The organism is Nocardia sp. NPDC059240, from assembly GCF_042753865.1.
Taxonomy (GTDB): Bacteria; Actinomycetota; Actinomycetes; order Mycobacteriales; family Mycobacteriaceae; genus Nocardia.
Map to the genome: position 1 here is coordinate 166,118 of NZ_JBHZAC010000014.1, position 57,499 is coordinate 223,616.

Annotated in this window: 53 protein-coding genes (1 of these 53 only partly in view); 26 read left to right on the top strand and 27 right to left on the bottom strand. The window is 68.4% G+C overall.

What is annotated here, in order from left to right:
- Together ACFXHA_RS38470 and ACFXHA_RS38475 are read right to left on the bottom strand one after the other, a co-directional pair.
- On the bottom strand, positions 1–221 hold the 5' end (the start) of the coding sequence (locus ACFXHA_RS38470; RefSeq protein ID WP_379365143.1) for an acyl-CoA dehydrogenase family protein. Its footprint begins 913 nt before the window's first position; only the first 221 of its 1,134 coding nucleotides appear in the window; the start codon lies at positions 219–221; its stop codon lies off the left edge, out of view.
- A gap of 16 nt (positions 222–237) precedes the next feature.
- Positions 238–1,422 carry an acyl-CoA dehydrogenase family protein gene (locus ACFXHA_RS38475; protein WP_379365145.1) on the bottom strand — a complete coding sequence of 395 codons (1,185 nt, stop codon included), beginning with the start codon at positions 1,420–1,422 and terminating at the stop codon, positions 238–240.
- A gap of 99 nt (positions 1,423–1,521) precedes the next feature.
- On the opposite strand from ACFXHA_RS38475, the gene ACFXHA_RS38480 reads away from it, so the two are divergent.
- Together ACFXHA_RS38480 and ACFXHA_RS38485 are read left to right on the top strand one after the other, a co-directional pair.
- On the top strand, positions 1,522–2,205 hold the full coding sequence (locus ACFXHA_RS38480) for a hypothetical protein (protein WP_379365147.1): 684 nt from the start codon (positions 1,522–1,524) through the stop codon (positions 2,203–2,205).
- 9 nt (positions 2,206–2,214) lie between these two features.
- Positions 2,215–2,640, top strand: coding sequence for an SRPBCC family protein (locus tag ACFXHA_RS38485; protein ID WP_379365149.1), 426 nt, complete (start codon positions 2,215–2,217; stop codon positions 2,638–2,640).
- Positions 2,641–2,645: 5 nt separating this feature from the next.
- Here the strand turns inward: ACFXHA_RS38485 and ACFXHA_RS38490 are convergent, their stop codons facing one another.
- The 3 genes from ACFXHA_RS38490 to ACFXHA_RS38500 all read right to left on the bottom strand — a co-directional run bounded on the left by ACFXHA_RS38490 (position 2,646) and on the right by ACFXHA_RS38500 (position 6,007).
- Positions 2,646–4,541 carry a PQQ-binding-like beta-propeller repeat protein gene (locus ACFXHA_RS38490; RefSeq protein WP_379365151.1) on the bottom strand — a complete coding sequence of 632 codons (1,896 nt, stop codon included), beginning with the start codon at positions 4,539–4,541 and terminating at the stop codon, positions 2,646–2,648.
- A 394-nt stretch (positions 4,542–4,935) separates the two neighbouring features.
- Positions 4,936–5,550 (bottom strand): NAD(P)-dependent oxidoreductase, encoded by a 615-nt coding sequence (locus ACFXHA_RS38495; RefSeq protein WP_379365153.1) that lies wholly within the window; start codon positions 5,548–5,550, stop codon positions 4,936–4,938.
- Positions 5,551–5,596: 46 nt separating this feature from the next.
- Complete coding sequence (locus ACFXHA_RS38500; protein WP_379365155.1) at positions 5,597–6,007, bottom strand: nuclear transport factor 2 family protein; 411 nt, start codon at positions 6,005–6,007, stop codon at positions 5,597–5,599.
- A gap of 122 nt (positions 6,008–6,129) precedes the next feature.
- Between ACFXHA_RS38500 and ACFXHA_RS38505 the strand changes: the two genes are divergently transcribed.
- Positions 6,130–6,945 carry a helix-turn-helix domain-containing protein gene (locus ACFXHA_RS38505; protein WP_379365156.1) on the top strand — a complete coding sequence of 272 codons (816 nt, stop codon included), beginning with the start codon at positions 6,130–6,132 and terminating at the stop codon, positions 6,943–6,945.
- 122 nt (positions 6,946–7,067) lie between these two features.
- Here the strand turns inward: ACFXHA_RS38505 and ACFXHA_RS38510 are convergent, their stop codons facing one another.
- Positions 7,068–7,571, bottom strand: a complete 504-nt coding sequence (locus tag ACFXHA_RS38510; protein WP_379365158.1) for a hypothetical protein — start codon at positions 7,569–7,571, stop codon at positions 7,068–7,070.
- Between the two features lie 1,016 nt (positions 7,572–8,587).
- Here ACFXHA_RS38510 and ACFXHA_RS38515 point away from each other — a divergent pair.
- Positions 8,588–8,788, top strand: a complete 201-nt coding sequence (locus tag ACFXHA_RS38515; RefSeq protein WP_379365160.1) for a hypothetical protein — start codon at positions 8,588–8,590, stop codon at positions 8,786–8,788.
- Here ACFXHA_RS38515 and ACFXHA_RS38520 read toward each other — a convergent pair whose 3' ends face one another.
- Positions 8,789–8,965 (bottom strand): hypothetical protein, encoded by a 177-nt coding sequence (locus ACFXHA_RS38520; protein WP_379365162.1) that lies wholly within the window; start codon positions 8,963–8,965, stop codon positions 8,789–8,791.
- Positions 8,966–9,258: 293 nt separating this feature from the next.
- Here ACFXHA_RS38520 and ACFXHA_RS38525 point away from each other — a divergent pair, with 293 nt between their 5' ends.
- From ACFXHA_RS38525 to ACFXHA_RS38535, 3 genes are read left to right on the top strand one after another with little or no spacing between them, the layout of a single operon-like run.
- Complete coding sequence (locus tag ACFXHA_RS38525; protein ID WP_379365164.1) at positions 9,259–10,281, top strand: LLM class flavin-dependent oxidoreductase; 1,023 nt, start codon at positions 9,259–9,261, stop codon at positions 10,279–10,281.
- Between the two features lie 35 nt (positions 10,282–10,316).
- Positions 10,317–11,588 (top strand): condensation domain-containing protein, encoded by a 1,272-nt coding sequence (locus tag ACFXHA_RS38530; protein ID WP_379365166.1) that lies wholly within the window; start codon positions 10,317–10,319, stop codon positions 11,586–11,588.
- Positions 11,585–12,832: a glycosyltransferase gene (locus ACFXHA_RS38535; protein WP_379365168.1), complete on the top strand. Its 1,248-nt coding sequence runs from the start codon at positions 11,585–11,587 to the stop codon at positions 12,830–12,832. Before ACFXHA_RS38530 ends, ACFXHA_RS38535 begins: the two co-directional genes overlap by 4 nt.
- 14 nt (positions 12,833–12,846) lie before the next feature.
- Here the strand turns inward: ACFXHA_RS38535 and ACFXHA_RS38540 are convergent, their stop codons facing one another.
- Positions 12,847–13,446, bottom strand: a complete 600-nt coding sequence (locus tag ACFXHA_RS38540) for a TetR/AcrR family transcriptional regulator (RefSeq protein ID WP_379365170.1) — start codon at positions 13,444–13,446, stop codon at positions 12,847–12,849.
- A complete protein-coding gene (locus ACFXHA_RS38545) occupies positions 13,443–15,086 on the bottom strand; it encodes an FAD-binding oxidoreductase (RefSeq protein WP_379365172.1) in 1,644 nt (547 codons plus the stop codon). Before ACFXHA_RS38545 ends, ACFXHA_RS38540 begins: the two co-directional genes overlap by 4 nt.
- Before the next feature lie 198 nt (positions 15,087–15,284).
- Between ACFXHA_RS38545 and ACFXHA_RS38550 the strand changes: the two genes are divergently transcribed.
- Positions 15,285–16,448, top strand: coding sequence for an MlaD family protein (locus tag ACFXHA_RS38550; RefSeq protein ID WP_379365319.1), 1,164 nt, complete (start codon positions 15,285–15,287; stop codon positions 16,446–16,448).
- A 242-nt stretch (positions 16,449–16,690) separates the two neighbouring features.
- Complete coding sequence (locus ACFXHA_RS38555; RefSeq protein ID WP_379365174.1) at positions 16,691–17,206, top strand: L,D-transpeptidase; 516 nt, start codon at positions 16,691–16,693, stop codon at positions 17,204–17,206.
- Positions 17,207–17,330: 124 nt separating this feature from the next.
- Here the strand turns inward: ACFXHA_RS38555 and ACFXHA_RS38560 are convergent, their stop codons facing one another.
- Positions 17,331–17,729, bottom strand: a complete 399-nt coding sequence (locus ACFXHA_RS38560) for an SgcJ/EcaC family oxidoreductase (RefSeq protein ID WP_379365176.1) — start codon at positions 17,727–17,729, stop codon at positions 17,331–17,333.
- 120 nt (positions 17,730–17,849) lie between these two features.
- On the opposite strand from ACFXHA_RS38560, the gene ACFXHA_RS38565 reads away from it, so the two are divergent.
- Complete coding sequence (locus tag ACFXHA_RS38565; RefSeq protein WP_379365178.1) at positions 17,850–18,812, top strand: sigma-70 family RNA polymerase sigma factor; 963 nt, start codon at positions 17,850–17,852, stop codon at positions 18,810–18,812.
- Between the two features lie 139 nt (positions 18,813–18,951).
- On the opposite strand, the gene ACFXHA_RS38570 is transcribed toward ACFXHA_RS38565, so the two are convergent.
- A complete protein-coding gene (locus ACFXHA_RS38570; protein WP_379365180.1) occupies positions 18,952–21,984 on the bottom strand; it encodes a helix-turn-helix transcriptional regulator in 3,033 nt (1,010 codons plus the stop codon).
- Between the two features lie 104 nt (positions 21,985–22,088).
- On the opposite strand from ACFXHA_RS38570, the gene ACFXHA_RS38575 reads away from it, so the two are divergent.
- Positions 22,089–23,270, top strand: coding sequence for an epoxide hydrolase family protein (locus tag ACFXHA_RS38575; RefSeq protein WP_379365182.1), 1,182 nt, complete (start codon positions 22,089–22,091; stop codon positions 23,268–23,270).
- 158 nt (positions 23,271–23,428) lie between these two features.
- A complete protein-coding gene (locus ACFXHA_RS38580) occupies positions 23,429–24,724 on the top strand; it encodes a PucR family transcriptional regulator (protein ID WP_379365184.1) in 1,296 nt (431 codons plus the stop codon).
- Here ACFXHA_RS38580 and ACFXHA_RS38585 read toward each other — a convergent pair.
- The 7 genes from ACFXHA_RS38585 to ACFXHA_RS38615 form a co-directional block, all read right to left on the bottom strand.
- Positions 24,655–25,980, bottom strand: coding sequence for a lipase family protein (locus tag ACFXHA_RS38585; RefSeq protein WP_379365186.1), 1,326 nt, complete (start codon positions 25,978–25,980; stop codon positions 24,655–24,657). The two genes, ACFXHA_RS38580 and ACFXHA_RS38585, sit on opposite strands and share 70 nt — an antisense overlap.
- A gap of 38 nt (positions 25,981–26,018) precedes the next feature.
- The gene (locus ACFXHA_RS38590; protein WP_379365188.1) at positions 26,019–27,071 is read right to left on the bottom strand and encodes an esterase/lipase family protein; all 1,053 of its coding nucleotides are present in this window, start codon (positions 27,069–27,071) and stop codon (positions 26,019–26,021) included.
- A gap of 148 nt (positions 27,072–27,219) precedes the next feature.
- Positions 27,220–27,873 carry a TetR/AcrR family transcriptional regulator gene (locus tag ACFXHA_RS38595; protein WP_379365190.1) on the bottom strand — a complete coding sequence of 218 codons (654 nt, stop codon included), beginning with the start codon at positions 27,871–27,873 and terminating at the stop codon, positions 27,220–27,222.
- Between the two features lie 32 nt (positions 27,874–27,905).
- Positions 27,906–29,027, bottom strand: a complete 1,122-nt coding sequence (locus tag ACFXHA_RS38600; RefSeq protein ID WP_379365192.1) for an AAA family ATPase — start codon at positions 29,025–29,027, stop codon at positions 27,906–27,908.
- Positions 29,028–29,072: 45 nt separating this feature from the next.
- Positions 29,073–29,333, bottom strand: coding sequence for an Ada metal-binding domain-containing protein (locus ACFXHA_RS38605; RefSeq protein WP_379365321.1), 261 nt, complete (start codon positions 29,331–29,333; stop codon positions 29,073–29,075).
- Entirely contained in the window at positions 29,330–30,055 is a 726-nt protein-coding gene (locus tag ACFXHA_RS38610) for a 2OG-Fe(II) oxygenase (RefSeq protein ID WP_379365194.1), read from the bottom strand. Before ACFXHA_RS38610 ends, ACFXHA_RS38605 begins: the two co-directional genes overlap by 4 nt.
- Positions 30,052–30,537 (bottom strand): methylated-DNA--[protein]-cysteine S-methyltransferase, encoded by a 486-nt coding sequence (locus ACFXHA_RS38615; RefSeq protein WP_379365196.1) that lies wholly within the window; start codon positions 30,535–30,537, stop codon positions 30,052–30,054. The genes ACFXHA_RS38610 and ACFXHA_RS38615 overlap by 4 nt, the downstream gene beginning before the upstream one ends.
- A gap of 162 nt (positions 30,538–30,699) precedes the next feature.
- Here ACFXHA_RS38615 and ACFXHA_RS38620 point away from each other — a divergent pair, with 162 nt between their 5' ends.
- The 4 genes from ACFXHA_RS38620 (at position 30,700) to ACFXHA_RS38635 (ending at position 33,778) form a co-directional block, all read left to right on the top strand.
- Positions 30,700–31,647, top strand: a complete 948-nt coding sequence (locus tag ACFXHA_RS38620) for a hypothetical protein (protein WP_379365198.1) — start codon at positions 30,700–30,702, stop codon at positions 31,645–31,647.
- Between the two features lie 65 nt (positions 31,648–31,712).
- Positions 31,713–32,624, top strand: coding sequence for a phytanoyl-CoA dioxygenase family protein (locus tag ACFXHA_RS38625; protein WP_379365200.1), 912 nt, complete (start codon positions 31,713–31,715; stop codon positions 32,622–32,624).
- A gap of 50 nt (positions 32,625–32,674) precedes the next feature.
- Positions 32,675–33,127, top strand: a complete 453-nt coding sequence (locus tag ACFXHA_RS38630) for a MarR family winged helix-turn-helix transcriptional regulator (RefSeq protein ID WP_379365202.1) — start codon at positions 32,675–32,677, stop codon at positions 33,125–33,127.
- A 57-nt stretch (positions 33,128–33,184) separates the two neighbouring features.
- On the top strand, positions 33,185–33,778 hold the full coding sequence (locus ACFXHA_RS38635; RefSeq protein WP_379365204.1) for a hydrolase: 594 nt from the start codon (positions 33,185–33,187) through the stop codon (positions 33,776–33,778).
- A 60-nt stretch (positions 33,779–33,838) separates the two neighbouring features.
- Here ACFXHA_RS38635 and ACFXHA_RS38640 read toward each other — a convergent pair whose 3' ends face one another.
- The 3 genes from ACFXHA_RS38640 to ACFXHA_RS38650 form a co-directional block, all read right to left on the bottom strand.
- Positions 33,839–36,712: a hypothetical protein gene (locus ACFXHA_RS38640; RefSeq protein WP_379365205.1), complete on the bottom strand. Its 2,874-nt coding sequence runs from the start codon at positions 36,710–36,712 to the stop codon at positions 33,839–33,841.
- A gap of 109 nt (positions 36,713–36,821) precedes the next feature.
- Positions 36,822–37,190 (bottom strand): hypothetical protein, encoded by a 369-nt coding sequence (locus ACFXHA_RS38645; RefSeq protein WP_379365207.1) that lies wholly within the window; start codon positions 37,188–37,190, stop codon positions 36,822–36,824.
- Positions 37,190–38,611 (bottom strand): ammonium transporter, encoded by a 1,422-nt coding sequence (locus ACFXHA_RS38650; protein WP_379365209.1) that lies wholly within the window; start codon positions 38,609–38,611, stop codon positions 37,190–37,192. Before ACFXHA_RS38650 ends, ACFXHA_RS38645 begins: the two co-directional genes overlap by 1 nt.
- A gap of 300 nt (positions 38,612–38,911) precedes the next feature.
- Here ACFXHA_RS38650 and ACFXHA_RS38655 point away from each other — a divergent pair, with 300 nt between their 5' ends.
- The 3 genes from ACFXHA_RS38655 to ACFXHA_RS38665 are packed head-to-tail and all read left to right on the top strand — an operon-like array spanning position 38,912 to position 42,320.
- On the top strand, positions 38,912–40,174 hold the full coding sequence (locus ACFXHA_RS38655) for a hypothetical protein (RefSeq protein ID WP_379365211.1): 1,263 nt from the start codon (positions 38,912–38,914) through the stop codon (positions 40,172–40,174).
- Positions 40,171–41,130, top strand: coding sequence for a glutamate ABC transporter substrate-binding protein (locus ACFXHA_RS38660; RefSeq protein ID WP_379365213.1), 960 nt, complete (start codon positions 40,171–40,173; stop codon positions 41,128–41,130). Before ACFXHA_RS38655 ends, ACFXHA_RS38660 begins: the two co-directional genes overlap by 4 nt.
- Before the next feature lie 8 nt (positions 41,131–41,138).
- On the top strand, positions 41,139–42,320 hold the full coding sequence (locus tag ACFXHA_RS38665; RefSeq protein WP_379365215.1) for a hypothetical protein: 1,182 nt from the start codon (positions 41,139–41,141) through the stop codon (positions 42,318–42,320).
- On the opposite strand, the gene ACFXHA_RS38670 is transcribed toward ACFXHA_RS38665, so the two are convergent.
- A complete protein-coding gene (locus tag ACFXHA_RS38670) occupies positions 42,292–42,729 on the bottom strand; it encodes a hypothetical protein (RefSeq protein ID WP_379365324.1) in 438 nt (145 codons plus the stop codon). The genes ACFXHA_RS38665 and ACFXHA_RS38670 overlap by 29 nt on opposite strands.
- Here ACFXHA_RS38670 and ACFXHA_RS38675 point away from each other — a divergent pair.
- The 5 genes from ACFXHA_RS38675 (at position 42,611) to ACFXHA_RS38695 (ending at position 49,026) form a co-directional block, all read left to right on the top strand.
- Positions 42,611–44,881 (top strand): tetratricopeptide repeat protein, encoded by a 2,271-nt coding sequence (locus ACFXHA_RS38675; protein WP_379365322.1) that lies wholly within the window; start codon positions 42,611–42,613, stop codon positions 44,879–44,881. The genes ACFXHA_RS38670 and ACFXHA_RS38675 overlap by 119 nt on opposite strands.
- Positions 44,878–45,999, top strand: a complete 1,122-nt coding sequence (locus tag ACFXHA_RS38680) for a zinc ribbon domain-containing protein (protein ID WP_379365217.1) — start codon at positions 44,878–44,880, stop codon at positions 45,997–45,999. Before ACFXHA_RS38675 ends, ACFXHA_RS38680 begins: the two co-directional genes overlap by 4 nt.
- Positions 45,996–47,285 (top strand): VWA domain-containing protein, encoded by a 1,290-nt coding sequence (locus ACFXHA_RS38685; protein ID WP_379365218.1) that lies wholly within the window; start codon positions 45,996–45,998, stop codon positions 47,283–47,285. The genes ACFXHA_RS38680 and ACFXHA_RS38685 overlap by 4 nt, the downstream gene beginning before the upstream one ends.
- Positions 47,285–47,965, top strand: a complete 681-nt coding sequence (locus tag ACFXHA_RS38690) for an FHA domain-containing protein (RefSeq protein WP_379365220.1) — start codon at positions 47,285–47,287, stop codon at positions 47,963–47,965. Before ACFXHA_RS38685 ends, ACFXHA_RS38690 begins: the two co-directional genes overlap by 1 nt.
- A gap of 65 nt (positions 47,966–48,030) precedes the next feature.
- A complete protein-coding gene (locus ACFXHA_RS38695; RefSeq protein ID WP_379365222.1) occupies positions 48,031–49,026 on the top strand; it encodes a phosphatidylinositol-specific phospholipase C in 996 nt (331 codons plus the stop codon).
- A 100-nt stretch (positions 49,027–49,126) separates the two neighbouring features.
- Here ACFXHA_RS38695 and ACFXHA_RS38700 read toward each other — a convergent pair whose 3' ends face one another.
- Positions 49,127–50,020, bottom strand: a complete 894-nt coding sequence (locus ACFXHA_RS38700; protein WP_379365224.1) for an NAD(P)H-binding protein — start codon at positions 50,018–50,020, stop codon at positions 49,127–49,129.
- A 67-nt stretch (positions 50,021–50,087) separates the two neighbouring features.
- On the opposite strand from ACFXHA_RS38700, the gene ACFXHA_RS38705 reads away from it, so the two are divergent.
- Together ACFXHA_RS38705 and ACFXHA_RS38710 are read left to right on the top strand one after the other, a co-directional pair.
- Positions 50,088–50,891, top strand: coding sequence for a LysR family transcriptional regulator (locus ACFXHA_RS38705; RefSeq protein WP_379365225.1), 804 nt, complete (start codon positions 50,088–50,090; stop codon positions 50,889–50,891).
- Between the two features lie 121 nt (positions 50,892–51,012).
- Positions 51,013–51,729, top strand: coding sequence for a hypothetical protein (locus tag ACFXHA_RS38710; RefSeq protein ID WP_379365227.1), 717 nt, complete (start codon positions 51,013–51,015; stop codon positions 51,727–51,729).
- Between the two features lie 29 nt (positions 51,730–51,758).
- Here ACFXHA_RS38710 and ACFXHA_RS38715 read toward each other — a convergent pair whose 3' ends face one another.
- The 4 genes from ACFXHA_RS38715 to ACFXHA_RS38730 all read right to left on the bottom strand — a co-directional run bounded on the left by ACFXHA_RS38715 (position 51,759) and on the right by ACFXHA_RS38730 (position 57,425).
- The gene (locus ACFXHA_RS38715) at positions 51,759–52,625 is read right to left on the bottom strand and encodes a MinD/ParA family protein (RefSeq protein WP_379365229.1); all 867 of its coding nucleotides are present in this window, start codon (positions 52,623–52,625) and stop codon (positions 51,759–51,761) included.
- A 265-nt stretch (positions 52,626–52,890) separates the two neighbouring features.
- On the bottom strand, positions 52,891–54,117 hold the full coding sequence (locus ACFXHA_RS38720; protein ID WP_379365231.1) for an MFS transporter: 1,227 nt from the start codon (positions 54,115–54,117) through the stop codon (positions 52,891–52,893).
- 72 nt (positions 54,118–54,189) lie between these two features.
- A complete protein-coding gene (locus ACFXHA_RS38725) occupies positions 54,190–56,586 on the bottom strand; it encodes a beta-glucosidase (protein ID WP_379365233.1) in 2,397 nt (798 codons plus the stop codon).
- Positions 56,583–57,425: an alpha/beta fold hydrolase gene (locus ACFXHA_RS38730; RefSeq protein WP_379365235.1), complete on the bottom strand. Its 843-nt coding sequence runs from the start codon at positions 57,423–57,425 to the stop codon at positions 56,583–56,585. Before ACFXHA_RS38730 ends, ACFXHA_RS38725 begins: the two co-directional genes overlap by 4 nt.
- Between the last annotated feature and the right edge of the window lie 74 nt (positions 57,426–57,499).

The following is a 57,499-nucleotide window of genomic DNA, read 5'->3' on the forward strand; positions in this document are numbered from 1 at the left end:
ATCTCCGCCAGGACGGCGCACTGCTCGAGCAGTCCGTAACCGCCGCCGTGCACGCGTTCGGGGAGCGCGGCCTCCAGTAATCCGCTGCCCGCCATGACTTTCCACAGATCAGGATCGAAGCCGCTGTCGCCGGGACGGGGATGGCGCCGCATCCAGTCGCCGAGCAGTTCCCGTGCCAGGCCCGCGAGCTCCCGCTGCGCCTCGGTGTATTCGAAATCCATTGTGCTACTCCTGTATTCAGCGGGAGACGGGCAGACCAAGCGTGGTCTTGGCGATGATGTCGCGCTGCACCTCGTTGACGCCGCCACCGAAGGTGAGGATCAGCGCGGCGCGATGCAGGCGTTCGATCCGCCCCTGCAGCAGCACGCCCGGCGAATCGGCGCGCAGGACCGCCTCCGCGCCCAGCACCTCCATGAGCAACCGGTAGCCCTCGATGGCGAACTCGGTGCCGAAGACCTTGGTGGCCGAGGCATCCGCGGGCCCGAGTTCGCCACGGTCGGCGGCCCAGGCGGTGCGCCAGTTGCGCAGCTTCAGGTATTCGGTGTGCGCGTGCACGCGGGCCAGATGCAGGCGTACCCATTCGGCGTCCATGACCCGGCTGCCGTCGGGCAGCACCGTGTCGCGCGCCCACTCGGTCACCTGTCGCAGCGATTCCCGCAGGGGCGCGGCCGAAGCCAGGGCCACGCGTTCGTGATTGAGCTGGTTGGTGATCAGCGACCAGCCCTGGTTCTCGCCGCCCACCAGGCTGGTGGCGGGCACGCGGACATCGGAGTAGTAGGTGGCGCTGGTGCCGACCCCGGCCATGGTGTGCACCTTGGTCCACGAGAATCCGGGCGCGGTGGTCGGGACGATGAAGATCGACAGCCCGGCGTGCTTGCCCACGGTGGAATCGGTGCGGGCCGCCAGCCAGACGTAGTCGGCGTATTCGATGAGGCTCGTCCACATCTTCTCGCCGTTGATGACATAGTCGTCGCCGTCACCGACCGCGCGGGTGCGCAGCGACGCGAGGTCGGTGCCGGCGCTCGGCTCGGAATAGCCGATGGCGAAATGCAATTCGCCACGCGCGATCCGGGGCAGGAAGTACGCCCGCTGCGCCTCGGTCCCGTAGCGCATGATGGTCGGCCCGACTGTGTTCACCGTGAGATACGGCAGCGGTACGCCCGCCGCCGCGGCCTCGTCCAGGAAGATCAGCTGATCGAGCATCGAACGGCCCTGCCCGCCATGCTCTTCCGGCCAGCCCAGCACCAGCCGGCCGTCACGACCCAGTTGCTTGACCACTGCCTTGTAGACGCGCCCGTCGCCGTGCTCGCCGCCCGGCCCCGACCGCAGCCCCTCGCGGACCTCCGGGGTGACGAGATCGGCGAAATACTCCCGCACTTGCTTGCGCAACCGGTCCTGGTCTTCGCTAAAACTGATGTGCATGAGCCGAACCTACGAATCGGCGCGGCCGGATCCGCCCGGGTGGCAGCAAGCTGCCAAACCCGCGAGCACCTCCGGTCCGATGTCACGATGGGGGTAGTGATGCACAGCAAGCACACCGGCAGCCCGGCCACCGGGATCGTCCGGTTCAGCCAGGAAGGCCAGTGGGACAGGGATGTCCACCGGCTCCTGCGGCATGCCCGCCGTGAAGCGGTGGTGGCGGTCTCGAATCCCGCACCGTCCAGCGATCACCTGCGACTCGGGCAGGTGGTGGTGGACGATCTACTGACCGCGGGCACCCAGGTGCGGCTGCTCTACTCCCCCGACTACCTCGAGACCAGGGATCGGCAACCGCTGCTGCGGCATTCCGCGCGCGGCGCACAGATCCGGGTGACCGACAACGACTTCCACAACGCGCTCATCATCGACCGCACGGTCGCCGTGCTGTGGAGCGGCGCGGGCACACGGCACCCCTACGCCTATCTGGTCCGCGAACCGGCTCTGCTGCAAGCCCTGCACCAATTCGCCGTGCTGAGCTGGCAGTCCGGCCACGGTCTCACCGCACCGGCGGAATCCGTGGTCATCGACGACACCGACCGCGCCATCCTCAACGCCCTCAACCTCGGCCTGATCGACGAGGCCGCCGCCCGCCGGCTCGGCCTCTCGCTGCGCACCTACCGCCGCCACCTCGCCGACCTCATGACCCGCCTCGGCGTGCACAGCCGCTTCCAGATCGGCGTCCGCGCAGCCCAACTCGGCCTGCTCGACGATCCGGGGTGCCGCTAGAGTTCGGCCATGCCCGAAAAGATCCTCCGCAACACGTTCACCATCACCGCGCCCGCGCAGGCGGCGTACGACCATCTGACCCGGCCGGAGAACTACATCGGCCTGTCCCCGTTGGTGGTGGCGGTCGAGGACGTGCAGGACGGCTCGTACGTGGCAGTCGAACGCTTCCGCCTGCTGTCGCTCAAGTACGACAACCGCATTCGGGTATCGCTGGAGGGCACCCCGGCCAGTTCGGTCTGGGGCGAGGTCAACAGCCCCGGCGGCGTCCACATGGCCTACCGCTTCGACCTCACCCCGACCCCCGAAGGGACCCGCGTCGACGACGAACTCCGGCTGCGCACGCCCTTCGGCCTGATGGCCTTCGCCTCCGGCCAGGCGCGCAAGGTCCAGCTGGCCCGAGCCACCATCCTGGCCGACCGGCTCGCCGCGCGCTGACCCGGTTATTCGCCGAATCCGACGATTTCACCGGCCGACTCGAAGGACCAGAACACCAGTACCGCACCCGGTGCCGCGAGGGCGCGCGGGAAAGCCTGGTAGTTCACGGTGCCTGCGGTTCGCGAGGTCACCGGATGGCCGTCCTCGCGGCTCCAGGATCGCACCGGCAGCTCGTAGGTGAGGATGCGTGATCCGGGACTACCGGGCATCTGAACGATTTCGTCCCGCAGGAACATGACGTTCTGCGCGTCCGGAATGATCGGATCGACGAAGCCTGGCAGGCGATAACGGATCGCGCCGGTGTCGGCCGCGACCACCGCGTAGGGATCCTTGTCGTGCGCGTCGCGGTACACGGGCCGAATCTGTTGCGCGCCCAGGGGATCGGCCGCGACGATCCGGGTCCGGTCGCCGTCGTCGACCGTGGTGTTCGCGAGCTGCCGTGGACCGGTCAGCGTGATATCGACGAAGGCCGAGGGGGTGCGCCGGAACCAGCCGGCAACGACGGTGTTCTCGAATCGGGTGAGCGTCGCGGTGTCGGCATCCTCGAATTCCCTGGTGACGACGACTGCGCCGGTGGCCGGGTCGATCTCCGTGACGCTCGCCCGGGACGGGTCGCCGTGCGTGCACGGCACGAGAACATAGATCGCGCCGTCTGTCATGGCCACGGATATCCGCTGCTCGTAGCATGCCGAAGGGTCCATCTTCATCGGCAGATCCACCGACCACATGCGCTTCCCGGTTCGCCCGTCGTAGCGGGCCATGCGCTCGGTGTTGCGCCGGATCAGAAACCCGGGCGTCGAGAGGGCTTCGGTCGGGTCGGCCGTCCACTGATCCAGGTCCGCGATGTCCCTGGTGTAATCCGCATGGTGCCAGAGGTTTTCACCGGTCATGGCATCGAAGGCGTTCCAGCCCACCCGTCCCCAGTTGGCGACCACGACCTTGCCACCGTCGACCGACTGCAGCGTGCCGGGACTGTACCCGACTCGTGTCGAGGTGTCGTGCTGCCACGGCGCCGTGGCCCCTTCGACGGGCGGATACGTGCTCAGGTAGTGCCAGCGCGGCGCGCCGGTCGCGCCGTCGTACGCGGTCAGACCGGCGGTGGAGGCGACCACGAATCCCGCACCGGCCACCACGACGTTCGGCGATCCCGAGCCGCTCGACGTGGTCACCATCGGCAGCGGCACGCGAAAGCGTTCTTCTCCCAGGCGATTCGGCACCGCAGGAACCGTCGTCGCGGCAGCGCGGGTGTGATCGAACCGAACCGTGTCGTCGGCTGCCACGACGGCCACCGCCGCAATCGGTCCCGACACGGCCAGACCGGCCGCGACCGCCATTGCCAGCCCGCGCCGCAACGACAGCGCCTCGACGACGCCCGGCCGCCACCGCGGAATCATCGACCGCCACACCGGGAGTGCCATCAGGGCCGCACCGACGACCACCAGGCCACTGGCGGTCAGCGCAGTCGGGAGGCTCGCGAAGAAGGGCACGTCCCCTCGAATGTCTCGGTATCGCCGGACCAGGTGACCGGAGAGCGCCATGACCGGCAGCACCACGATCCCGGCCCCCATGGCGAGTACCACGACCGCACGAACCCAGTCGGTCGTCGGCAGAATCCAGCGACTCGACCGAACCACCTCGACCGCGGTGACCGCCACGGCGGCGAGCACCACGAGGCCGAGCACGATCGCCGTCCACGCATAATGCCTCGCCAGCCCGTGCGCTTGATTCAGGGCGTCGGTGCCCTGATAGCTTTCCCAGTTCTCCGGCTGTGCCGACGCGAAGGTCACGCTGTAGAGGGCGAGCAGCATGCCGCCGAGGACCAGTCCACACCCGAGTCCGCCGGTCGCGCCCAGTATTCGAGACCCGCGCCGGGCTACCGATTCCGCGCTCTCCGTGACCACCCGATCCCCTTTTCCGATTCACCCTGGCCCCACCGGACAATCAGCAATTCAGAAACTACCAACCAACCGGGCGGTACCCCCGGCAGTGGTACCGCCCGCCCACCGCACCTTCGCGGCTGGCAGGTTCGGTCAGCGCGGCTCGCGGCACTTCCGGACATTCACACCCGCTCATGCATCACCAGAATGCACTGGGGTACAAGTCTTCTCGATGTTTACGTACCGGAATGCATGCTCGTCGAGCAACCGGGACTCGGCGGTTCAGTGCGTTCGGCCCGGCCGAGATCGCCTCGGCGCGTTGATCTTCGGCAGTATCGGATGCGACACGGACCGGGGGTCTTCGAATCCCGCGCGCGGCGTGAGCGACCTGCAGGCGAGCCGCCCATGGGCCTTCGGGTCAGCGCGCGAGTGGAACAGCGATCCGGCCGGGGAACCGCGGGTTCTCCGCTTCGTCAAGCATCGCGGCGGCAACGGTGTCCCGGCTCACCATGATTCGGAAGATGCTCTTGGGGGAAGCATCGAGCCCGACGGTGCGCCGGTCCGGGCTGATCGGTTTGTTCGACAGGGGTCCGGCGTGGAAAACCGTCCCGCCGGCTTCGATGACCACTGCGTCGGACTCGACCTTGTCGGCGACCTCCGCACCGAGTCCCTTGAGGACCAGCCGGTTGAGCGCGCTTGCCACCGCGGCCGAGGGGCCGGTGCCGTAAGCGCCCAGCCAAATGACGCGGGCCCCCGACGCCACTGCCGACCGGGCGCCTGCGGTCAGCACGCCCGGCTTCGTCCCCTTGGGCACACCCAGTCCGGACAGCACCAGTTCACTGCCTTCGAGCGCCGCGTCGATCTCGTCAGTGTGGAACACGTCCGCGACGATCTTGGTCAGCCCCGGGACGTCCGGAATGGTGATCCGGTCCGGATTGCGGGCGATGGCCCTCACGATGTGGCCACGTGCGAGTGCCTGCCGGGTGAGGGAGAGTCCGGTGGGGCCGGACGCGGCGAGAACGGTGAGCTGCATGAAAATCGATTCCTTGGGTTCAGCGGGAGTTCTACCGAGCCGCATTTCAGCCGAGGATGTTCAGCTGTGTCGACGTATCCGGGGCAGCGACCGGATCGAGGTAGAAGCGGACCGCTGCGGCGCGGCCGCCCTCGACCCGGATGATGACTGTGCCGCGGATGGTCTCGACGACCCCGTCGGCCCGCGTTCCGATCATCTCCCACTCCGTCCACACCCGGTCACCGTCCACCACGGAGTCGATGACCCGGGCGTCCAGGCCGTTCGAATACCGGGCGAAGATCATCGTGTAGTTCGCGCGAACCTGGTCGGCACCGCGGAAGGAGCGATCGGGGTGCACCGGCACCACGCAGTCGAAGTCATCGGTGTAATTGACCACCAGCTTTTCGACGTCACGATCGGACATCGCGGCGGCCATGCGAAACGGAACGGCGCGCACTTCGTCGGTCGATGCGCTCATTTCAAGACCCGGTCGGCGAATTGGTTGACATCAATCATGGTGGTCACTCTTCCGGGTTTCGGCCACCGTAGCGGGGGCCAAGATGTCCCCCTCCGGGCCGATGCCGCTGATACTCTTCGGCCATGTCGGACGCGAACACTTTGGGAACGGTGTTGCGGGAGCGACGTGAACGCACCCGACCCGAACAGGTGGGCGTCGCCAGTCATGGCCGCAGGCGCACGGGCGGCCTGCGCCGTGAAGAGCTCGCCGAATTGGCCGGCGTGTCAACGGATTACCTCAAACGGATGGAACAGGGTCGCCGACATCCTTCGCCTGGCGTGTTGAACGCCTTGGCCCGGGCGCTCCGAGTGAGCAGGGCGGAGTACGAGCACCTGTGCGCACTGGCCGGTTACGCGCCGGTGGACGGGCGGGTACCACGGCGGCTCAGCGATGGCGCACGCCGACTCGTGGACCGGATAGAGAGCACGCCGGTGTGCGTACTCGACGCCACGTGGACGGTCGTCGGCTGGAACCGGGCGTGGGAAACGCTGGCCTGCGGGGTGCCCTCACTCCACCCGCGCGAGGGCAACATCGCCTGGCGGGTGTTCGTTGGCCAGGGCGGCCGAGTGACGCGGTCGCCGCATGACGAGGCACGCTTCCAGCGCCTGCTGGTCGCCGAGCTGCGTGCGGCTTCGACCCGCTACCCCGCCGACGAAGACCTGGCGTCTTTGACCGCCGACCTCCAGCGCGCCAGCGCCGTGTTCGCCGAGCTCTGGGCCGGCACGCCCACCACCGGGCAGCACGACAGCCGGATGCTGCTGCAGCATGAGGATCTGGGGCAGATCGCACTGGACTGCGACACCGTCCACATTCCCGACGGCGACCTGAGGGCGGTGGTGTTCACGGCAGACCCGGGCTTGGCCGACGCCGCTCCACTGACCGAATCCGTGCTGGAGTAGGTTTCGCTGGGAGTCGAGTCGGCGGGCGTAGGTTTGTATGGTCGGAGCCAGTAACAGGCTGCGCGGACCCGGCCGAGGGCGCGGGCTTGGATCCACAGAACAAGCCGCTTCGAACCGAGCAATCAGCGGCAATGTAGTGCGTTCGGCAGCGGCTCAGGGGCGATGACACACGGTTGCAGCCTGCGCCCGGCGGATTTATCGAGAATCTTCAATCCCGCCGGCAAGATTCCGAGTTGATCCGCGGGTGGAATCGGAGGCTGCTTGCCACCATTTCCACCGGGACCATCGAGCACTCCGGAGTCGAGCGCCGTCAGCCCAAGGGTTCCCAGCACAAGAACACAGCAGTAGAGGCCGGCCAATACGGTGCCCACGATGGTGCGACCGGTAGGCCCGCTGCCCATCCGCTTTTCGATGGACACTCCGATCATCAGCGCGACCGCGCCGAGAACACTCAAAAGCACCTCGAGGCTGTTACGGCACGATCGCAGTGACCAAGCTTCGAACGAAACCACAAGTTCGACGACGATGATCGCCGCCAGTATCAAAGTAATCCGCGTGCGATGACGCGAGGGTCGAGCGGCCAGTGACCAGCACGCCAGTGGGACGAGGAAGATCAACCGAAGCACGGCGAAATTCTAAGATCGCTGCATTGAAATGCTTTGGCTCGTAACCGAATCCGCGAGGAATCGGCACAACTTCTTCACATGCTCACCGACGTTGGTGGGCGCCAGACCTGATAGCCTCAGGGCGCCGGGACACGTTGACCGGAACGAGGTTCGGGGGCGAATGAGAAAGTTGATCGGCGACGCGACCGCGGTATTGGTGGGCTTGGTGATTGTCTGCGTGATCGTTGTGGGGGCATGCTGGGCGCTGTTGTACAGCCTGAGTTCGGAGCTCTCGCCCACTTGGGATGGCGATGTGTAATTCATCGTGAACTTCACACCAGATCACGCGAATGGTCGGCACGTGTACACCGAGTACGGGCTCCAGAGCGTACCTGAGGAGACTCCGAGTCTGGCTTCGCAGGCAAGGCCGGGCAGTTCTATCGAGGCGTGGTTGGAGTCCAGCGAGCTACCTGGCTCGCGAGTTGGGGATCGAGTGATCTGCGCGCTCCATGTTCATGAGCTCCCCGTCGCACCCTGACTCAAAACTGACACAACACGTGGAGGCTATCTGAAATGCGTATTTACCTGCTGTTGAAAGCATTTCGCCGCCGAACTATTCGCCGCGCAGCTATGAATCGACAATGCGGCCAGTCCTCGGACAGCCAGAACTTCGTTCAATCGGGGCCATCGACTCCGCCGTCGACCGAACACAGGAGGCGGCAGTGACACCCGCTAGGCAGAGATCGGTTTCCGCCATCGTGCTCGCAATGGCTGCTGTGCTGGGCGGATGCGGAAACCAATCACCAAGCCCCACATCGACGACCGACCTCGCAACGAGCAATTCGTCGCCGATCCCGAGTACCGATGCGTCAGGCGACATAGTGGGCCCCTGTGATGATTCAGCCGGAGCGACCGCAACCGGCATCCACCTGGTCGCTCTGCTCGATCTCCCGGCGAGCAACGCACTCACCTACAGCATGACCCACCACGTCAGAATGCCCGGCACTCAGGGCGCACTGGAGCCATGTGGTGACCGGATGACCATGCCGGTGTCCGAACAGGTCACCATCACCGCCGAGCACGGCACGATCTGCTCCGACTGGCCGGTCTATCGCGACCCGTGCACTCTCACACTGATGAAAACTGATGCCGCCCATTGGAGCCAGATCACCCCCATCGCCCGCATCCGCATCGATGTCGGCCGAATCGTGGAGATCGAAGAGGTTTACAACGGGTGATCATCGAATACGAACGGCCCCGAAGCCATAGCCTCGCTGTTTGATCTCTACGTTGAAGTCCCAACCACCTTGGAACTCCTCCGCTAACAACTGCTCGACCGCAGTTTTCACCGCCCGTGCTTCATGAATATCGTTGAGGCCCTTTACTGTGGCGTAGAGATCGCAGTTCGCAGACACGTGATGGAACGTACAGCGTCGGTACGACAGTGAGGCCGGTCGTTGCCAGTGCTGTTGCGCGGAAGCGGACGTCCCGCGAGAGTGATCGGGTCCGCCGAACGGGCCGCAATCCGAGAGCTACTAGCCGCCTTGTTCTTTGTGATCGTGATGGTGCCTCCGGCGCGGCGGTACACCTGGCAGTGGTACCGCGCGCCGAGTGGGCCCTGCCGGTGGTGGTGCTGGGGCGGTCGGCACAATCGCTGGGGTATCGCGGGTTATTGCCTGGTGGTGCTGCGGCATTCGATATTTGCGGGATGAACGTGGTGGCGGCGCTTCGGCTCAATATGACCAATGTCGATGATTTCGGGGGCGGGCACGGGGAGAGGTATCGGGCGGCGTTGGATATGGCTGCTTATGCCGATGGGTGCGGGTTTGCGGTGGTTAATTGCGAGGAGCATCACGGGTCGGGGACGGGGTGGTTGCCTGCGCCGTTGTTGATGGCGGCGGCGGTGGGGGCTTGTACGGCGCGGATGCGGGTCAGTATCGGGGCGTTGCTGGTGCCGTTGTACGAGCCGGTGCGGTTGGCCGAGGATCTGGCGGTGCTGGACAACCTGTGTGGTGGGCGGTTGACCGTGGTGGCCGGAATCGGTTATCGGCCTGAGGAATACGCGGCGCTCGGGCGGGATTTCCGGCGGCGGGGGCGGCTGATGGACGAGGCGCTGGAGATCATGTTCGCGGCTTGGCGGGGTGAGCCGATCGAGCGGGGCGGGCATGTGCTCCGGGTGACGCCCAGGCCGTTCACCCAACCGCATCCGCAGTTGCTCATCGCCGGGATGAGCGCGGCCGCGGCGCGGCGGGCGGCCAAGTTCGGGCTGCCGCTGTCGTTGCCGATGGCCATGCCGGAGGTGGAGGAGCTGTACTACGCGGAGCTACAGCGTTGCGGCACTGCCGGATTCGTGCACAAGCCGGAGCCCGGGAGCAAACTCACTCTGCTGCATCGGGATCCGGATGCCGCCTGGCAGCGTTTCGCGCCGAACATTCTCACCGAGATCCGCGAATACGCGTCGTGGCGGCGCGACGGGGTGCCCCGGCCGCACGAAGCGAGCGCGGGATCGGCCGACATCGGTACCGGATCGGTGGATGCGGTGCGCGCGCACGGCTATCTCGAGATCCTCACGCCCGAGGAACTACGCGACCAGATCGCCTGCGGGCGAACCGAAATCCTGATGAATCCCCTCATCGGCGGCCTGCCTCTCGACGAGGGCTGGGCGAGCCTGCGCCTGCTCGGCGAGGTGCTGACCCAGGCCGGGGTCGACGCGACCCCGGTGGCCGGATGACCCCCACCCGACACTCCCCGACCTCGAGGACGACCATGACCGAACCGCGCCCCGGACGGCTCACCGCCGCCGCCCGCAAATTTCTCACCTGGGACGAGAATCCCGCCATCTTCGGCATCACCATCCCGTGTCCGGTTCCGGTGGCGATGGGCCCGGAAGACGCAGCACGCCTGCTGAATTCGCTCATCGACACCCATGAGGCACTGCGCAGCCGATACAGCTACGGCGAGGACGCGGGCTGCCTGATCGAACCGGTATCCGGTGGCGTCGTCGATCCGGCTCGCATCGACGTGCGGGTGGTGGATATCGAGGGTCTCGATCCCGGTGCGCTGATGGCGGTCATCGAGGAGGAGTCGGCGAAGGCGAATCTGCGGCTGGATCCGGCGGGCGGCAAGATCCTGACCGCCGCGCTGCTCACCCGCTCCACCGACGTCAACATCCTGGTGCTCACCGCCCATCACGTCGCGATCGACGGCGTCGCCATGTGGGTACTGTGGGACGATATCGCCACCTACGTGCGGCAATGGGAAGCGGGCGAAGAGATTTCGCTGTTGCCCGAGTCCACCACCGGCTCGGAGTGGGCCGAATTCCTGGAGGGCTACGCACCCGGACGAGTCGGTGAACTGGAGTACTGGCTCGCGGCCAGTGACAGCGTGCCGAATCAGCAACCCCGCGCCGCCACACCGGAATCCGCGCACATCGACGGCGTCATCGACGGCCCGCTCGCGCAGCGCCTGCTGGTGGAGCTACCGGAGGTACTCGGCGCCACGTACACCCGAATCCTTTTGGTCGCACTGGGTTTGGCCATCGAGGACGTGACCGGCGAGGCCCGGCCCATCTCGGTGCAGAAGCACGGCCGCTACAGCCGCCTGCGTCCGGGCACCGATCTCTCGCGCACGGTCGCCTGGATCTCCGACGACTATCCGTGGGCGCTGCGCCCCGCGCCGGGCACCCTCGACGAGCGCATCCGCGACGCCATCGCCACGTATCCGCCCAATCCGGAGGACTTCACACTGCTGTGCTGGCATCACCCCGACAGCTGGCCGCGCTTCCTGAGCTTCAATTTCCCCAAGTTCTACTTCAACTTCCTGGGCGACGTCGGCGTGTGGATTCCGGACGCGCAGTCGCGCGAGCAGTCCCGGCTGACCATGTTCGATCTGAGCATGATGCTGGGCACCAGCAAGCCCGAAGGCGTTGAACAGGTCCACTATTCGGTGCATTCACCCGAGGGTGGACTCGGTGCCGGCACCCTCGGCGACGTGGTCGCCCGGTGGCTGTCGATCCTCGCGACGGTGGGTGCCGCATGAGCAGGATCGTGCTCGTCGGCATCGGCTCGCGTGGTGATATCGCACCGCTGACCGGGCTCGGCGTGGGCCTGCGCGACGCCGGGCACGAGGTGCTGGTGGCCTCGCACTGGATGTTCGCCGAACAGATCACCGGATGCGGGCTGGAATTCCGGGAGATGGCTCTCGACCTCGAGATCGACACCGACACCGATATCAACCGGCTCGCGGCGGGCTGGAAGTTCTCCTCCCCCAGCGGAGTTCGTGGCATGGGCCTGGGCATGATCGAGGCATTGCGCGACGAACCAGCCGACGTCCTGCTGCTGCCGCCGCCGACCGAGTACGCGGGGCTGGCGCTGGCCGAAGCCAAGGGCATCCCGTCGATCGGATTGCGGTTCCAGCCGCTCTCGGCCACCGCCGCGCACGCCCCGGCGGCCCTGGGCCCCTACGACTTCGGCGGTCGCGGCAACCGATTGGCCGCCGACTTCGGCGCCTGGTTCAACGACAGTTTCTATGCCGGGACCATTGCCGCGTTCCGCCGCGAACTCGGCCTGCCGCCGCTGTCGGCGCGCGCGGCGCGTCGGCAGCGCACCGCGGCGCAGTGGCCGATCCTCAACGGCTTCTCACCCAGTGTCGTTGCGCGCCCGGCCGATTGGCGGCCGGGTTTGGAGGTGACCGGTTACTGGTGGCCGCCGCGCCCCGACCGGTGGGAGCCGCCCGCCGAACTGGTGGATTTCCTCGACGCCGGACCGCCGCCGGTCTTCCTGGGCTTCGGCAGCATGGTCGACAATGCCGCCGGCAGCGCGCGGATGTCGACGATCATCGGAAAAGCGGTGCGGCGCGCGGGAGTCCGCGCCGTCATCCAGCCCGGCTGGATGCGGCTCGACGTCCCCGGCGATGACGTCCTGACCATCGGGGAAGTGCCGCACGACTGGCTGTTCCCGCGCATGGCCGCGCTGGCCCACCACTGCGGCGCGGGCACCACTGCGGCGGGCCTGCGGGCGGGCGTGCCCGCCATCGGCGTGCCCGTCTACGCCGATCAGCCGTTCTGGGCACGGCGGCTGGTCGACCTCGGGGTCAGCCCGGCCACCATTCCCTATGGAAAAATGTCGGAGGACCTGCTCACCGACGCGATCCTGCGGGCCACGACGCAGAACTCGCTCCGCGACAACGCGATTCGGATGAGCGCCCGCATCGGCGCGGAGGACGGCGTCGGCCTGGCGGTGAAATCCATCGAGGCCCACCTGACCGCCGCGTCGCCCCGGTAGCCGACGGCCGGGCGCTACCGGGATCGGCCGAGGGCGGTGAAGATTCGAGAGCAGCGTTCGGTCATGTCGTCGGGGGTATGGTCCGGGTGGTCGGTCCACCACGCGATGGTGGTGGTGACGATGCTGAACCACAGCGACAACACCAAGGCATGATCCGTCGGGTCGCCGATGCCCGCGTCGGCCAGCACCTCGGTGACGCCCTCGGATCCCATGGCGTTGAGCGCGTTCTGATAGTGGCGGGCCGTGTCGAAGGGCTCACCCGGACGAGGCAGGGTGGCGTCGTAGATGATTCGCCAGTTCTGGGTGTGCCCGTCGAGGGCGGTGAAGATGCCGGTCAAGGTGGCAAGGGCCTTGCCGGGCGCACCGTGCACGGACTGGGCGGCGGCGACGGCCGCGACCAGTCGCTCGCCCGCGCGGTGAATACATGCCGCGTGCAAGCCGTCGCGCGAGCCGAAGTAGGTGTAGATGAGGGGTTTCGACACTCCCGCCGCAGCGGCGATGTCGGCGATCGAGGCATTGGCATAGCCGCGGTCACCGAATTCGACCGTGGCGATATCGAGGATCTGCTGTTCGCGTTGCCCGCGGGGAACGCCCTTGGTACCGGCCCTGCTCACCGGGCCGCTCCGGCGGAAACCCTTGCGGCAGGGTCGATCAGGACACCGGGATTCAGGATGCCGGCCGGATCCAGGGCCGCCTTCGCAGCCCGCAGCGCGACCGCGAACGGCTCCGGACGCTGCCGGTCATACCAGGGGCGGTGGTCGCGACCGACCGCGTGATGATGGGTGATCGTGCCACCCGTGTTCGAAAGTGCCTCCGATACAGCGGCTTTGATCTCATCCCACTGTTCGACGGTGCGGCCCCAGCTACCGGCGGCGTAGATCCCGAAATAGGGTGCGGGACCATCCGGATACACGTGGGTGAACCGGCAGGACACCACACCGGTCACCCCCAGCGACTCGAACGCACCCGTCGCCGCCGTCTGCACCGCCGCCCGCAGCTCCTCGAAACGGTCCCAGGTGCAAGCGGTTTCGAAGGTTTCCACGATCATCGACTGGGCCGCCAGCGCGTCACGCTGGTACGGCATGCGCAGGAACGACGACCGCCAGGTGTCGGCCGCGCCCGCGCGCGCCACCGCCTCCTGCTCGGCATCGGTGGAACGTACCCCCTCGGGCACCGTGCCGCCGTGCGCGCGGCAGATTCGCAGCGCCCACGACATCGGTTCGTCCACCGGATGATCGGCGGATTCGAAGCCCAGCACCAGCACGCCCCCGGCGCTCGCGGTGCCGGCATTGAGGAACGCCTCCACCGGATCCAGCAGCCGGCAGTTGGCCGGGAAGATCCCGGCCTGGGCGATCTCGCGGGTGGCGGCGACCGCGGCGGAGTAGTCGCCGAACAGCACCGACGCGCCCGTGCGCCAGCGCGGCCGGTCCTGCACCCGCAGCCACGCCTCGGTGATCACACCGAGAATGCCTTCCGAGCCCAGGAACATCCGATCCGGCGACGGTCCCGCCCCGGAACCGGGCAGCCGCCGCGACTCGCTCACCCCGACCGGGGTGACCACGCGCATCGACTCCACCATGTCGTCGATGTGGGTGTAGACGGTCGCGTAGTGTCCGCCCGCCCGGGTCGCCAGCCAGCCGCCGAGCGTGGAGAACTCGAACGACTGCGGAAAATGCCGCAGCGTCAACCCGTGTGGGCGCAACCCCTCTTCCAGGGCGGGCCCGAGCAGTCCGGCCTGCATGCGTGCCGCGCGGCTGACCCGGTCGACCTCCAGCACTCGATCGAGCCCACCCAGATCCAGCGACACCACACCCGGGTGGTCGGCCACACCGCGCGGCTCGACCCCGCCGACCACGGAAGTGCCACCGCCGAACGGGATCACGGCGATACCGGCGCTACCGCACCAATCCAGGATGTCCACCACGTCCTGTTCCGAGCGCGGGCGCAGCACCAGGTCCGGGACGTTCTCGACGCGTCCGAGCAAGGCCCGCACCACATCCCGGAACGCTTGGCCGTGCCCGTGCGCGACCCGGTCGCCGAGTCCACCGGAGGCCAACGCCGCCAACGCATCCGGAGCCTGGATGCGGGAGGCGGGCACCGTCAGCTCCGCCAGAGCCGGCGGCTCGTGCACGGTCAGATCGGCCTTGGGCATGAGTTCGGCGATGCGCCGGGTCAATGCGGCGCGCTCGGCCCCGGTGACCGCGTCCTCGACATTGCCCCATCCCCACCACGACCGTGTCACAGCTGTCTCCATCAGATCCGGGAAGTTAATTGACTCGACGGTAAATTACCTTCGGGTCAATCGCAAGGGTGAGCGTCGTGCCTCGCCCGGAGACCGGGGCCGCCGGGCAGGCGGCGCGAATGTGATTAGATAGCGCGCAGTTTCGCCTGGTGTTTGCTGTACATCGAACCTATTGGCTGTCTGATCAGCGGTGGAGGCGGGCTCTTGAACGTGCTGCGCGGGCGCAAGATCTTGGTGGGAAATCTGGCTCTGGTGGTGTTGCTACTGATCGGAGCCGCTTATCTGGCAATCGATGTGGCGCGGGTCAAGGGACCGGGCGGCACCTACGCGGTGACCGTGCAGCTGGATCGGTCCGGCGGTTTGCAGGCGGGTAACGATGTCACCTGGCGCGGGTACCGGGTGGGTTCGATCAAGACCATCGAACTCATCGACGGCGGTGCCGGCGTGGCGGCGACCGCGGAAATCGACAAGAGCTACCAGATTCCGGCCGACACCGAGATCCATGTCGGCGCGCTGTCGGGGGCGGGCGAGCAGTACCTCGACTTCCGGCCCCGCACCGACAAGGCGCCCTACCTGCACGACGGACAGCTCATCCGGTTCGATCCCGCGCAGATCAGCACGCCGACCCCGATCTCGCAAACACTGATGGACAGCAATGAGCTGATCGCACAGATCGATCCGGACAAATACGGGGTCATCCTCGACAACCTGAACACCGCGCTCAGCGGCGGGCCCGACCAACTCAAGGGGCTCGTCGACGGATTGAGCGTGGCCACCACGGGATTGGACAACCGGCTGCCGCAGACGGTCAGCCTCATCGAGAACCTGCGGGTCATCGTCGGCACCACCTCACACGCGCAGCCCGATCTCGGCACGCTGACCCGCAATTCGAGCATCCTGCTCGAACAGGCCGATGTGGCCAACGGCGAACTGCGGCAGCTGCTCGACAACGCGCCCGGCCAGATCGCCGTCGCCGACGGCATTCTGGATCGCAATATGGACCCGATCCAGAGCCTGGTCACCACCATGAGCGCCATCGTGCGCGCCGCCATGCTGCGACTTCCGGCCGTGCGGGCCCTGTTTCCGGCGCTGGTGATCGGCACCAACGCGATGGGCGTGCCCGCCCACGACGGCGAGTTCTACACCATCACCGACGCCTGGCCGCGCCCGTGGTGTCTGTACCCGACCCGCAATATCGCGTCATTCGTGGTGTCCGAGCCCACCTTCGGGCGCTTCAACTACTGCGACAACCCGCCCGCCGATCAGCAGATTCGCGGCTCGGCCAACGCCCCGCGCCCGAATGTGCCGAACAACGGCGCGCACATGCCGACCGGCGTCGACCCGAATGAGCGCACGCTGCCGCCGGTTCGGTGACCGCGCCACGCCCGGCCTCGCGGTAGTACCGGCGTGCCCACGCAATCCGGCAGGCGTGTCGGCGCGCCTGTCGGTGTTTATCCCGCGAATCTTGATTCGCACCAGTCAGAATGATCACCGGTACCCAGTGGTCCCATGCTCCACGCTCCATGCTCGTTCCAACGCAGAGATGTCCCTTCGCCCTGATAGGCGGCACAGACCAGGGTGGCGGGCCAAGGCTAGGAGAGGGTCGAGACTCGATGATGAGCAGAAGTTCCCTCGGCTTGGCGGCGCGGTCGGCGGTTCTCGCCGGTATCGCGGTCGCGAGTGTCGCGGCGGTGCCCGCGCAAGCCGAACCATTGTGGCCCGGCGGCCCGGATGTTCCCGGTGTCCCGGCGATCGTCCCCGGCATCGCCCCCAGCGATGTCACCGCGCCGTGCGCGACGGCGGGCGCCCGCGCCTGCCTCAAGCTCACCACCAATGAGGCGTGGCTGATGGACAACGGCAAGGTCGTCTTCGGCCCCACCCCCATCTCACACGGCATGCCCGGCTTCGAGACCCCGCCGGGCGTGTTCCACGTGGCGTTCAAGAAGCCGTTCCACTGGAGCACCATGCACAACGCCCCGATGGAATACGCGGTCTTCTTCAACGGCGACATCGCCTTCCACATCGGCCCGGTGGACAAGAAGTCCCACGGCTGCATCCGCATGACCCCGGACGGCGCGCGCGAGTTCTTCAACTACCTCAACCCCGGCGACATGGTCGAGGTCGTGCCGTAACCGAATACATTCGAACCGTTCGAGCCCCCTCGGGAACCTTCCCGAGGGGGCTCGCTCGTTCACCGCAGGTAGGACGCGCCATTGACGTCGAGCACCATCCCCCAACCCTGCCGCTCGACGAAGGTCAGGCGGGGCTGGAGTGGAAGGCGGTGAGGAGCCAGGTGGCGTCTCGGCGGATTAGGGTCCAGGTGGAGCGGACCCAGCGGTCGGCGGGGGGTTCGGATTCGCCGGACATGAGGATGGCGTCGTGGCTGATGATCACGGCGGTGTCGGGGGCGGGGAAGCGGATCAGTTCGGGGTTGGTGCGGACGGTCGAACCGCGCAGGGGGCCTGCGAAAGCCGCGGCCATGCGGGCTCGGACCGCGTCGCGGCCGTCGCTGTAGACGCCGGGCAGCACCGAGGTGGAGTGCGGGTCGTAGTTCGCGACGAAGGCGTCCGCGTCATTGGCGGCCCAGGCGGTGTAGACGCTGGTCAGGACGGCGAGGACGGCGTCGCGGTCGGTGTGTACGGCGGTGTCGGACATGGGTTCCTCCTCGGATCGAGGCCGCGATGAGCGGCTCACGAGTACCTACCGGCGAGCCCTGCGCGATTCATCGCTCACGGTGTACAAAGTTCGGCAGGGGCGATTTCGAGGAGCTGAGCCATGTCGGAAGCAATGGTGGACACGGACTTCGCGGCGCGCACCGACGGGTATCGGCGGGAATTGCTCGCGCATTGCTATCGCATGCTCGGGTCGGTGCAGGATGCCGAGGATCTGGTGCAGGAGACACTGCTGCGAGCCTGGCGGGCGCGCGCGGACTTCGACGAGACCCGGGCCGGAATGCGGACCTGGCTCTACCGCATCGCCACCAACGCCTGCCTGACCGCGCTCGAACAGCGAGGGCGGCGGCCGATGCCCGCCGGACTAGGTCACGCGCCCGGCGAGGATCCCCGCGAGGCGCTGGTGCACGGCGGCGAAATCCCTTGGCTGCAACCGATTCCGGATTCCCTGCTCGCCGATCCCGCCACCGCCGCACTCACCCAGGGCAGTCTGCGGCTGGCTTTGGTGGCGGCCATGCAACTGCTGCCCGCACGCCAGCGGGCCGTGCTGGTACTGCGCGAGGTCCTCGACTGGCCCGCCGCACAGGTGGCCCAGGCCCTGGACATGAGCCCGGCGGCGGTCAACAGCGCCCTGCAGCGAGCCCGGAAGACCTTGCGCGAGAACGGCATCACCGAGGACGAGGTGACCGAGAGCGCCGAACAGCGCACCATCGTCGACAACTACGCCACCGCCTTCCGCAATGCCGACCTGGCCGCCCTGGAGAAGCTCCTCGCCGACGACGTGACCATGGAAATGCCGCCCATGCTCAACTGGTACCTCGGCCGAATGGCCTACCGCGGCTTCATGGCCCGCGTCTTCGACACCCGCGGCACCGACTGGCGTCTACTCCCGGTCGGCGCGAACGGCCAGCCCGCGCTGGCCGCCTACGTCCGCGACGGCGAAGGCACCTACGTCCTACACACCTTGCAGGTCTTCACCATTCGCGACGGTCTCATCGCCGGCATGATCGCCTATCAAGTCGAGGAGATCTTCCGAATCTTCGACCTGGCACCTCGACTGCCCTGAGCCCCAACCCCTTCCGCCTCCTCCCCGCTCCCGAGCAGATCCGTTGCCCGAGTCCGAGGGTTCTACGGCTGTCACTCACAGCGCTTACCCTCAGCGTCACCGGCCTCGTACCTGCGTCGAACTCACTGTTCGACGAGCCTCAGGCGGATTCGTTTGTCTCGGCGAGGAGGCCGTGCTGGTGGGCGAAGGCGGCTGCCTCGGTTCGGCTGGAGACGCCGAGTTTGGTGAGGATGCGGGAGACGTGGACACCGGCGGTGTTGGCACTGATGAAGAGTTCCGCGGCCAGGCCGCGGTTGCTCAGGCCCTTGGCTACCAGGCGCAGGACGTCGAGTTCGCGGGGGGTGAGACCGAAGCGGCCGGAGGCGGTGCCGCCCTGAGGCTTCGGGGCGTGGCCGTTGGTGGTGGCGGACCCGTCGAGGGGGATCCGAGCGCGCTCGGCGACGGCCAGCGCCGCCTGCCGGATCGGGGACGCACCCAGTCGGGTGGCGATCTCGATCAGCTCGCGTAGCGCGATCGCGGCGTGCGGCCGGTTCCCTTCGCCCGCAGCGGATTCCGCGAAACCCAGCAGGGCACCGGCGATCTCGTAGGGCCGTTCGACCGCACGCCATGCGACCACGGCCTCGGCCCAGCGGGCGGCCGAACCCGCCAGGCGAGCCGAGAACACGGCGCGATAGGCGATATCGACCGGTGAAGCCGTGGGCAGGGTGTCGCCGAGGGCCAGCAATTCCACCGGCGCACCGGCGGTTCGGGCCGCCTGCACCACCAGCGGCCAGGCGTCGTGGGGATGCGCGAAAAGGGTTGCCGCGCCGTCCTCGGGCGCGAGCAGACCGGTGAGATCCGCTGCCGCGGTGGCCTCTTCGCCCGCCACCAAGGCCAGTTCACAGCGGAGAGCGACGAGTTCGAGCCGGTACTGCGCGGCCCAGCGGCTGTCCCCCAGTAGTCGCGCCACCCCGCCCGCCGACACGCGCGCCGTGGCCGAATCGCCCTCGGCCAGTGAGATTCGCGCGAAACACAGCATCATGGCGGCCTGGCTCAAGGGCGGCAATTCCTCGAACTGGGTTTCGTCGACGACCGCCCGCGCCTCGTTCCACCGCCCCAGCGCCGAGAGTGCCTGCGCCCATTTCACGTACAGGATGGGGGCGGACTCGGAGAACCGGAATGATTCATGCGCTGCCCGGAGCCCCTGCCGCACCGCCGCGATGGCGGCCTCGTAGCGTCCGGCGGCCACCAGTACCGCCGATTCCCACGTCGCCACATCGACCACGATCCGCGCATCCCCCGCCGACGCGGCCGCTCGATGTGCCTGCGCGAAATGTGCCAGCGCCCAATCCGTTTCACTCGGCCGCGGCCCGCCGGAGCCCTCCACCGCGGCCATGCCCGCCACTTCCACCTCGAGCGCGGCCGACCCCATGGCGGCCACCTCGGCCGCGGCCGCCCCGGCCAGTCCGAGATGGGCGTGCGCCCGGGCGACCAGCGCGTCGATACCCAGTCGCTGCGCGATTGCCAGCGCCGCTCTCGCATCGGCGGCCGATCCCACCGCATCACCTCGGAAGATCCGCGCGGAGGCCGATTGCACCAGCGCCTCGGCCCGTTCGGCCCCCGGGGTTTCCGTCCGCAACAACGCCAGCGCCCGGGTCAGGTCCTCGCCGGGCCCGGCACCGGTGGTCCCGCGTAAGTAGGCCCGCCGCCGGTAGAGCCGCGCCAGCCGTTCCGGTTCGGCTACGACCGACCGGTCCACCGCGGCACCAGCCCCGGCTGCCCCGTCCGTTGCGGCCCCGATCCCGGCCGAAGCATCACCACCCGGGTCGAGGATGGCCAGCGCGGCGTTGGCGGCGGCAATGCCGCGCTCCGTCGCGCCAATGGCGATCGCGACGTCGATGATCTGTTCCAGGACAGCCAATTTGGTGGTGTCCACACGCGATTCGGGGTCCTCGACGCGGTCCCAGAGGGTGAGCAGTTGCTCGAGCAGACGGAGACGTTCGGGATGCGTGGACGGGGTGGCGCCGGCGGCGGACCAGGTGGCGGTGAGGGCTTGCGGAAGATCACCGGCGGCTTGGGTGTGATGGGCCAACTCGGCGAGGGTATCGGCGGTGGGAGTACGGGTTTCGGCACGCAGCGCCTCGGCCAGGCGGGTGTGCAGGCGGGTGCGCTCGATGGGGAGCAGATCGTCGTGGATGGCCTGGCGGATCAGGACATGCCGGAATTCGTACCCGGTGTCGGTGGGTAGCAGCAGGTGACGATCGACGAGTTCGCGTAGCGCACCGGGTAGTTCGTCGGCGGATAGCGAGACGGCGGCGGCGAGCAGCGCGTGCCGGACCGGCGAGCCGATGACGGCGGCCAGCCGGACGGCCGTATGCGCCTGCGGGGACAGCCCGGACTGGAAGCCGAGCAGCAGATCGGTCAGCCCGGCGGGCACCTCCCCCGGCGCGCGCCCCAGCGCCTCCACGAACAGCGGATTGCCGCCGCTGCGCTCGAAAACCTGGGTGATGAGCCGCGGTTCGGGCTCCCGCCCGAGCAGCGCGGCGAGCTGGCGGCCCACCTCGTGGCGGGTCAGCGGGTGCAGATCCAGTACTCGCACACCGGGATTGCGGCGCAGCTCCGCCACGAGTCCGCGCAGCGGCCCGGCCTCGCCGGGCCGGTAGGTGCCGACCAGCAGGGTGTCGGCGTCGGTCAGATTGGCGGCCAGGAAGGTGAGCAGATCGCGGCTGGCGTCGTCGGCCCAGTGCAGATCCTCGAGCACCAGCACCACCGTGCGGGTGAGTGCCAATTGCTCCAGCACCGTGAGGATTTCGCCGAAGAGCCGAATCCGATCGGCTTCCGCGGCCGCCCCGCCGGTGTGAACGGCCAACTGCGGCAACCAGTTCGCGAGCGCCGGGCGCGGCGGCAGCAACTCCGCCACCGCCTCGACGCCGAGTGTGCGCACCAGCGCCCGTGACACCGCCAGGAACGGCGCGAACGCCACCCCGCCGGTCCCCAGCTCCGGGCACCGTCCCACCAGCACCAACGCGTCGGGGTCGAGTCGTTCGCCGAACTCCCCCACCAACCGGGATTTGCCGATCCCGGCCTCGCCCGCGATCAGCACCGTGTGCGCCCCGGGATCCCCCACCGCCTCGACTAGCACGGCCACCTCAGCGGCCCGACCGACCAGGACGCTACTGCCGGGAAAACTCACCACCCCATGATCATGCCGCGACACGGGTAAAGCGGACACCCGAGTCGATGAATAACGAATAGTCGTGATGTGGGGGCATCCTCTTTATCGGAAGACTCGATGTCATGAGCAGCAACGAGAACGCCCTGGACAACACCGATATCCACCCCTTCCGGATCGACATCCCGCAGGCCGATCTGGACGATCTCCACGAGCGGCTGACCCGCACCCGGTGGATCGACGAGGCGCCCGGCACCGGCTGGGAGCGCGGCGTCCCGACCTCCTACCTGCGCGAGCTGGCCGGCTACTGGGCCGAGAAGTTCGATTGGCGGGCCGTGGAAGCCGAGCTCAACGCCTACCCACAGTTCACCACCACCATCGATGGTCAGAACCTGCACTTCCTGCACATCCGCTCCGAGCAGGCGGACGCCACTCCGCTCATGCTGATCCACGGCTGGCCCGGCACCCCCGCCGACTTCCTGGCCATGATCGGCCCGCTGACCGACCCGGCCGGGCACGGTGAGCCTGACGCCCCGGCCTTCCACCTGGTGATCCCCACCCTCCCCGGCCACGGCTTCTCCGGCCCGCTCACCGAAACCGGTTGGGGCGACGGCAAGGTCGCCGCCGCGCTGGCCGAACTCATGGCCCGGCTCGGATATGAGCGCTACGGCGTGCAGGGCGGCGACCACGGCGCGTTCGTGGCCCCGCGCCTGGGCCGCGAGCACGGCGCGCACGTGATCGGCGTGCACGTCAACGCACTGGTCACCTTCCCGACCGGCGATCCGGCCGACATGGCCGCGCTCACCGACGCCGAAAAGCAGCGGCTGGCGGCGATGAAGCAGTGGCAGGACGACGGCTCGGCCTACATGAGCCTGGCCGGCTCGCGTCCGAACACCCTCGCGCAACTGCTCGCGGATTCGCCCGCGGGACAGCTGGGCTGGATCGTGGAGAAGTACAAGGAGTGGACCGACGCGGCGCACGAACTGCCCGAAGACGCCATCGACCGGGATCGGATCCTGACCACGGTGAGCATCTACTGGCTCACCGATACCGCCCGCAGCGTCGCGAACTACTACTACGAGCGCTTCCACGACTACACCACGTTCGCACCCAAGCCGAAGGGCACCGTGCCCACCGGTGTCGCGGTGTTCCCGACCGCGGACTTCGCGATCCGCCGCTTCGCGGAGAAGGCCCACCATGTCGTGCACTGGTCGGAGTTCTACTCCGGCGGCCACTTTCCCGCACTGGAGGTGCCGGACCTGCTGGTCGGCGACATCCGGGAGTTCTTCGCGGGCCTCGCTCGCTGAACCGGAGCCCGGCCGCCCCGCGCACCGGGGCGGCCGGTCGGCGCTGGCGGGATCGGTCAAGCATATTGCCGCACAGGGTGACCCAGGCTACAGTTACGCACCAGTAGGAACGCTGGCGTTCCCAGATTGGCTGCGGAGGGATCGACATGGAGAAGGCAATGAGTTCGACGAGTGGAGCCCGGCATCCGCTCGCGCCGGCCGGATCCGCCGAAACCGCCGCGGCCGCACCGATCTCCGATCCACTGCGTGATGTGCGCTCGCTCTCGACCGCGCTGGTCGCGCATTTCGCCGAACATGTGGCCCGCTGCGGCACGCTGCCCGGTGACGCGCTGCGCGGCGAGGTCACCACCGTCACGCGGACCTGTCTGGAACTCGCCGCCGGGGTGCTCGAGGGCCGCGATGTGAGCGGGAAAATCGAACGGCTGCAACGCGCGGGCGCGGACTGGGCGCGCGAGGGCATTCCCATCGGCACCATTCATCGCGCCGTCCACGACGGGTTCGCGCTGGGCTTCGATCTCATCGTCGACGCCACCGGGCCCGAGGACTACGCGCGACTGGCGGTGACCGCGCGCCGGCTGTTCGAGGTGCTGGCCATGGTGGATTCGGCGTTCGCGGTGGCCTATGTACGCGAGCATCGGGCCGTGGTGGCCGAGCATCACACGGCGGTGCACACGGTGGCCTCGGCGCTGCTGGCCGGGCATCCGACCTCGACCATGGCGCGGGCGGGCGGCCTCGAGATCGACGAGTCGTATTACATTCTGGCCCTGAGCATTCCGGCGCATGCGGGCGAATCCGATCCGCGGGTGGACGGCGAGGTGGTGGCCCGGCGCAAGCTGCGGCGCGTGCAGTCGGAACTGGCCCGCCGCGCCGGGGGCCGCGCGTTGTCGCTGCTGAGCGCCGACGGCGGCACCGTACTGCTGCCGGCGAGCGATGCCAGCACCGCCGAGCTCGACGAGCTGATCGCCGGATTGTCCACGGCCGCACAGGTTCCGCTCACCGCCACCGTGATCCACGCCGAGACCCCGCGCATTCCGGAGGCCGCCGAGCAGGCGCACGAACTCCTGGACATGGTGCACCGGTTGGAGTGCGCGTCCGGACTGCACAGCTTCGACGACCTGGCCATGGAGTATCAGCTCACCCGCCCGGGTCCGGGCCGGGAATACCTCGGCACCCTGCTGGATCCGCTGGACGAGTTTCCCGAGCTGCTCGAGACGCTGCGCCGGCACATCGGCAACGACCTGAGCCGACGGCATACGGCGCGACTGCTGGGCGTGCACACCAATACCGTCGACAATCGGCTCAAACGGATCGGGCAGCTGACCGGATTCGATCCGGCCCAGCCGTCCGGGTTGTGGTATCTGCGTTCGGCATTGGTGGCACGCAGTTACCGCAAGGCCGAACGGGTGCGGATCGGACGGCCCGACACCATGGTGGCCAGCAGCGCGATGAAGTGACCGTGTTCGGCCAGCGCGCGCGGTGTGGCGGCCACCGACCACACCGTGCGGACCTCCGCCGGCGGCAGCGGGCGATCGGCGAGGCGATCGGCCAGCCAGTCCACCATGAGCGGTGTCGCCAGGAACTGCAGCGGCAGATGGGTACTGAGGCGATCACGCAGATAGCGGACGTGCGCGCCGCGCGCGCGGTAGCGCTGGACGTGGGCGTCGACATCGGCGACGGCGATCACCTCGTCATTGACACCCTGCACGACCAGCAGCGGCATGGCGGGCGCCTGCCCGCCGGGCTCGATGTCGTCGAGCACGCGCCGCATTCCGGGGCGGGTCAACAGCGCACCGAGGCCACCGCGGATGTGCCGGTTGGCATTTCGACCGGCGTAGCGGGCCAGCAGGGGCAGGGTGGCGATGGACTCGGCGCGGTCGAGCAGCTCGATGTAGTCGTCGGAGACGATGTCGCGCACGGTGTCGTCGAGGCCCGGGTAGGCGCGGCGCAGCCCGGCGGTGAAGACCATGGCGAAACCCGCGAACGGTGAACCGTTGAGGCGTACGAACGCCGCCGCCGGATCACCGACCGGGGAACCCGCGACCGCACCGGCGATATCGAGTTCCGGGGCGTAGCCCGCCGCCAGTTCCGCCGCCCACGCGGTGGCCAGACCGCCACCCGAGTAGCCCCACAACCCGATTCGGGTACGCGGATGCAGGCCCAGCGGGGCGAATCGCAGTGCGGCGCGCAAGCCGTCGAGGGCCCGGTAGCCGGGTTCGCGGGCGGCGCCGAAATGGCCGTTCGGCCCTTCGTGATCGGGGACCGAGACCGCCCAGCCGCGTGCCAGGGCGGCGGCGATGAGCGGGAACTCGATCTGTGGGATCGCGCCCAGGGCGCGGGCGCGATGCTGTAAAGCGTAGGAGGGGAAGCACTTCGGGGCGACGGCGTCGATGGCGCACTGGAACGACACCAGCGGGCGGTCCACCGCCGGATCGGCATCCCAAGGCAGCAGCACGGTGGTCACCGCTGCTTCCGGGTTCCCGTTGAGATCGCTACTGCGGTAGAGCAATTGCCACGCTCTGACCCGCTGCGGGATGCTCCCCAGCAGGGCGAGCCGCACCGGCCGCGAGCGCAGGATGGTGCCCGGTGCGACGGCAGCCGGGTCGATCGGCGAACGGTAGAACGGGTCCAGGCCGGGCAGCAGCGGCCGTGCACCGGGCGTGCCGAAATCTTGTGGGAGATCGACAGTTTCGATCGCTTCACCGATGGTCACGGCGTTCCTTTCGTCGAGCGGGCAGAGACGACAGCAAGCTAGATGTGGCCGGAGCCACCGATGATCCAGGGGTTGAAGGTGCACACCAGGTTCGGGTGTGCGGCCGGATCGAGGGCGTGCAGGGCGATGGACGCGGCGCGCGGCGAGTACATGATGGTCAGGTGGTCGGAGACGTCCTCGGGGCAATCCTGTTGCAGCGTGATGTTTTCCACGGTCGCATCGGGCCCCGGGGTGAGGAAGGTCCAGTCGTAGGGGTTCGAGATCTCGTCGTGGGTGGTGCCCACGGCGGTGTACGCGACGCCCGGCACGGTGTCGCCGCCGCCGTTCAGCTTCGCGTAGAAGTCCGAGCCGACAACCTGTTCGGTATTGGCCTGCCCGATCAACGGCTGATAGAAGCCGAGGATATCGAGCCCGAGATTGGTGATGAACCGGCCCATGCTCGCCAAGCCCAGCAACGAGGTGCCGTGCGTGGTCGCGCCGAAGCTGATCACCTTGCCGACTTTCCCCTGCCCGCCTTCGAATTTCAGGTATTGGCTGGTGACCGGTCCGCCCTGGGAATGCGCGAGCACGTCCACGGCGGGCGCGCCGGTGGCGGCCAGCACCCGATCCACGAACTGCGCGAGCTGCCGCGCGGAATCCTCCATCGGGCCGACGCCGTAGCGGCCGGGCAGGATCGGGCCGATCCCGCCGCCGCCCAACGGGGTCTCGCGGCCGAAATTGAAGGCGAAGACACAGAATCCGGCGCGGGCGACCTGCGGGGACAGGAACGAGAAGCTGTCGTAGGTGTTGAGCCAGGTGCCGTGCACCAGCACCACCGGTCGCGGATGTTCGGCGGTGGGTTTGCAGTTCCAGTCGTTGGCTCCGGGCGGCGCGGCGTCCGGGTGGGCCAGGCCGTAGGCGAAGGCCGCCAGGTAGGCCGACATCTCCGGGCCGACACCGGCCGTGTCCGAGGCGGTGCTGACGATCGCCGAGCCGGAACTGCTCCCGGCGTCGGCGGGTTCGGCACCGGTCACACCGGCCGAGCAGGCGACCGCCAGTGCGGTCGCGCCGGCGAACACGGTACTGCCGAGGGTACGGATGGTCGGCCTCATGAAATCTCCTACTGCCTCACGCGGATCGGACCGAACGCGTCGAATCCGATTGCGACCGTAAGAGCGCGCTGTGGCCTGTGTCACCGGCGCTGTGTCAGGTGACAGTGCCCCACGCCGAGGGCGCCGGCCGGTTGTGGCGACCTACAGCTCAGGCGGGTGTGGAGGCCAAGGCGATGGCGGAGCGGGTGAACAGCGGCACCAGTTCCGGCAGCGCCTGCGCGCCCTTCTGGTGCAGGCAGGCGCGCACCCGATCGTCGATGCCGCCGAGCAGCATGTCGATCAGCTGCCGGTCGGGTTCGGCGGAAAGATCGCCGTCGCGCACGCCGACCGCCACCACCGCCATGATGTAGTCGGCGAAACGCTCGTGCACGCGCAGGCGGTGTTCGATCAATCCCGGTCCGGCCGCGAGGGTTTCGACATACAGTGCGCGGGCAGCCTGCGGTTGCATGGCGAGCACGTTGAGATATATCTCGAAGGAGATCCGCACGCGCTCCGCGAAATTCACGCCTTCCAGGCCGGTCACGGTCTCGCGTAGCTGTTCCAGGGCCGCGCCGACCGCGAGATCGTAAGCCGCGCCGAAGCATTCGTCCTTGCTGCCGAATACCGCGTAGAAGGTGCGGCGGGCCACCTGGGCCCGGGTCACGATATCGGCGACCGTGGTGGCCGCGAAGCCCAGTTCCCCCACCGCGTCCAGTACCGCGGTGCACAACCGCGCGTACTGTGACGCCTCCACCTGCTCGCGAGTCAGCCCGTGCCGGCCACGCGGCAACGGACCCTGCTCACCGACGGTTTCCACACTCACGCCCTCAGAATAGGTTTCCACGTCACCGACGACTAACGGTCCGGCCAATACCAGGCCGGTTCATCCAGCCGTCCCTGTCCCGCCACCGTCGTCGCTCCCTCCCGTTTCACCAATTCGATCATGTTCGCGTCGGTGTATTCGTCGATGACACCGATCAATTCATCGGAGTGGCTCACCACCACCAGCTGGGTGCCCGCGCCGGCGCGGGCGATGAGGCGGCCCAGCGGGCCCAGCAACTCCGGGTGCAGGCTGGTCTCGGGCTCGTTGAGGACCAATAGCTGGGGCGGGCGCGGGGACAGCAGCGCGGCGGCGAGCAGCAGGTAGCGCAGGGTGCCGTCGGAGAGTTCGGGGGCGGCCAGCGGGCGGAAGAGCTTGGGCTGGTGCAGGAGCAACTCGAAGCGGCCGCCGTCGCCGACGATCTCGAGGCGGCTGCCGGGGAAGGCGTTGTCGACGGCCTCGGCCAGGGCCGCGGCGTCGCCGATCTCGATGATGGTCTGTAGCGCGGCGGCCGCGTCCGCGCCGTCGTGGGCCAATGCCATGGTGCGGGTGCCGAGCTGGGGTGCGCGGGCGGGCGCGGCGACATCGGTGCGCAGGTGGTCGTAGAAGCGCCAGGAGCGGATGCGTTCACGCAGGACCAGCAGGTCGGGGGCGCGCTGCGGGTCGGCGAGTTCGGAGAGCATGGAGTCGTAGGGCTTCACGGTGTGCGGCACCATGCCCCAGCCGCCGCCCTCCTCGCGCAGCCGAACCACCGGTCCGCCGCGATCGGCCAGCAGGGTCGAGGGCCGCAGCACCGGTCCGGCCCAGGCTGCCTCGGCTTTGATCTCCGGGTCCATTTTGAACATCGACTCGGCGGGGATGGGGATGCCCAGTTCGGCCGCGTAGCCGAAGTCCTCGCCGGCGAATCCGATCCGCAACCGCAGCGGGATATTCGGGCCGGAGCGGCCGGGCCCGGCGAAGAACGTCGACTCCAGCCCGCCCTCCCGTGCCAGCCCCGCGACCGCGCCATTGTGCGCGAAATCGGCCAGCAGCCGCAGCACTCGATAGAGACTGGACTTACCGCTGCCGTTCGCCCCGGTAACCACGTTCATCCGGCCGAGGGGGACCCGCAGATTGCGCAGGGACCGGTAGTTCTCCACGGCCAACGTGGTCAGCATGCGCCCCAGCTTATCTACCGACCAGTCACCACGAATTGTTGTGCGTTAGTCGGGGTGGCGGGCGCGCCACTCGCGGTAGGCGATTCGGCAGCACACGGCGCACGGGCGGTAGCCGGCGGCTATCGCGGTGTGTTCGTCGGCGAAGAAGACTCGGTGGGCGGCGTAACCGCCGCGGGCCAGGGCGCGGAGGGCGGCCGGGCAGTCCAGGCGGCCGTAGATACGCATCCGGCGATGCCCGCCGACCAGGCCGGGACGGTCGCTGTCGTAGGGGCGGCCGTCGGGGCCGAGCAGGGTGTACACGGTCAGGCGTCGTGGAAGACGAGGCCGAGGGTGTGACGCTGCCCGGACCTGACGACGCTCACCCCGTGCCGCATGGGTGCGGCCGACCATCCTCGTGCGCCGCGCACCGGGCGGTCACGGGTGGTGAAGATGAGCCCGTGGCCCTGGGGCAATGACATTGCCGCGCCGCGGGATTGGGCGCGCGGGCGCTGCTCGACCAGGAGGAACTCGCCACCGGTGTAGTCGACGGCGGGTGCGTCCAGGCCGATCACGACCTGGAGGGGAAACACCATGTCTCCGAACAGGTCCCGATGCAAGGCGTTCCAGTCGCCGGGGCCGTAGCGCAGCAGGATCTGGGAGCTCTTGACCTGTCCGGCGCGGTGGCAGCGGTCGATCCACTCGTCGAGGGTGTCCGGCCAGGTGCCGGGGCGGCCCAGGCGCGCGGCCCAATCCCGGGCGATGGGAAGGAGTTTCGGGTAGAACGCGGACCGTAGTTCGGCCACGATGCGCGGCAACTCGTGGGTGAAGTACCGGTACTCCCCCGAACCGAACCGGTGCCGGGCCATGTCGACCGTGGAGCGGAACCGCTGGTCGTCATCGTAAAGGCCGGCGAGGGTGTGACATTCGTCGGCCGCGAGCAGCTGCCCCAGTAGGGCATGCCCGTGTTCGTCGAGCTCTCCGGCCAGGGCCGCCCAGTCCTGCTGGGCGACCCGCCCGGCCCACACCGAGGCCACGGTGCCGGTCGTCACGCGACCCGCTCCAACTCCAGCAACTGCTGCTTGCGCTCCACGCCCCCGGCATACCCGGTCAGCGAACCGTCCGCGCCGATCACCCGGTGACACGGCCGCACGATCAGCAACGGATTCGCACCGATCGCCGATCCGACCGCCCGCACCGCGGCCCGGGACGCGCCGACCCGCCGCGCGATGTCCCCATACGTGGTGGTGCTGCCGTACGGGATCTCCTCGAGTGCCTGCCAGACACGGCGCTGGAATTCGGTGCCGCCGTCCCCGAATCGCAGATCGAATCCGGTCCGCTCACCCGCGAAGTAGGCGGTCAGCTGCGGCACGACCGCCGCGAAGGCGTCCGCGTCGGCCACCCAATCCGGTTCCACCAGAACGCTCTTCGCCCCGGTCATCGATACCGACTTCAGGACGAGCCCGCCCTCGCGGAGTTCCCCCGTGAGCAGCAGTTCCCCGACCGGGCTGCTCATCGTCGTATACACGGTCATCTCTTCCTCCTCGATCGTCGTTCCTTGTCCATCACCCACTCTCGCCGACCGCAAACGCGATCACCGGCAGAAATCGGCCATGGCATTTCGCGGTATTCGGACGTCACTCCAGGGCACCCATTCCGCCAACCTGCGCCCCGCACCGCGCCTAGACTCTGCGGCATGGGTGTGGCCTGGCCCGATACGGTCGACGATGTACTCGGGGGCGATCTGACCTGCGCGCTGGGGATCAAGACCGATGCGGGCGGGGTGGTGGTGTCCACGCTCGCGCCGATCGGGCTGCGGGATCGGGAGCGCGGGACGGTGGGCGTGACGACATCCCTCGGATTCGGGCGGAAGTTGTTGCGGATCAAGAAGGATCCGAAGGTCGCGCTCGCTTATCACAGCCGCGCACACGGGATCGGGGATGCGGGGAATCAGCGGTTCGTGCTGGTTCAGGGCGTCGCCGAATTCGATCCGACACCGGATCAGGATGCGCTCGACGCCATCGGGGAGCAGGCGACGCCGTACCTGGGGGCGTTGCGGCGCGGACCGTTCTGGGATCGATGGCTCAGCGCCTACTACGCCGATCGGGTGCTGGTGACGGTCGAAGTGCGGCGGATCATCGTGTGGCCGGATCTGCGAGCGGCCGGGGAGCCGGAAGTGTTCGGCGAACCGCTGAAGGCGGAAGATCCTGCGGCGCAACGGCCTCCAGGGAAGGGCACGGGTCCGCGGGTCGATGTCGGCAAGGCCGCGAAGCGGGCCGGGAAGCTGCCGCATCACCTGCTCGCGTATCAGCAGGCGGATGGATTTCCGGCGGTGGTGCCGTTCGAATCGGTGACCGCGGAGGCGGGTGGCCTGCGGATGTCCGTGCCCGCCGGACTGCCCGACGGTGGGCGACGCGCGGGCCTGCTCTCGCACGACTACCGGCCGGCGCTGATCGGGCTCGAAACCCGCCAGCACACCGGCTGGCTCGACGTGACCGACGGGGCGGCCGTGTACGCACCGCACACGGCGTCGGGATTCGTTGCGCCGCCGAACAAGACGCTGCTGTTGCTGGCCAACGGCTATCTCGCGCGGCGCGGTCTGCGCGAGGCGGCCGCAACGGGCCTCCTCGACGCCCTCGCCTGATCCCGCAACGCACCGATACCCGAAATCCACTGGCCGCGAGCCGATCCCGGGCCGATACTGCAGCCATGGATCTCGATCGCGCACGTACCGATTGGCTCGAGCAAGGGTTCGTCATGCTGCCCGGATATCTGCCGCGCGAGGTCCTCGCCCCGGCGCTGGCCGAACTGGAGCTCATGTTCCCGACTGCGGCGGGGTTCCACGAGGGCACCGATCCGCGGCGGGAACGCTTTCTGGGCGACGAATTCGCGGGGATCGACACGTTTCCGTTCGCGAGCACGGAGGTAAGTCTGCTGCCGGTGCACCGCCTGCTCACCGATCTTGCGCGCGGGCTGCTGGGCAGCGACGATATCCGGCTGTACGGGGCCGAGGCGTGGGCGAAGTACACGGGCGCGGCGGACTACGACCAGGAGTTGCACCGGGACTACCTCAATCACACTGTGCTGGTGCCGAGTTCGGCGCCCGAGTTCCGGCAGGTTGAGATGTTCGTGTTCCTCGACGATGTACCCGAGGACCTCGGACCGCCGCATCTGGTGCCCACCACCGAGACCAAGGATGCGCCCGCCACACCGAACTGGTTCTCCGCCAAAGCTTCTCCCGGATCGGAGCGGCAGCGCGGCCGGTTTCACGCCGCTCGCCCCGACTGGTATGAGCGGGAGGTGTCGGCGGCGGGTCCGGCCGGCACGGTCATCGCCTTCGAACAGGGCACCTTTCACCGGGGCACCGGAATGACCCGGCCCGGCGGCGCTCGATATTCGATGCATCTGAACTATCGGCGGGCCGATGCGGAGTGGGGTCAGCGGGTGGGCTGGGCCGTCCGCAGTCACGAGGCGGCCTGGTATCGATTCGTGTCGCGGGCCACGCCGAGCCAGCTCGAACTGGTCGGCTTCCCACCGGCCGGTCACCCCTATTGGACTGCGGAAACACGAGCGGGAATGACGCTGCGCTACCCCGGGCTGGACGTCTCACACTGGGCGTAACTAGACAGGTAAACTTGCAAGTTTGACTGTCCTCATGGCAGGCTGGCCCGGTGAGCGCTGACAAGGCGGCCGGACCCACGGCCGAGGTGGCCGCCGCGGCCGGTGAACTGCGAGTGGTGGCCAGCAGGTTGTTGCGGCAGTTGCGGTCGGCGCGGGCCGGCATCGAGATGACGCCCTCGCAGGCCGTGGCGCTGAGTCGGCTCGGCAGCGAGGGCCCGATGTCGGTGGCCGACCTCGCCCGCGCCGAACGCGTCCGCCCGCAGTCGATGCGCACCACCCTCGCCGCCCTCGAGGAACGCGGAATGGTTTCCCGCGCACCGCATCCCACCGATCAGCGCCAGGTGCTGGTGTCGCTCAGCGACACCGGCCACCGGCTGCTGCGCCTGGCCCACGATGCCAAAGAGGACTGGCTGGCCACCGCGATCACCACGAAATTGACGGCCGCCGAGCGGGATTCGCTGATCGCCGCGATCCCGCTGCTGGCTCGGCTGGTCGAGGACTGACCGGACTCCCCCGCAACGACCCGAACCGACATCGCCACTACCGGAACAGGACTGCCCATGACCACGAACCTGCTCGACCCGAAGACCGCTCTGGTGCTGATCGACCTGCAGCGCGGCATCGCCGCCATGCCCACCCAACCGCATACCGCCGACGAGGTGATCCACCGGGGAGCCCAGTTGGCCAAGGCCTTTCGCGAGCGGCATCTGCCGGTAGTCCTGGTCCGCGTGTCCTTCTCCGAGGACGGCGGCGACATGCCGCCCGGCCGCAACATGCAGCCCACCGGCGCCCGCCAGACCCCGCCCCAGGGCTGGGACGAACTCGTCGACGAACTCGATGTCCAGCCCTCCGACATCCGGGTCACCAAGCGCCAGTGGGGCGCCTTCCACGGCACCGACCTCGACCTGCAACTCCGCCGCCGCGGAATCACCACCATCGTCCTCGGTGGCATCGCCACCAGCATCGGCGTCGAATCCACCGCCCGAGCCGCCCACGAACACGGCTACCACGTGGTCATCGCCACCGACGCCTCCGCCGACCGCGACCCCGCCTCCCACACCCACTCCCTCGAAAAAATCTTCCCCCGCCTCGGCATCACCGCCACCACGGAAGAGATCCTCGACGCCGTCTCCGACATTCCAGCCGAGAACTGACCCGGAAACTCTCAGCGAGCCGAGTGAGATCGCCGTGGCCTTGCGGGCCACGGCGATCGGTTATTTCGGTCGGGTGTGGGCTCGGGACCATAGGGTGGGCCAGCCGTCGGCGGGGAGCCAGGCGGTGGGGATGAGCAGGCCGTGGGCGGCTATGTGGGTCCAGAAGTGTTCTCGGTCAGGGCCGAGATCGAATGGGGTGGGGGTTAGTTCGAGGGCGGCGGGCCAGGCGGTGTGCCAGGGGCCGGTGGGGTCGTCGAGAGCTGTGGTGGGGAAGCCGGGGATGGTGAGGGCTCGCGGTGGACTGATCGAGGTGACCGGGATGTGATGTGCCGGTGCGCACGTCGTGGCGAGGATCAGGGGGCAGAGTAGGTCGGGGGTGGGGTGGCGGGTGAGGGCATGGGTCAGGGACGGGTCGTCGCGGCGGGATAGGCGGCCGAGGGCGGCTCGGATGCGCTGGGCGATCAGGTCCAGGGAGCGGGCGGCGGCGATGTCCGGGTCTTTGACCAGTGCGCGCAGGGTTTTCGAGGGGATCGGCGCGTCCGTCGTGATGGTGTGCAGGCGTGGATGGCGGGTCAGGATCGCCGGGTCGAGGGTGTCTAGGGCGAGGGACAGGGGGCGGGTGCCGGTGGCGGTCCACAACTGCGGCAAGTCAGCCGGGTGGGCGGCGAGGAAGTCGGCGCACAGGCGGGTCAGGCGGTCGGCGGTCGAACGGCGCAGGGCGGTAAGACATTTCGGGTCGCCGTCCGGGTCTCCGGTCAGGGCGGCGACGGCGCGAAGGGCGGGTTCGGCGTCGATCATCGCTTTGCGGGCCGCCTCGCGCAGGGCCGGGCCGACTTCGCGGATCGGGTTGGTGGTGCCGCGGTGGGACCGTGCGGGAGGATTCGCCTCCACCGGGTCCACCGGATCGGTATCGGGTTCCTCGGTGCGCAGGGTCGCCGCCCAGGTCTGGAGGGCCTGGCGCAGTGCGGGATCGGCTTCGTTGTTGAAGCGGCCCGCCATTTCCCGCACCGACCAGCCGTGGCCGGTGCGGCGGAGTTCGGCGTTGGCCGCGATGGTGTCCCGCTCGTCGCGCAGCGCGACCAGGATGCTGAGGCCGCGTGCGGCCTGCTCTTGATACCACGGTCCGGCAATGCAATTGCCCATGTAGTCCGACCATTCCGCGAGCCGGGACGCGCTACGCGCGACCTGCAGGCGCACGGTGGTTCCGGGCACGAGGGCGCCGTCGTGCGCGAGTACCGTGTCGTCCACGTCGAATTCGCTGATCAGTGCCGACGCCACGACACCACTGCCGATGAGTGCGGCGCACAGCCCCACCCAGTCCCGGCAGCGGCCGGGCGCGGTAGCGCCGAGCGCGAGCAGCTGGGCGGTCCCGGCCACCGCGAGCGGGATCGAGTCCGGGCGCGGCGTCAGCGGATCGGGCTGCCGCCGTTTCGGATTCGTGTCGAACTCGGGCACCCGATAGTAGGGCTCGAGGACCGCGGCCTCGTGTCCGCGTGCCCGGGCCATGGCATCGGCCAGGTCGGCGAGCCAGAGCAGGTCCGACGCCCGTTCCACCGCGGCAGCACCCTCGGCCGCGTCGGCCAGGCGGGTTGCCAGGGTCGGGCGGCTGCGGCGGACCAGGGGCTCGCACTGCCAGTTCTCGGGAGGCCGGTAGGGGGTGTGGGGGATCTCGGCGCGCCAGGCGCGCAGGGATTTCGAATCCCACTCCTCCGGTAGTACGTCGGGCGGGATCTGTTGGCTGAACAGGTTCAGGCACCAGTCGTGGATGGCGGTTCCGTAGGCCAGCGCGGTGGTCAGGCGGGCGCGCACGAACTTGTCGAAAGCGGGTCCCTGCGGCTGCTGCTGCCGCAGCCAAGCGTCGATCTCCCGGATATGGACGATGGGTCGGGTCGGCGGGACCGGTGGCGCGCCCTTCAGCCGCAGGGTCTGGAGCTCGGGGAACGCGATCCCGGATGCGGCCCGCCTCGCTTCGGCCCGGGTGAACAGCGCTGAGACGGCGGCGAATTCGTCGCGGACCCGCGCGATGCCTGCGGTGACGCCGAGTTCGTGCACTGCGACCGCGGCGCGCAGCAGTACCGTCGCGGCGAGCGCGTCCTGGATCGCCCGTTCCACGGAATGCCGCCACAGGCTGTGCCAGGTGGGCCGGAAGTGGATGGCGCTCAACAGGGTCAGTTGACGGGATGTCGAATCCTGCGCCAGCTTGATCACTTCCGCCTCGTCGAACTGGCGGTAGCGTTCGGACAACGCGTCCAGCCCCGACAGGTCGTGGCTGGCGATCAGCCGTTCGCGGTCCGCGTCGGCGAGTTGCCGGGCGCAGACCTGTTCCCACAGGTCCAGCACCAGTTCCAGTCGCCGTCGCGGCGAATAGGGTTCGAGCACGCGGCGCAGGTTGGCCGCCAGTACCGAGGGTGCGCCGTCGGGGATCGGGTCGACTCCGTCGGGCGCCCGCAGCGCGAGCACGCGCACCAGCTGCTCCGGTCCGAGCACTTCGGCCGCGGCCGACGCCAGAATCACGGTGGCCCAGTGGCCTTCGCCGATGGCCTGTTCGGCGGCGGCGCCTACCGGTTTGGTGGCGGTGACCCCGAACATCGCGACCAGGGTGGCCCCGCGCTCCCCCAGCCGCCACGCGCCGCCGAGTTTCAGTACGCGCAGCGCGGCCAGTACCGCGTCGCGCCGGTCGCCGGGCGCGCCGGCCAGCCGGGCGGAGACGAAACCCTCGCCGAGATCGATTCCGGCACCGGCGATCACGGTGCCGCCGAGTTCGATGAGCCCGGCCAGATCGGCGCAGGCGATGGCCACGCGCACCGAATCGCTGTCGCGCGGACCCAGCACGACCGCCGCGCCCTCGGGCCCGTCGTGGCCGACAACTTCCCCGGTCTCGACCAGCCAGGCGCGCCGATCCCGCTCCGCGACCATGCCGAAAGCCAACCGCACTGCCAAAAGTGAACTCCCACCGCCGAATTGCCGTACCAGCAGCGCACGGCAGTACTCCCGCCTCGACCATACGGCCGGGGCGGGAGTATCGGCAATCAAGTTTTCACGATCACAATCGGCGTGCGTCGATCATCCAGATCTGTATATTGGCGGCCTCGTGATTGGATCCGATCGATCCGATCATGCGGACCAGATCGGTGACATCCTCTGTCCGGGCGAGCAATTCGACCCGTAACCCGGCGGAGACATCGGTTTCGAAACGCTGTCCGCGATAGCTTTCGACGCGGTTGTCACGGTCGTCCACCCGGTAGACCTGGGTGACCACCATGCGCCGGACGCCGAACGCGGCCAGGGCCTGTTTGATCTGATCGAACAGGCCGGGCGGCAACACCAGCGTCAATAACTTCGCGTCCGCGCCGCCGCCCGGGTCCATACCGTGGTATCCGATCATGCCGCCCAACTGCAGCGGCGCCGACATCAGGATTCCTTGGCCGGAATCTCCGCTCCATCCTGTTCAGCGGGCGCACGCGCCGGTGGTTTCTTCAGCACCCCCGATTGCGCGTGCACGAGCGTCTCGTCCGGATAGGCCTCTTCCTCGTGCGCTCCGACGTCGCCGGTCTCGAGCACTTCGTCCGGCATGCGCAGACTCATGAACAGACTCAATATCTTCAGGATCGCGAACGTGATGAACGCGTCCCACACGATGACCGTGCCGGCCGCACCCGCCTGCCACAGCAGCAGTTTCGGATTGTGCCCGTAGAGCCAGCCGCCGTAGGTGGAATCCGCCGCGCCGCCGGTGCCGAGGTACACCTTGATGTTCGGGTCGGCCAGCACGCCGACCAGCATGCCGCCCGCCAGGCCCGCCACGCCGTGGGTGTGGACCACGCCGAGGGTGTCGTCGACCTTGCGGAACAGCCGGGTGCGCCCGAGCTTGTTCCACGACAGCCACACCAGGGTCGAGGCGATGAGCCCGATCACCATGGCGCCGAAGCTGTTCACGAAGCCCGCCGCCGGGGTGATCGCGACCAGACCGGCGATCATGCCGTTGACCGCGCCCAGGAAGTTGGGCTTCCGTGACGGACCCGCGAACATGTCCCACAGCACCCAGGTCAGCACCGCGACCGCGGTGGCCAGGTTGGTATTGATGACGGCCAGCGAGGCGTCGGATCCGGAGAAGTACGGGTCACCGCCGTTGAATCCGTTCCAGCCCAGCCACAGGATGCCGGCCCCGGCCGCGGCCATGGGCAGGTTGTTGGGGACCGCGCGTTCTCGGTCGCGGGCCAGGCGTGGTCCGATGACCGCCGCGGCCACGAAACCCGTGGTGCCCGCGGCCAAGTGGATGACGTACCCGCCGGAGTAGTCGAGCGCGCCCATCTGTGACCACCAGCCGCCGCCCCAGATCAGGAAGGCATTGACCGAATAGGCCAGCGTCGACCAGAGCGGGACGAAGATCAGCCACACCTTGAAATTGATGCGCCCGATCACGCTGCCCAGGAACAACAGTGGCGTGATGGCCGCGAACACGAACTGGAAGTAGGCCAGCGTGGTCTCGGAGAACCGGAACTTGGGCATGAGTCCGTCGAGGAGCGGAATCACCGCCTGCTCTTGATTATTGGACCCGAGAATCGTGTGTGGCTTACCGATTGCGGCTCGCAGAATTCCTGGGCCGAGTTTGATGGGTTCGCCGAACCCCATCTTGAAGCCCCACAGCACCCATACGACCAGGACCAGCGAGAATCCGGTGAATGCCATGAGCATGGTATTGACGGCCCATTTGCGTTGCACGATACCGCCATACAAGATCGCGATACCGGGAATGCTCATGAGACCGACTAGAGTGGCGGCAACCAGTTGCCAGGCATTATCGCCGGGGTTCAGCCAGTCGGGATACGGTGACATTGTTCAGCGCTACCTCACCGCGGAGCAGGCAGGCACCATACCGGCTCCAGCACTAAATTACGTTGTGACATAAGGTGTCTGGCGTCACATTGGGTGAACCAAGTGTTGTGCCGTAACGTTTCCCGGCGATTACCTACGGTTAAATCTGGATTTCGCGGTTCGGTCACGAATGCACGTGCATTCGAAATGAACGACTCACCAATAAATTCCGACCAGTTGGAACTCGATCGACAGGGTGCGATCACTCCCGTACGATCTGGCTACGGGGAGCATCGGCCGGTTCGAACGGGGGAAATGGAGTTGAGGAGTCGTCTACCGGCGACCATGCGCAATGCCGCGCAGTGGACGCGACGCTTCGTGCGCACCGCGCCCGGCGTCATCGGTGCGGTGGGCGCTGCCCTCGCGCTCTTGGCTCTGATCGCCGGTCTGGTGACCGAGAATGCGCAGAGCGCCAAGATCACTCGGCACGACACCGTCCTGGCGCACACCGAACCACTCGCCAATGCCTCGCAGCGGCTGTACGTGGCGCTGTCGACCGCCGATGCGGCGGCCTCCACCGCCTATCTGTCCGGCGGGGTCGAATCGCATGATGTGCGCACCCGCTACGAGAACGCGCTCACCGACGCGGCCGCCGCCCTCGCCGAGGCCACCACGGGGGCCTCCGATACCGAGACGCGCGCCATCCTCGGCCGGATCGCTGCCGAATTGCCCAGCTACACCGGCGATGTCGAGGCGGCGCGAGCCAACAACCGGCAGGGCCTGCCGGTCGGTTCCGCCTATCTGCGGCAGGCTTCCGCGCTCATGCAGGGCTCGATCCTGCAGGACGCGAAGGAACTACAGAAGATCCGTGTGACCCAGCTGCACGACGATCAGGACGCCATCACCGGGCTGCCGTGGTGGAGCACCGGCATCCTGGTGCTGCTGTTGGCGGGCTGCGGGTACGGCTCGTGGATCCTGATGCGCCGCACCAACAGGTGGGTCAACGCGGGTGTGGTCACCGCCGCCGGACTCACCCTGGTGGCGCTGCTCTGGACCGTCGCCACCACCATCGCGGCTTCGGCCGCCATCGACACCGGGGCCACCGCGCGCTTCGAGAAGCTGGCGCAGGCTCGGATTCTCGCCCAGCAGGCCCGCAACGAGGAGACCCTGCAGCTGGTCACCCGCACGGATATCGAGGCCAGCAACAAGCGTTTCCTCGACGACGCCACCCTGCTGCGGGCCGACCTGACCGGGCTGGTGAGCACGGACTCTCCCGCCTTCACTGCCTACTCGAGCTGGCAGGACGGTCATACGCTCGAGGTCGCCGCCTACAAGAGCAACGACTACAGCGGCGCGGTCACGCAGTCGGTCAAGACCGACGGCAAGGGCTCGGCCGCGCAGTTCAGCGCACTCGACACCGCCTTGAAGGCCGAACTGGAGCGCACCCGGCAGGAAGTGCGCGACGATGTGAATACGGCCGGAAATGCCCTCACCCTCAGCCCCTGGGGCACGTTGATACTGCTGTTGGCCGCGGCGGTCGCCATCGTGGTCGGGGTGTGGCCACGGTTGAAGGAGTTCCTGTGAAGACGCGCATGCGCATGCTGCTGCTGGCAGCCGTGGCACTGCTGGCGGGCGCGTGCGGGTCGACGCCGGATGCCGCTCCCTTCCAATTGCCCGCCGAGAACCGTTTGCCCGTCGGCGCGACGGTGATCGCGACCGCACCGCCCAACCAGCGCAACGACAACTCCTGCGGCAGACCGGAAGCGAGCCTGCGCCCCAAGTCGGACAGCATCTCGGCGAAGTCGGTGGCGGCCATTCGAGCCAGCGGCAAGATCCGCATCGGAGTGGACCAGAACCAATTCCTCTTCGGGTTCCGCAATCCGAGCACCGGCCAGCTCGAGGGCTTCGACATCGATCTGGCGCATGAGATCGCCCGCGATCTGTTCGGTGATCCCGGCGCGGCCGAACTGCATCCCATCGACTCCTCGCACCGGGCGCAGGCGCTGATCAACAACGAGGTCGACCTCGTCGTGCAGGACTTCACACCGACCTGCGTGCGCCGCAAGGACATCCAGTTCTCCTCGGTGTACTTCGAGACCGATCAGCGGGTGCTGGTCACCAAGGGTTCCGGCATCAACTCCGCGGCCGATCTCAAAGGCAAGAAGGTATGCGGCATCCCGGGTTCGACGACGCTGGACGCGGTGTTCGGACTCAAGGATCGCCCCACCGTGATCGGCATCGAGAACTGGCTGGACTGTCTGACAGCGCTGCAACAGGGTGAGGTCGACGCCGCGAGCACCGACATGCCGCTGCTGTACGGGTTGAAGATCCAGGACCCCAACCTCGAAATCGTCGGCGACTCGATGGCCAAAGACGTGTACGCCGTCGGCGTCCAGAAGACCAACACCGACCTGGTCCGTTTCGTCAACGGCGTGCTCGAACGCATCCGCAACGACGGCACCTGGCAGCGGATGTACAACGACCGGCTCAGCGTGATGGGCCCGTCCACCGGTCCCCCGAGCCCCCTCTACAGCGATTGAGCCAGGCCATGCACGGGAATCCTGGGCACATTCTCAGCGTCGCCGAAATAGATCGTGAAATCGCCGAGCGCGCACGCGAAATCGAGACCATCGCCGCGACCCTGGTCGAACTGGACAAGCATCCCGGACTGGTGCTTTTGCGCCGGTTCCCGCCCACCGGGGTCACCGAGGCGCGGTGGGCGCCGGCGCGCGCGGCGCTGGAGTTGATGTGGGAGGACTTCGGGCGATTGGGCTCGGTCCTCGATTCTGCCCGGGCCGCGCGGGCCCGGCGGCGGCTGGACGCGCTGGACCGCGAGGAGCTGACCCGGCTGCTGCACGGGCAGCCGGTCGAGGTGGCGCGCCACACGATTCCGATGTCGCAGCGCTCGCTCAGTGGTCCGCGCGAACAGGTGGAGCTCATCGGCATCACCGAGATGCTCGATCGCATGCGGGCGGCGTTCCCGACGGTGGTGGTGGTGCTCGACGCGGTCGAGGCGGTGAACAACCGGGTCATCGCCGATATCGCGCCGCTGCGTGCGGAATTGGATCGGGTCGGCGACTCGGTACCCGAATTGCACGCGCTCGCCGCCGATATCGACGCGCTGGCCACCCAGGTCGCCACCGATCCCCTGGCGCTGGATCTCGGCCACCTCGAGCAACGGCTCGCGGAGCTGTCGCGGCGCATGCGGGGGGCCACCGCCGTGCTCACCGAACTGCGTGCCATGTCGACGGATTGGGACGGCGCGGTCGAGCGGGTGCGCTCGCGCATCGAGGCCTTGCGGCGCATCTACGACCGCGCCGATCACGCGCGGATCGAAGTGGAGCGGACCATTCTGGCCGCGCCGCTGCCGCGACCGGTCGACGACAGTGCCGTCTACGGCGCGGAATTGACTGCGCTGGAAGCTAATCCGCCCGCACCCTCGGCCCTGTGGGAGCTGCATCGACGGCTCGGCGACGCCGTCGGGGCGGCCCAGCACACCGAAGAGTTGGCCCAGGGCCTGCTCGATCGGCGGGTAGAACTGCAGGGCCGTTTCAGTTCCTATCGTGCCAAGGCCGCCCGCCTGGGCGTCGGCGAGGACCAGGATGTGCTGGCCTCCAGTCGCATTGCCGCGGGGCTGCTTTCGCGGCGGCCCTGCGATCTGGCCGCGGTCACCCGCGCCGTCACGGACTACCGCCAGCTCATCACGCAGAAATCGGGGAGGCGATCATGAACTGCACCGAACCCGGCTGCACCGGGACCATCGAGGACGGATACTGCCTCGTCTGCGGCACCGCCCCGAGCGCGAGCCCCGCGGCCTCCAGCCCGGCGGCCGCGTCCGGAGGCTCGGCCGCCTCGTCGCTCCCGGCTGCCGTCCCCTCTTCGGACCGTTGCGCCGAGCCCGGTTGCGGTGGAACGATTTCCGACGGGTATTGCGATACCTGCGGCAGTGCGCCCGCACCCGCGTCGGCCATGGCCACCACCGCCCGCGAGAGCGGACACGCCGGCGGTCCCGGTTCGACGGTGCGCAGCGGAGCCTCGCGCAGCGGGCGTTCGGTCCGCACCGGACGCTCGGGCTCCACCGGCGGCAGTCGCGGACGGCTCGGCGCGGGCATGGTCAAGGTGCCGTCGGTGCCGCGCAAAGATCCGGCCGAGGCCGTCTTGGCGGATGCGGAAGTTCCTGAGCACCAGCGTGATTGCGGCAAGTGCGGTCGCCCGGTCGGCCGCAGCCGCGACGGCAAGCCCGGTCGCGCCGAGGGCTTCTGCCCGCACTGCGGGACCAAATTCTCCTTCACCCCCAAGCTGGCCCGCACCGATGTGGTGGGCGGCCAGTACGAGGTGCTGGGTCCGCTGGCGCACGGCGGCCTCGGCTGGATCTACCTGGCCGTGGACCACAAGGTCGACGATCGTCCGGTAGTCCTCAAGGGTCTGCTCAATACCGGTGACATGGACGCCATGCGGGCCGCGGTGGCCGAGAAGCGATTCCTCGCCCAGGTCGATCACCCGAACATCGTGCGGATCTACAACTTCGCCGAGGACACCGGGCCCGACGGCAAGCCGGTCGGCTACATCGTCATGGAGTACGTGGGCGGCAAATCGCTCAAACAGCTGCTGCGCGAACAGCGCACGGCCGATCAGCGGTATCTGCCGCCCGCACGCGCCATCGCCTACATCCTCGAGATGCTGCCCGCGCTGGAGTACCTGCACGAACGAGGGCTGGCCTACTGCGATTTCAAGCCGGACAACGTGATGCAGACCGAAGAGCAGCTCAAGCTCATCGACCTGGGCGCGGTCATCAGCCTGCACGATCAGAACGAAACCATCTACGGCACACCGGGATACCAGGCCAAGGAGATCGCGGAGACCGGCCCGACCGTGGCGTCGGAGGTGTACACGGTGGGCCGCACGCTGGCCGCGCTGATCATGCGGATCCCGCCGGTGAACAACGAGCTCGGGCCGCTGCCGGGCCCGGACACCGAACCGCTCATGGCCAAGCACGAATCGCTGTACCGATTCCTGGTGCGCGCCACCGACGCCGACCCCGACGCCCGCTTCACCTCCATGACCGAGATGAGCGATCAACTCACCGGCATCCTGCGCGAGGTACTCGCCGACGAGGACGGGCGGCCCCGGCCGGGGCTGTCCACCCGATTCGGGCCGCCGCGTGCGGTTTTCGGCGTCGGCGACCGAGTGCCCGACGACCCGCAGGCCATCATCGCCGCACTCCCGGTGCCACAGGTCGATCCCAGTGACAGCGGCGCGGCCCTACTCGCCTCGACCGGCGCGGCCACACCCGCGGACCTGGAACGCGAGCTCACCGCCGGCCTGTCCTCGGTAGTCACCGGACAAGGCGAATCAGTGGAGATCCCCCTCCGATTGATCCGTGCCGCACTGGAATTCGGCGACCCCGACGACGCGCTGCGCCGTCTCGACGAGGTCGGTGACTCGCTCGGCGGGGACTGGCGGCTGACCTGGTACGCCGGTCAGGCCCGGCTGCTGCAACGCGACTGGCCTGCCGCCGCAGCCGAATTCGACGCCCTCTACAGCGCGCTCCCCGGTGAAGCCGCTCCGAAACTCGCCCTCGCCGTGACCGCCGAACTCATGGCGTCGCGCAGCACTGAACCGCGGGCGGGCAACGGTCAGGGGGCATCCCCGTCGGCCGCCAAAGGTTCCGCGACGGCCACCGCCGCGGTGCCTGGATCCCCCAGCGGCACACCGGCGAGCGCCCTCGGCGCTGCGGAATCCTCGGCGGGCAGCAGCGGTGCTGTGGATCCCGGACCCGCGCTGGAACGTGCGACCCGCTACTACGACATGGTCTGGGGCACCGATCGCACCTTCACCAGTGCCGCCTTCGGCGCGGCGCGCATGCGGCGCGCGGTCGGGGATCGGGGCGGCGCGGTCACCGTGCTCGATCAGGTGGACACCGCCTCGGCGGTGCATCACGAGGCCGGGGTGACCGCCGTGGAAACCCTGCTGGCCGTGGCGGATTCGAGCCAGCTGACCGAACAATTGGTTCGCGATGCGGGCAAGCGTATCGATAGCCTGACGCTGGACTCGAAACGTCGTGCCGCCCAGGCTCGTATGGGGGTGCTGAACGCGGCGTTGCGATGGCTGCAACTGGGCAGGGTGCCCGCCGACCACTCCCCGCTGCTGGGGGTGGCGCTCGATCAGCAAGGGGTACGCACCGGTTTGGAACGCTGTTATCGCGATCTGGCGCACGAGACCGACGACATGTGGGAGCGCATCGCCCTCGTGGAGCAGGCCAATACGGTGCGCCCGAGGACCGTGCTGTGACGGCCCGCTGCCCGCACTGCGGCACCTTCGCCGCCGACACCGACCGCTTCTGCGAGGCGTGCGGCGCGAAGCTCGGCATGCGGCAGATCGCCTTGCCGCCCACCGAGTTCCGGCCCGGGTCCGGATCCACGGTGCCGGTCGCCGCGGCGGCCCGCAATGCCCGGCTCGACCCGGTCACCGGCACCACCGCGACCTTCGAGTCGAGCCCGGCCCCGGACTGCACCGGCTGCGGCGCGACGGAATTCGATCCCGACGGCTACTGCGCCAGCTGCGGTGAGCTCGGCCCCGAACGCGATCGCTTCGAGGCCGATCTGGGCGCGGCCTACCTGATCACCGATCGTGGTCTGCTGCACGCCCGCAATGAGGATTCGGTCGCGGCCGCCATCCTCGACGGCGCCGGACCCGAGCGCCCGGCCGCGGCCGTGATCGCGGTCTGCGACGGCGTCTCCACCTCCGAGGACCCGCAGGCGGCTTCCGGCGCGGCCGTGCGGGCCGGACTGGAGGCCTGCCTGGCCGCACTCGCGGCCGAGCAGACCCCGCACGACTGCGTGATGGCCGGGCTCACCGCTGCCGCGGAGGCGGTCAAGGCGGTCGGAACGCCGAACGGCAAATCCCCGTCCTGCACCTATGTTTCGGCTCTCGTCCAGTTCGAGGCGGACGGGGGCGCGGCCATCACCATCGCGAATGTCGGTGACAGCCGCGCCTACTGGCTGCGTACCGGCGACGCCCGCGCCGACGGTTCGGACCGGCTCACCGTCGACGACACCCTCGCCCAGGCGATGGTCGACCAGGGCCTGCTGGACTTCGACACCGCCATGGACGGCCCGCACGCCCATGTCCTCACCCGCTGGCTGGGTGCCGACAGCGAAGGGCAGTGGTCGCCCAATTGCGTTCGGTCCGTGCACACCGACGCGCCCGGGGTGCTGCTGCTGTGCACCGACGGCCTGTGGAACTACCTGCCCGAGGCGGCGGCGCTGTCCCGCTTCACCAGCACGCTGCCCGCGTTGCCCGCGGCCCGCGCCCTGGTCGAGCACGCGCTGGGGGCGGGTGGCAAGGACAACATCACCGTCGCCCTCGTACCTGTTCCGTCCCGTACACCCTCAGGAGACACACTGTGACTTCCGCTGAGCACAAAGGCCTTTCGGTCGCTGTAGACCAGAACGAATACCTCGCCGACGGGGCCCGCACGGTCGACGCCATCGTCACCGTCGAGGCCACCGACGAACTGGCGGTGGCCGCGCCGCCGCAGGACCGCGTCGAGATCCTGATCATCGACACCTCCGGATCCATGGGCAGCGCCGATAAATTCGGCGGTGCGCGCCGGGCCACGCTGGCCGCGCTGGACGTGATGCCCGACGGCACCCGCTTCGCGATCGTCGAGGGGACCGACAAGGCGCAGGTGGTGTATCCGCGGCAGGGGGCCTCGGCGATCGCGAGCCGGGTCGAGCGCACCAATGCCCGGCACGCGCTGGATCGGCTGTCCCCGCACGGTGGCACCGCCATCGGCACCTGGCTGGGGTTGTCGCGGTTGATCGCACAACAGCATCCGGGCGCGATGGTGCACGCCATCCTGCTCACCGACGGTAAGAACGAGCACGAGAAGCCCGCGCGGCTGGCCGAGGAGATCCGGCTGTCGGAAGGCGTGTTCACCTGTGACTGCCGCGGCGTCGGCGCGGACTGGGAGCCGAACGAGTTGCGCGCCATCGCTTCCGCGCTGCACGGCACCGTCGACATCGTGAAGACCGCCGACGGTCTGGCCCAGGATTTCGCGGCCATGATGACGACGTCGCTGGAGAAGACGATTCCCGAACTCACGCTGCGGATGTGGACGCCGGTGGGCGCCAAGATCGTGTTCGTCAAGCAGGTCGCGCCGTTCATCGAGGATCTCACCGCGCGGCGCACCGAGGTCGGGCCGCAGGTGGGCGAGTACCCGCTGGGCTCGTGGGGTGCGGAGGACCGCGACTATCACGTGCAGCTCGAGGTGGAGCCGGCCGCGCCGGATCGGGAGAAGCTGGCCGCGCGGGTGAGTGTGCTCGCCGACGGCGAGATCCTGGGTCAAGGACTGGTGAAGGCCACCTGGACCACCGACACCGACAAGTCGGCCCGCATCAGCCGCCGGGTCGCCCACTACACCGGGCAGGCGGAGCTGGCGCAGACCGTGCAGGAGGGGCTGACCGCCCGCAAGCAGGGTGACTTGGCCACCGCCACCGCCAAACTGCAGCGGGCCTACCATCTGGCCACCGAGTCCGGCAATGAGAACACCGCCAAGCTGCTGCTCAGCGTGGTCGATGTGGTGGACGAGCGGACCGGCACGGTCAAGCTGCGCAACAAGGTCGATCCCGTCGACGAGATGGCGCTCGATGTGCGGTCCTCCAAGACCGCCCGCGTCCGCAAGGAGCCGTGATGGCCCGTTGCCCAGAGGGACACGAGTCCCTCGCCACCGACTACTGCGATGTCTGCGGCGCGCCGATCGGAAGCGGATTCGCCGCGCCCGCAACGGCATCCGCGTTGTGCCCGGCCTGTGGCGCGCCTTCGGAGGGGCGGTTCTGCGAGAACTGCGGGCATGATTCGGCGCTTCCGCCGCCACCGGCCGCGCCGCCCGTGGTGCCGGACGCGGAGGGGGTCACCCACAATATCCACGACCCGGCCGCGACGGTGCTGAACAACGGCGGCGGCCCGGTGTGGGTGGCCACCGTGACCGCCGATGCCGCCCATTACGCGCGGATGCAGGCGCAGAAGGGGCCGGATCTGGAGCGCGTGGACTTCCCGGACTACTATCCGGATCGGCGAATTCTGTTGCAGGGGAGCAACATTCTGATCGGTAAACGCAGTGCCTCGCAGGGCCTGCATCCCGATATCGATCTGTCGGTGGCGCCGGCGGATATCGCGGTGTCGCGGTCGCATGCGATTCTGCACATCGACGGCGGCGCGGTGACGGTCACCGATCTGGGGTCCACCAACGGCACCTGCCTCAATGACAGTTCGGAGCCGATTCCGCCGAAAACGGCGGTGGCCCTGCAGCCCGGGGACCGCATCCATGTGGGCGGGTGGACGACGATCACGCTCACCACCGAGTCGAGCTGATCTCCGGCACAGAATCGGGCAAAACGGCGATCTTGGTCTCTCGTCCAGGTTAGGCTCCCCGCTCTATGAGCTTGACCCGGCGAGACTTCGCCCGCACCACCCTGGCCGCCGCCGTCGGTGCCGCCGCCACGGCCCTGACCGCTCCTGCCGCCCAGGCGTTTCCGCACCTGCGGACGGCCGCCGCGCCGCCGCAATCCTGGATGTCGGCACTGCCGGACGCCACCTCGATGCTGCGGCTGACCATCCCCGGCACCCACGACTCCTGCTGCACCAGCGCCGCCAACGGCACCGAGTGGGCGCACACCCAGAACTGGTCGCTGCCCGACCAGTTCGCGCACGGCATCCGCTTCCTCGACATGCGCTGCAACGGATTACAGGATCACACCGCCGACTCCTTCGGCATCTACCACGCACAGTTCTATCAGGGCATCACCTTCGACACGGTGCTCGACCAGTGCCGTACGTTCCTCACCCGCAATCCCGGCGAGGTCCTCATCATGCGGGTGAAGAAGGAGGACGGCACCAACAACGATGTCGGCGCGAACTTCGAGAAGATCTTCGACGGCTACCTCGACACCAAGGGCTACCGCCCACTGTTCTTCCTGGACAACCGAATCCCCACCCTCGGTGAGGCCCGCGGCCGCATCATCCTCATCGCCCAGTTCACCAACTCTCTGGGCTGCCTGCAATGGCCCAGCGGCGACAACGGCGTCTTCACCAGCGACCACTTCTACCTCCAGGACCGCTACAAAGACAGCGGCCTGGCCGGCCTCACCTCCGGCACCTCCAACTTCGGTTCCTCCGGCGGCGACAAGTTCAACTACGTCAGCGCCTGCCTCGACCGCGCCGCCGCCGACCCCGCCAACACCCTCCAATACATCAACTTCACCAGCTTCGCCGACAGCGCCTGGCCCAAAGACAACGCCGCAGCCATCATGCCGAAAGTATCGGCCTACCTCACCGCCCACCGCACCACCCCGGCCCACTACGGCATCATCCCCATGGACTTCCCCGACCAATACCCCGAAGTCCTGAACCTCTTGCTGGACAAGAACACCTGAGCCCGCCACATAGCGGATCGAACAAGATCAGGGAGTTCTCAGCGCGGGGAAACGGACAGAATTCCGCGGTGAGAACTCCCTGATCTTGGTTGGCCGGGGGTCAGGCGAAGACTGCGGGGGCGAGGGTTCGGGTACACCACTCGCGGAAGGTGGTGGGGGTTGTGGTGGCGGGGGTGCGGGGGACGGCGTTGTCGAGGCCGTTGTTCTTGGCGCGCATCATGTCGACGAAGGCGGTCACGATTTCGGGGGCCGCGCCTCGGGCGGTCAGGTGGGCGCGGAGGGAGTCGAGGGATTCCTGTTCGTAGTGGATTTCCCGGCCCAGGACCTCGGAGATGGTGTGGGCCATGTCGGTTGGGGTCAGGTCTTCGGGGCCCAGGAGGGGGACCTCGGCGGTGCCGGTCCAGGAACGGTCGAGCAGGAGGGTGGCGGCGGCAGCGGCGATGTCGCGTGTTGCCACCAGGGGGGCCGCGTAGTCGGCGGGTAGGGTGCCGGTGAAGATGCCGGTGTCGCGGATCGAATTCGCTTGCCATACAACGTTGTCCATGAAGGACGGGTTGGTCAGGGCTCGGTAGGCGACGCCCGTGCTCGCGATGAGGTCGTCGACCGCGAGGGTGGCGGTCACATGCCCGGCGCTACCCGCGACGGGGGTGCCACGGCCGAGCGCGGAGACTCCTACGACGTGACCGACCCCATGGGTGGTCAAGGCCTTCGTGGCGGCGCCGGTGAATCCGGTGTACACGCTGTCGATACTGGAGGCGGACATGTCGGGCGGGATCAGCCAGAAGACGGCGTCGGCACCGGCGAAGGCGCGGTCCACCACCTCGGGGTCGCCGTGCGATCCGGTGATGATGTCGACACGGTCGCGGACAGCGTCGGGGAGTTTCGCGGGGTCTCGCACGATCACGCGCAATTCGCCTGTACGAGTGGAGGTTTCGAGGAGGATATCGAGGAGGCGACCGCCGATGTGGCCGGTCGGTGCGGTGATGACGATCATGCTTCGAGTCTGTCGGCGGCCGGACGCGGCGTCCAAGACCCTTTCCGCCGATTGATACCGTGGAGGTATGGATCTCGATCTGCGCAAGCTCCGGTATTTCGCCGCGGTGGCCGAACATCGGCACTTCGGGCGGGCGGCGGAGAGGCTCTATATCGCGCAGCCCGTGCTGAGCCGGCAGATCAAGGCGTTCGAGCAGGAGCTGGATTGCGCGCTGTTCGTGCGGACCACCCGCACCGTGGAGCTGACCGCCGCCGGGCAACAACTGCACGAGGAGGCACAGCGGATTCTCGCGACCGTGGACGCGGCGGTGCGGCGCGTGCACGAGATCGACCGCGGGATGCGGCGGTTGGTGATCGCCTTCTCCCCCGGCCTGCACATCTCGGAGGCGATCCGGGAATTCGCGACCCGCCACCCGGAGGTCGAGACCGATATCGTCCCGGCGCAGTGGTGGGAACCGGCCGCGCCGCTACACGACGGCCGCGCCCAAATCGGTTACCTGCGTCGACCTTTCGACGATTCCGGTCTGACCACCATCCCCGTCGGCCACGATCCCCGAGTCGCCTGCATGCCCGCCACCCACCCACTGGCGGCACGTCAGGAACTGTTCCGCGCCGACCTCGACACCGAGCGCATGCTCGATGTCGCGAACCGCCGTGCCTCGACGCTCGAGGAAAAGTTCGAGCTCATCGCCTCCGGCCACGGCTTGGCCCTGGTCCCCCTGAGCGTGGTCCGCGCCTACGTCCGCCCCGACATCGTCTACCGCCCCGTCATCGACGCCCCCGGCGCCGAAACCTGCCTGGCCACCCGCGACCACCCCGACAAGCTCCTGCGCGAGTTCCTCGACATCGCCGCCACCACCCTGCGTTCCTGACCCGTCCGCAAGGCCCTCGCCACTCACGTCCGGCTCGAATTCGACACGCCGAGCGGGTATTCCGCAGGAGTAGTCTGGTCTGGAACGAACGATCTATCCGATCGGCTCAGGGGTGGGCGAGATGGCCGGATATCCGGATCCCAGGGATCCGCGGATCCAGGAAGAGATCCATGAAGCGGTGCAGCGCGCCCGCGATTCGGCGCTGGGTTCATTCATGACCGAGCAGGACATCGCCAATTCGGCGGCCGGTTATCTGGGGCCGACCATGTCGGCCGCCCCCGGGATACCGGCCGAGATCGAGGCCGAGGTGCGGCGTCAGGCCGCCGGGGGCCGGGACTGGCGGCGGCGCTTCGACGCGGACCCGGTGCGGCCCACGCCATCCCAGGAAGTCGAGACCGACACGGTCCCCTCGGTGGAACCGCGAGCCTATGAGCCGGCCTCCGCCGCGTCGATGTCGTACTGGATGACGGACAACCAGATCGGCGGCTTGGAGTCCGTCGCACACTCCGATCGCGAAACGATGATGCGCGATCGCTGGGATCCGACCTGCCCGTCGGAGTTCTATCGCGGCTACATCACGATGCTGGATCGGATCCTCACGGCCCTCCCCCGGACCTGCTCGCTGCGGCAGTACCTGGGCTGTGTCGACCGCGCCGACGAGCTGGTACGGGAATGGCCGGGCACCGAGCAGCGCCATGCGGGTGCGCGCTTCGCGGCCATGAACGCGGCGCAGTACGCGACCTCGGGCGCCGCGGTGGACGAGATCACGGCCACCATGTTCTACGAACTATCCTGCATTGCAACGTGTTTCCGGCGCGCCTGCGAACTCGGCCACTGAATCGTGCTCAGCGGGCCACTGAATCGCGGTCAGCGCAGCAGGTTGACGAGTTGGCGGTAGGCGGCTCGGGTGGGGGGTGCCAGTTTGCGCCAGCTGACGGGGTTGCCGGAGCCGAGGTGGGAGTCGTAGGGGATTTCGGCGACGGCGCGGACCACGTCGCCGAGGTATTTGCGGACGTGTTCGGTTACCAGGGGGCCGTCTTTCGGGTGTTGGCGGGTGACGACGATGACCGCTTCGGCCAGGTGGTATTGGCTGTAGTTGTCGTCGAGCCAGATCAGGGCGGGTTTGAGGCGGTTCACCGCGTCGGGGCGGGCGGCGAGCGTGATCACCAGGGAGATGCGGGAATCCGACAGCAGTGGGGCGACCATGCGGTTGGTGACGGGCGCGCCGCCGTCGTAGACCGGCAGGCAGCCCGCTTCCACCAGGTCACGGTGAACCGAGGAGTAGGTCTCACGGCGCGGGAGGGCTTCGGGGCCGCGCGGCAAGACGCCGACGCCCGAACTGTTCTCGCCGCAACTGTCGATCACGGTCGAGGGCAGACTGCGGTGGCTCATGTTCAGCCACGACTGCACGGTGCCGGCCGCGTCGATGGTGTCGCAGCCGCGGGCGGCCAGATCACCGCCGGTGGTGGTGGCGTCCACCACGATCGGCGAATGCTCGCCGTAGTCGTAGGCGGCGGCCCCCGCGATACCGAGCGCGGTCGTGGTCGCGCCGGAACCTCCGGAGCTTCCCAGCACGAGGACGGGCGGAAGATCGGCCCACAACAGAAAGCCGTTGCGCGGCTGCATGCGCACCACGTCGGTGGGTGCGCCGGGCGGCGACGGACGCAGCAGCACGGAAAGGTCTGTGGGAGTGGCGGACAGGGCGGCGGGATGATCCGGGAAATTTTCGGACACTCGAGATTCCTTATGGTGCGAGCAGCAGCAGACGGGCTCGAGTCATTTCGCCGTCAACACCCTCACCGTGCCGACGAACAGCCCCTGCGCTTCGACAACTTCGCTGAAGTTCTCTTCGTTCATCTTCCCCCGAAACCCCCTACCCATGGATCCACGCATTGCAAAAAGGTTGCTGTGCAGCCCCTTTCAATGCGGCAAGATAATACCTGATCTTGTCAGGTAAGCAGCGGAATCCAAAGTCGGAGCGAAACTCCGGCACGCTATGTCAGCGCACCGCTCGAATCGGCAGTACCGCGGCGGCACCCAACAGTGACAGCAGCCCGCCCACGAGGAATAACGGCGGATAGCCGCCGAGACTCACCACCGCCGACGCCACGAAAGGCCCGATGATTTGCGGGCCCGCATTGGCGATATTGAGCACCCCCATATCGCGGGCCGCATCCTCGGCCTTGGGCAGCACCAGCGTGACCAGCGCGGTGTCCACCGCCATGAAACAGCCGAAGGCCAAACCGTTCACCGCCGCGAAGGCCAGCATCCCGGGCCAACTCGGCGACAACAGCGGAATCCCCTGCGCGCCCGCGGCCAGCGCGGCCGACAGCCCCACGAACAGTTTGCGCCGATTCAGGCGATCCGACAGCACCCCACCCGCCACGGTCGAAATCGCCATGGCCACAGCGGAAATGGGCGTCAAGATCGCCACCGCCCGGGACGGCTCCAATCCGGCGGGCAGGCTGATGTGATCCTGCAAGATATATAACTGATAGCCCGTGACGGCGAAGTAGCCGAGCACCAGCAGCGCCCGGCCGATGAAGGCCCACCGGAAGTCGTGCTCGCGCAACACCGCCAGGAAGGCGGCGGCCTGGACCCGCAGCGGGACAGCCTGTTTCGCCGGCATGCGCTGTTCGCGGGCGGCCGAGGTGAACAGCACCGCCGCCGCAGCCACCAGCACACCCAGCACCAGGTATCCGGTCCGGTAGTGCTGCGAGAAGGCCGAGGCCAGTAGCACGCCGACGGTGGAGCCGACCGGCAGCCCGAGACCCACCGCGGCGGAGGCCACACCCCGGCGATCGAGCGGAATCCGGTCGGGGACAACGGAGGTCAGCGCGGACTGATAGATGTTCATCACCGCCTGCCCCAGGCACCAGCCGATCGCCACCAGCAGCACCGTATGCACGCTGCCGAGCACGGCCATGGCGGCGACCGCGGCCAGACCGCCGCCGAGGATCCACGGATTGCGACGACCGGAACGATCCGAGAGTGCACCGGCGACCGGGTTGAACACGGTCGCGAAGATCGCCGCGACCCCGCCCACCAGGCCGAGGTTCGCGACCTTGGTGGCGGCGTCGATGTGTTCGATCTGCAGGGGCAGCAAGACGCTGCCGACGCCGATGTACAGCGCGTACATGGCCGCGTTGCCCGCGAACAACAGCGGCAACAGGCCGCGAGTGGTGTCGGCGGCGGACAGCCGACCGGCGGCTTCGGGAGGTGCCACGGGGAATCCAAGACGTGCGGACGCCACGGATTCCGGCCGTATCCGGCCGGAATCCGTTGTCGTCGAGGCGAATCAGCCGATCTCGGCCGAGAGCGGGAGAGCGAGCACCGAGGTGCCGACGTGCAGGGTGAAGGAACCGGGCTCGATGGTCCAGCCCTTCTCGGTCCAGTGCTGGAAGGACCGCTTGGGCAGTTCGATGGTGGCGGTGACGGATTCACCCGCGCCCGCCTCGACCACCGCGAAGCCCGACAGCCACCGCACCGGGCGATCGACCGCGCTGCGCTCGCGCGACAGGTACGCCTGAACCACCTGACGTCCGGGCCGGTCACCGGTATTGGTGACGGTGAGGGTGGCGGTGCGCCCCGACACTTCGAGGCCGCTCAGTTCCCAGCTGGTGTAACCGAGGCCGTGACCGAACGGATAGGCGGGGGCCACACCGGATTTCAGCCAGGCCCGGTAGCCGATGTGGATGCCTTCGGAGTACGGCAGCGCGTTGTCCGGACCGGGCTTGGTATCCAGCACCGGCACGTCGGCCATGGTCTTGGGCCACGTGGTGGGCAGGCGGCCGCCGGGCTCGGCGGCGCCGGTGAGCACGTCGGCCAGGGCGGTACCGAATTCCTGCCCGGGGAACCAGGTGAGCAGCACGGCCGCGACATCGTCGCGCCACGGCATCTCCACGGGGGAACCGGAATTCACCACCACGATGGTGCGCGGGTTGACCGCGGCGACGGCGGCGACGAGCTCATCCTGACGGCCGGGCAGGGCCAGGTCGCGACGGTCGAAGCCCTCGGATTCGATCTGCTCGGTGGTGCCGACCACGACGATCGCCACGTCGGAGGTGCGCGCCAATTCGACTGCGGCGGCGAACTCCTCGTCGTCGGCGCGGCGCGGGCGGCCGACGGCGTAGGTGATGCCCATGGCGGGGAAACCGCCGCCGGGCACCAGGCGCACCAGTACATCGATCTCCTGCCCCTCGGCGAGGGTGCGGGTGACGAAGCGCTGCGGCGGATTCAGCAGCATCTCGACCGGGTCGGCGCCCGCAGGCAGGACGGTCTCCTCGAGCACCTGCTCACCGTCGAGCGCCACGCTCAGGGTGCCGACTCCGGCGCAGCCGATGCGCCACTCGCCTGCCATATCGGCGCGCAGGCGTCCGCGTAGTTCGATGGCCGTGGCCTGCATGGCATTCGGGTTGCCGAACAGCATGAGGGTGCCCGCACTGCGATGCTCGGTGTCCAGGACGGTGTCCCCGTCGAGGTAGCGCAGCGACAGTCCCGGGGTGCCGGTCTCGGGGTCGGTGACCAGGTCCAGCGGGACCGGAATCATGTTCTCGCTCAGGTGCACACCGGGCGTGTAGACCACCGGCAGCACCTCCGAGAGCCCCTGCAGCGGTGAGGTGGTGTGCGCGGGGATAACCGTCGCGCTGCCGCCGCCCATGAAACGCGGTTCGGCGGCGGCGGATCCGAGCAGCGCGACCCGGCCGGGCGCGCGCAGCGGCAGGGTGCCGTCGTTGCTCGCCAGCACCATGGCCTTGGCGGCGGCCGCGCGCACCACCCGGGCGGCGGCCTCGTCGCTGAAGGTGGGAACCGGCTGCGGCGTCCCGTTCAGTGCGCCCACCCGTTCGGCGAATCGCAGGATGCGCCGGACCTTTTCGTCGATGGCGGCCTCGGGCACCTCGCCCTTGCGCACGGCTGCTTCCAGTGGCGCGCCCCATGCTTCCCACGGTCCGGGCATGGCCAGGTCGTTGCCCTTGGCCGCACCGGCGGTGGAGCGCACAGCGGTCCAGTCCGAGACCACCACGCCGTCGAATCCCCACTCCCCCTTCAAGGGTTCGTCGAGCAGGTCGTTCTCGGTCATGGTGACGCCGTTGACCGAGTTGTAGGCGGCCATGATCATCCACGCGCCCGCCTCGACGGAACGTTCGAACGGGTACAGGTACAGCTCGCGCAGCGTGCGCTCGTCGGCGATCACGTCGGCGGTGAAGCGTTCGGTCTCGGAGTCGTTGGCCACGTAGTGCTTCGGGCACGCGCTCACCCCGTGCGCCTGTACCGAGCGCACGTACGCCTCGGCGATTTCAGCGGTGAGCAGCGGATCCTCGGAGAAGCATTCGAAATGCCGTCCACCGAGCGGGGATCGGTGCACGTTGATGGTCGGTCCCAGGACCGCGTAGACGTCCTTGCGCCGCGCTTCGGCCGCGATCAACGCGCCGATCTCGGTGAGCAGGTCCCGATCCCAGGTGGCGGCCAGCGCGGTGCCCGAGGGCAGGCTCACCGAGGGATCGCGCTCGTCCCAGTTCTCACCGCGGACGCCGGAAGGGCCGTCGGAGACCGGCATTTCGGCCAGACCGATGCCGGGCTCACCCGCGAAACGGAAGAAGTTCGCGCCCGAGATCAGGCGGATCTTGGCGGGCAGGTCGAGCTTGGCGAGGAGGTCGTCCGCGAGCGGTGCGAGCACATCGTCACTGTCGGTCATGCCTGTTCCTTCCAGAAGTTCACCAGATCGGCGCACACCTGTGCGGGGACATCCTCATTAGGCACGTGGCCGGAGCCACGGTAGACGGCGGTCTTCGCGCCGAGTTCCCGCGCGAAGTTCTCGTGCACCGCCGGTGCCCACAGGTCATTGGTGTCGCCGTAGGCGACCAGCAGCGGGACACCCGAATCCCGCAATGCGGAAGGGTCTTTCAGCGGTGGCTCGGTCATGCAGGTGAGAATTCCGATGATGTTGGCCTTCTTGGTCGCCATGATCCGCCGGTGCAGGAACTCCAGGCGCTCGGCTGTGGGCTGCTGGTCGGCCATGGTCATGGCCGCGTTCAACTGCTGCCAGATGATCTCCTGCCCACCGGCTTCCACGGCCTGGGCGACCAGCGCCGGCGGCGGGAAGTTGATCTCCTCCACCGAGGACGGGCCCGACGCGAGCAGGGTGAAGCTGCGGAAACGCGCCGGGCGCTCGACGACCGCGACCCGGGAGACATAGCCGCCGAAGGAATGCCCGACCAGGTGCAGCGGCGCGTCCGGGGACACCTGATCCACCACACCCTGCAGGTCACCGACGAAATCGGCCATGGTGTAGCCGGAGACCTCGTCCGGCCCCTCGGACTCCCACTGGCCGCGCTGGTCGTAGGCGTAGGTGCGATATCCGGCGGCGGCCAGCATCGGGACCAGGTCGGTGAAGTCTTCCTTCGAACCGGTGAAGCCCGGGACCAGCAGTGCGGTACCGCGCGTTTCGACGTCCGCGGGCGGCTGCGCCACCCAGGCTGCCAGTTTTCCGGCCGCGCCCTGCAGCGTGATCGGCGTGATCGGGGCCTGACTCATCGGCATTCCCTTTCCTCGTACTGCCCTGTACGGCTGGCACGAGTGTGCCAGTGGAATTCCAGTTTACCGAGTGG

Bases quoted from the DNA above. Each gene is read 5' to 3' on its own strand.
- ACFXHA_RS38580 (WP_379365184.1), top strand. From the start codon at position 23,429: ATGAGTTCGACGAGTGGAGCCCGGCATCCGCTCGCGCCGGCCGGATCC.
- ACFXHA_RS38615 (WP_379365196.1), bottom strand. From the start codon at position 30,537: ATGACCGTGTATACGACGATGAGCAGCCCGGTCGGGGAACTGCTGCTC.
- ACFXHA_RS38705 (WP_379365225.1), top strand. From the start codon at position 50,088: ATGGATCTCGATCTGCGCAAGCTCCGGTATTTCGCCGCGGTGGCCGAA.
- ACFXHA_RS38530 (WP_379365166.1), top strand. From the start codon at position 10,317: ATGACCGAACCGCGCCCCGGACGGCTCACCGCCGCCGCCCGCAAATTT.
- ACFXHA_RS38650 (WP_379365209.1), bottom strand. From the start codon at position 38,611: ATGTCACCGTATCCCGACTGGCTGAACCCCGGCGATAATGCCTGGCAA.
- ACFXHA_RS38515 (WP_379365160.1), top strand. From the start codon at position 8,588: ATGACCATGCCGGTGTCCGAACAGGTCACCATCACCGCCGAGCACGGC.
- ACFXHA_RS38525 (WP_379365164.1), top strand. From the start codon at position 9,259: ATGAACGTGGTGGCGGCGCTTCGGCTCAATATGACCAATGTCGATGAT.
- ACFXHA_RS38725 (WP_379365233.1), bottom strand. From the start codon at position 56,586: ATGACCGACAGTGACGATGTGCTCGCACCGCTCGCGGACGACCTCCTC.
- ACFXHA_RS38495 (WP_379365153.1), bottom strand. From the start codon at position 5,550: ATGCAGCTCACCGTTCTCGCCGCGTCCGGCCCCACCGGACTCTCCCTC.
- ACFXHA_RS38475 (WP_379365145.1), bottom strand. From the start codon at position 1,422: ATGCACATCAGTTTTAGCGAAGACCAGGACCGGTTGCGCAAGCAAGTG.
- ACFXHA_RS38710 (WP_379365227.1), top strand. From the start codon at position 51,013: ATGGCCGGATATCCGGATCCCAGGGATCCGCGGATCCAGGAAGAGATC.
- ACFXHA_RS38505 (WP_379365156.1), top strand. From the start codon at position 6,130: ATGTCGGACGCGAACACTTTGGGAACGGTGTTGCGGGAGCGACGTGAA.
- ACFXHA_RS38695 (WP_379365222.1), top strand. From the start codon at position 48,031: ATGAGCTTGACCCGGCGAGACTTCGCCCGCACCACCCTGGCCGCCGCC.
- ACFXHA_RS38565 (WP_379365178.1), top strand. From the start codon at position 17,850: ATGTCGGAAGCAATGGTGGACACGGACTTCGCGGCGCGCACCGACGGG.
- ACFXHA_RS38665 (WP_379365215.1), top strand. From the start codon at position 41,139: ATGCACGGGAATCCTGGGCACATTCTCAGCGTCGCCGAAATAGATCGT.
- ACFXHA_RS38480 (WP_379365147.1), top strand. From the start codon at position 1,522: ATGCACAGCAAGCACACCGGCAGCCCGGCCACCGGGATCGTCCGGTTC.
- ACFXHA_RS38500 (WP_379365155.1), bottom strand. From the start codon at position 6,007: ATGAGCGCATCGACCGACGAAGTGCGCGCCGTTCCGTTTCGCATGGCC.
- ACFXHA_RS38635 (WP_379365204.1), top strand. From the start codon at position 33,185: ATGACCACGAACCTGCTCGACCCGAAGACCGCTCTGGTGCTGATCGAC.
- ACFXHA_RS38690 (WP_379365220.1), top strand. From the start codon at position 47,285: ATGGCCCGTTGCCCAGAGGGACACGAGTCCCTCGCCACCGACTACTGC.
- ACFXHA_RS38575 (WP_379365182.1), top strand. From the start codon at position 22,089: ATGAGCAGCAACGAGAACGCCCTGGACAACACCGATATCCACCCCTTC.
- ACFXHA_RS38645 (WP_379365207.1), bottom strand. From the start codon at position 37,190: ATGTCGGCGCCGCTGCAGTTGGGCGGCATGATCGGATACCACGGTATG.
- ACFXHA_RS38590 (WP_379365188.1), bottom strand. From the start codon at position 27,071: ATGAGGCCGACCATCCGTACCCTCGGCAGTACCGTGTTCGCCGGCGCG.
- ACFXHA_RS38620 (WP_379365198.1), top strand. From the start codon at position 30,700: ATGGGTGTGGCCTGGCCCGATACGGTCGACGATGTACTCGGGGGCGAT.
- ACFXHA_RS38535 (WP_379365168.1), top strand. From the start codon at position 11,585: ATGAGCAGGATCGTGCTCGTCGGCATCGGCTCGCGTGGTGATATCGCA.
- ACFXHA_RS38485 (WP_379365149.1), top strand. From the start codon at position 2,215: ATGCCCGAAAAGATCCTCCGCAACACGTTCACCATCACCGCGCCCGCG.
- ACFXHA_RS38700 (WP_379365224.1), bottom strand. From the start codon at position 50,020: ATGATCGTCATCACCGCACCGACCGGCCACATCGGCGGTCGCCTCCTC.
- ACFXHA_RS38600 (WP_379365192.1), bottom strand. From the start codon at position 29,027: ATGCTGACCACGTTGGCCGTGGAGAACTACCGGTCCCTGCGCAATCTG.
- ACFXHA_RS38560 (WP_379365176.1), bottom strand. From the start codon at position 17,729: ATGTCCGACACCGCCGTACACACCGACCGCGACGCCGTCCTCGCCGTC.
- ACFXHA_RS38730 (WP_379365235.1), bottom strand. From the start codon at position 57,425: ATGAGTCAGGCCCCGATCACGCCGATCACGCTGCAGGGCGCGGCCGGA.
- ACFXHA_RS38545 (WP_379365172.1), bottom strand. From the start codon at position 15,086: ATGGAGACAGCTGTGACACGGTCGTGGTGGGGATGGGGCAATGTCGAG.
- ACFXHA_RS38625 (WP_379365200.1), top strand. From the start codon at position 31,713: ATGGATCTCGATCGCGCACGTACCGATTGGCTCGAGCAAGGGTTCGTC.
- ACFXHA_RS38555 (WP_379365174.1), top strand. From the start codon at position 16,691: ATGAGCAGAAGTTCCCTCGGCTTGGCGGCGCGGTCGGCGGTTCTCGCC.